The organism is Bradyrhizobium cenepequi, assembly GCF_020329485.1.
Classification (GTDB): domain Bacteria; phylum Pseudomonadota; class Alphaproteobacteria; order Rhizobiales; family Xanthobacteraceae; genus Bradyrhizobium; species Bradyrhizobium cenepequi.
Genome location: NZ_JAGKJI010000039.1, coordinates 1 through 57671 on the forward strand (window position 1 = coordinate 1; position 57671 = coordinate 57671).

Sequence of the window (57671 nt, forward strand, 5' to 3'; positions counted from 1 at the left end):
CGATCGACTGGCGGGTCGACAGCGCCTGGCTGTTGGCCGCTTCCTCGTTGGTGTCGGCCAGCGTCAGGTTGGACGAGCCGGTCTGCAGCACGTTGATCAGGTTCTTGGAGAAGTCCTGACGGATCTGCACGATCGACAGGTTCGAACCGAAGGCCGAAGCCTGCGAGCGCAGCGTGCTCGACGCGTCGTTCAGCGCGGTGAGAACCTTCTGGGTGCTGTCGTTGTCGATGAAGTCGGTCCCGGCAGTCAATGACGCCAGACCCAGGCCAGCCGGATCGTCGGTCACGCCGTTGATCGTGAGCGTCGACTTGCCGGTCTCGTTGAACACCAGCTTGAGCTGATCGCCGTTCAGCAGGTTGATGCCGTTGAAGGAGGCATCCTGCGCTGTCGTCTTGATCTGGTCGATCACCGTGTTGTACTGGCGGACCAGATCCGCGCGGGTGTTCTGCGCATTGATATCCTTGACCGGAGTGGTCGTGGTGAGGGTTCCGAGCAGGCCGCTGGTACCCGTGGCGGTGCCGGTGATTTTCCCGGTCAGATCGACCGATGCATCGTCATTGGCGGTCGTGATGCTCAGCTTGCCGTCGCTGGAGAGCGAAGCCACCAGGTTGCTGTCGGCGAGCTTCTTGTTGAGATCGTCCAGGGTGTTCACCGCACCGGTACCGGTTCCGATGGTGATGGTCTGAGCCGCCTTGCTGCCGATCGCAGCGATGCTGAGGACCTGGTTATCCTTGGAATTGGTCGGCTTGGTCCCACCGGCCGTAAGGCCAAGGTTGGCGAGGGCGCCGCCGACGTCACCACCGAGGATGATGCTGTTGGTCGTGTCAGTGGTGGCGTTGCTGATGGTCAGGACGTTTCCGGCACTGATCGACGATGAGCCGCCGGTGATGCCATCGATCGCGTCAAGAACATCCTGTACGGTGGAATCGGTGGCGCCGGCAGTGTATGTGAGATTGATGGTGACGTTGCCCGCAGCGTCTGTGGTCGCGGCCGCGGTCTCAGTGGTGCCGGCGGTCGCGAACGTGATCGTCTTGCCATTGACCGTGAACGAGTCGCCGTCGGCAAATCCAGCCGCGGTGGTGGTGTCGGTGGCCGCAAGGCCCGCCGCAACCGCAGTGCCCGACACGGTCGCAGCCGTATCGGCATCGCCGATCAGGTTCGTGGCGGTCGCGCCCGTAATCGCCGCCGACGTGGCGGTGGACTTGGTGGAATAGCCCGAGGTCGCCTGCAGCGCCTGGTTGGCGATCGACTTCGCGCTGTCGACCAGCTTCTGCAGCGAGGTGATGCCGGTGTTGGCCGCCTGCAGCACCTGCACGCCATTGCCGATGCCATCGAGCAGGTTGTTGATGTCGCTGGCGCGGTTGTCGAGCGAAGCGGCGGTGAAATAGTTGGTGGGATTGTCGAGGGCCGACTTGACCTTCTTGCCGGTCGAAAGGTGGCTCTGCGTGGTGGCGAGCAGATCAGCGGTCGACTGCAGCGAGAGCAGGTTCTGGCGAACCGAAGCCGAAAGAATAATGCCGGACATTTTTCATACCTTTCTGGTGTGAAACTGGAACAAGTCGCTTCCAATCGTTTTTGATCGGACGAAGGCTCACCTTGGAACCAACCCTCTAAGAAAAAATGAATCTTCTCGGCGGCATTTCAGGCCCTGACAACAGCATGAAAGTGCTACGCAGCGATGGAGATGCTCCGGAATACTACTGAATTGGCTGCGCTTTCGGACAGAAGGGGCGAACCGAGCAGGAACGGCATTTACCAACCGTTAACCATGATCGGAAAGGATTGCAGCGCGATCGGCCGCCATCGGTCTTAACGGCGGGTGCGAGCCAGACATGATTCGATTTCGTCGCAACGACGCATCGCGCGGGAATGGCGGCAAAGGAGAACGGGAATGGCATTGAAGGTCGAGCTGAAGCCGAACGAGCGGATCATCATCGGCTCCTGTGTGGTCACCAACACCGATCAGCGCGCCCGCCTCCTGATCGACGGCGACAAGATTCCGATCCTTCGCGAGAAGGACATTCTGACGCCGGAGACGGCTGACACGCCGGCCAAGCTGGTCTATCTCGCGGTGCAGCTGATGTATCTCTCGCCCGATCCGATGGCGCACCATCCGACCTATTTCAGCCTGGTGCGCGACATCATCACGGCGATGCCCAGCGGCTGGCCCTTCATCGAGGGCATCAACAACCACATCCTCAACGGCGACCTCTATCACGCGCTGAAGGAATCGAAGAAGCTGATCGCCCACGAAGAGGCGCTGCTGCAAAGCGCAAGGAAGCTCGATGCCCCCACGCAGGACGACGAGCGCAAGTCAGCGTGAGGCGATCGCGCGATCAAGGAAAAAGGCCTCCGAACGGGAGGCCTGCTTTGTTCGTTCGATTTCGCACGATGACGAGAACCTAGGTAGCTGAAGCGGCTCCCGGGCGAAAGACCAGCGCAAGACCATCCATGCAGTAGCGCAGACCGGTCGGCTTCGGACCGTCGTCGAAGACGTGGCCGAGATGGCCGCCGCAGCGCCGACAATGGACCTCCGTGCGCGCCATGCCAAACGTGCGGTCCTCAGTGGTGCCGACGGCGTTTTCGAGCGGCTGATAGAAACTTGGCCAGCCGGTACCGCTTTCGAACTTGGTGTCGGAGGCGAACAGCGGCAGGTCGCAGCCGGCGCAGGCGAAGATGCCTTTGCGGTGCTCCTTCAACAACGGGCTGGACCAGGGCCGCTCCGTACCCTGCTTGCGCAGGATCTCATATTGCTGTGGCGTGAGCTGCGCGCGCCACTCGGCGTCGGTCTTCTCGATCTCGAATTTCTCGGCAGCCTTCGCCGGCGAGCCGCGCAGCCAGCGGAAGGCGGCGAAGCTGAACAGGCCGGCAGCGGAAGCGAGCAGGAAACGGCGGTCAATCATGATGGTCTCCGTGAACGCGGATGACGATTGTTCGCTGTCAGGTACGGCGCGCCTGGCTGTGAGGTTACACCGATCAGTCCCCGATCTGCTCACTTTTCTGCGAGCTTGAGCCATACGGTTCCTGCGGGGTGGGCGGTTGCGAGTGCGCAGCCCGCTGGCCGCCTGGCGCCGGTTGGCGGCGCGACGGCCGCGGCAGGGTGCCAGCCTGGCGATTGGCCTCAGTGAGGCGCGCGTCACGGATGCGCTGTTTGGCGCGCAGACGTTCCCGGTAGCGCGCCAATGCGTTGGCCGTGGCGGAGGCGCCCCGGCCCCAAAGGCTGATCAGATGCGCGGCGGCGCGGCCGGTCGGCCCACCCGCCCAGACCAGTTCGAATGGCGAGAACAGCCGCCAGCGTTCATCGCCCCGCAGGATGCTGCGCGCGATCAATACTCCCGCCATCGCAGACGTGTTCATGCCCTGCCGGCCAAAGCCGCTCGCGACCCAAAGGCCTTTGCGCAACTCACCGATCTGCGGCATGCCATGCACGGTCACACCAACGGCGCCGCCGAAGACGTCGTCGATCCCGACCTTGCCGAGTTGCGGAAAGATGGTCCTGATGCGGCGCTGGATGACGGGCGCAAAACGCTGCGGCTTCGCATTCCACGTCGTCTCATGACTTGCCCACATCAGCCGGTCGCCACCAATGACGCGGAAATGATCGATGCCGTCGCTGTCGGCAACCGAGCCGTGAAAGCCGAGCGCCTCCGCGAGCCGCTCGCCGAGCGGCTCGGTCACCGCCGCATAGCGCCAGACCGGCAGCAGCGTATCCGACAGCCGCTTGAGCGGAGCGCCGAGATGCACATTGCCGGCGAGCACGATATGCGACGCACGCAAGCGCGCTGACGGCGTGACGATGCGCTTGCGGATGCCGGAAAAGTCGATGCTGACCGCCGGCGTATCCTCGAAGATGCGCGCCCCTGCCCGCCGCGCCAGCGCCGCCAAGCCATGCACATATTTGCGGCCGTCGACCTGGAACGCCTCGCGATAGTAGATGCCATGGAAATAGCGATTGGTCCTGATGGTGCTGCGCACACGGTCGATCTGCCAGCCCTCGACCTCGGTTTCGAAATCCTCACCGAGCGTCTGCAACCGGCTGATCAGGGTCTCACCGACATCGACGGTGGAAACCTGCAGTGCGCCCTCGCTCAACGCGATGCCCGGGATCAACTCCTCGCTCGCGGTCGCGCGAACGTAATCGGCGCCTTCCTTCGATAACGCCCAGAGTTCACGAGCCTCTTGCAGCCCGACGCGTTCGATCAGGTCGGACACCGGAAGATTGAAGCCTGGCATCACCGTGCCGAGCTGGTTGCCGGAAGCGTTCCAGCCGACCTGGCGGCCCTCGAGCACTGCGACGCTGGCGCCAAGCCGCGCCGCTTCGCGCGCCACCGTCAGGCCGGCAAGCCCGGCCCCGATCACGCAGATATCGACGTCCAGATCGACCGAAAGGCGCGAGGGGAACGGCACTGCATCATCGGGATCGTCAGTCGCACTTGTCGAAGTCTCGCTCATGTCGTTTTCTTACGGACCGCAGCACGACTTGTCACCTTGTCGCGGGCATGAGCATGTAGATTATTGAAAGCACGTGGAATCGAGATTGCGCCATGCGCCGTTTGATGCTGTTGCGTCACGCCAAGACCGAAACCGAGTCGCCCTCGGGCCAGGACTATGACCGTCGGCTCGACGACCGCGGCCACCGCGATGCGGCCGAGATTGGCGGCTGGATCGGCCGGCATCCGCCGTTCCCCGACCGCGTGCTGGTCTCGCCTGCGGTCCGGGCGCATCAGACCTGGGAAATCGCGTGGGAAGCGATCAAGGGGCTCGTGCCGCCGCCGGAGGTGGAATTCCTGCCGGAACTTTACGGCGCCGATCCGACCGAGCTGTTGCACACGATCCGGATGGCTTCGGTCAGCGACCCCAAGCGGCTGATGCTGGTCGGCCACAATCCCGGCATGCACGAGCTTGCCCTCACCCTTATCGGCAGCGGTGATGCGGCTGCGAAGAAAGCGCTTGATCACAACCTGCCGACCTCGGGCCTTGCGATCTTCGACTTTCCGACCAACGATTGGACCGACGTGGCGTTCCGCCGCGGCAAGCTCGTACAGTTTGTCAGCCCGAAACTATTGAAGCAGACTTCGGACGACTAGAATCCCCGCATGATCTCAGCGCAAACGCTTGCGTTTGTCGCGGGAAAACCGGTTTTCACTTTTCCGGATCATGCTCTGAGGCAGCCGGCGCGGAAAATCGCCGCTTGCCGCGTCAATGTTGAGCGGACAGGAGGCAGGGATGTTCAAGTCCATTCTGGTGCCGATCGATTTGGCCGACACCGAGCTGGCGAAGCCTGCGATCGCGACAGCCGCGACGCTCGCGGAAAACTGGAAGGGTACGGTACGCCTGCTGAACGTGTTGCCGATGACACCGGTGATGCTGGCCGAATATGTGCCAGCCGATTTCGATACCCAACAGAGGCAGACTTCCGAGGAAGCGCTCGCGATCGTGGCACGCGAAAGCGGCATCGAGTCGTCGCGCATTTCCACCGTAGTGCGCCAGGGCGGCATCTATCACGAGATCCTCGAGGAAGCTGCGGCAGTGCACGCCGACCTGATCGTGATGACCTCGCACCGGCCGGCGATGCGCACCTATTTCCTCGGCTCCAATGCCGGCCATGTGGTGCGCTATGCCAAATGCTCGGTCCTGGTGGTGCGGCACTAACGCTCGACCTATCGGAGTTTTCCCATCGCGGGATTGAGCGCGCCGCCGACGGCGGCCTCGATCTGGCAGCGCGGTATGCCGATATCGCGCAATGCGCGATCATCCAGTGCACGAAGTGTTTTAATGGCGGCGCGGTGCTCCAGATAAGTGAGCAGCGCGTGCGCACCCGCTCCGATCCAGCAAACCAGTCCGCCCGATGAGCTCGGCTGCGCGGGCCGGCCTGCGGCTGGGGATAGCGTCGACATCGTCTTCCCTCCGGCTGTCTCCCACGCGGCAAAGCGATGCCGTCGGCGCAAATGCTGATCGCAGCGCCGTCATTGACCGCGGATTGCTCGTGTATCCTCGGTACAATCGCAGGGTTGATGCGCCCTAGATGATCCGGTATTTGTCTCGGTTCAAGCGAAACATTGCTCTCGGTGCAATTATGTCGAAGTTCGAATATTTGCGGCTTGCCGACACCATTGTCGCCGAGATCGCCAGCGGCGCGCTGAAGCCCGGCGACCGCCTGCCGCCGCAACGCGGCTTCGCCTATGAGCGCAAGATCGCCGTGTCGACCGCGAGCCGGGTCTATACCGAGCTCTTGCGGCGCGGCCTCGTCGTCGGCGAAGTCGGACGCGGCACCTTCATTTCCGGCGACGTACGACGCGGCATCACGCCGTCACCGGAGGCACATGGCGCGCGCATCGACATGGAATTCAACTATCCGCTGCTGCCGCAACAGGCGGCGATGATCGCGAAAAGCCTGGAAGGGCTGGACCGGGTAGATGCGCTCGAGGCCGCATTGCGGCCATCGACCAGCGCGGGCACGCAAGCCGTGCGACAGGTTTCGGCGACGTTCCTGGCCCGCAAGGACTGGTCTCCAAGCGCCGAACGGATCGTGTTCACCGCCAACGGCAGGCAATGCATCGCGGCGGCGCTCGCCGCGATGGTGCCGCCGGGCGGACGCTGCGGCGTCGAGGCGCTGACCTATCCCTTCATCAAGGGTATCGCGGCGCGTCTTGGCGTGACGCTGGTGCCGCTCGCGATGGACGAGCACGGCGTGCGGCCCGATGCAGTGCAGAAAGCGCACCGGGAAGCGCGTCTTTCGGCGCTGTATCTGCAGCCGACGATTCAAAATCCGTTGGGCATCACGATGCCGGCCGCCCGGCGCGCCGATCTGCTGCGCGTCGTCGAGAAGCTCGACCTCACCATCATCGAGGACGCAGTCTATGGTTTTCTCGACGATGAGGCACCGCTCGCTGCGCTCTCTCCCGACCGCTGCATCGTGCTCGACAGCCTCTCGAAGAAGGTCGCGCCCGGCCTTGCTCTCGGCTTCATCGTTCCTCCGCCACAGCTGCGCGAGATCATCATGGCCTCCGTCCGCTCCGGCGGATGGACGGCGTCAGGCTATGCTCTGGCAGCCGGACAGCGGCTGATGGGCGACGGCACCGTATCCGAGCTCACGCGGCTGAAGCGGATCGATGCAGCGCGCCGCCAGCAGATGGCTGCGAAGTTGCTCACCGGCTTCGAGATCCAGGCCAATGCCAAGGCCTATCACCTCTGGCTGACATTGCCGTCGCATTGGCGCTCGCAGACTTTCGTGGCGGCTGCCGCCCGCCGCGACATCGCGTTGACGCCGTCGACGACGTTTGCGGTCACCCCGGGACACGCACCCAACGCCGTCCGCCTGGCGCTGGGCGCGCCGACGCTGGAGCAGCTCGAAACCGGACTGCGAGCGCTGTCGGGCATCTTGATCGCGAAAGAAGAGGATTTTGATTCGACTGAGTGAACTTGGGGCCGCCACGCGGAGCTATGGCAGCAACTTATCCGGCAGGTGATCGAAACCGTAGCGGCGCGGCCGGTTACGGCCGACAAATCCGCCGATCTGCCAGGCGAACAGCACGGCGAAGCCGATCAGGAACAGCACGCCGACGAATTCGCCGGTGAACAACGCACGAAGCAATAGCCCGATCATCGCGACTGCCAGCACCACCAACAGCGCGAGCGCGGCCGCATAGGTCGCAGGCCCGAGCCCACCTGACAGCATCGCCCTGCTGCCGGCCGCCTTCATACGCTGGTGCAATTCCTCGATGAAGCCACGGTAGCCGTGATCCTGCGGCGCCATCAGGGTTGCGGTCTGCCAGGTGGTCGAGAGGATGGCGATCCGTCCGCCATTGGCATTGTCGATATCGGCACGAAAACGGCGCGACTGCATCGACACCGGACGATACGACAGGCGGACCGCCGAGATATCGCGATAAGGCCAGACGCCGGAGCGGCCGGCAATACGCCATGACAGTCCGGCATCGGTCAATTCGAACTGGTGCGCCGATCCGATCAATGATGCCTTGTAGGCATAGCGCGTCGATGCGCCCTCACCTCGCTCTACGCTATCGTTGGCAGATGACGTCGGCAAATCCACAACCCGGAGCAATCGGCTGACAGCGCCGCTTGCGCGGCGCGCCGGCTTCATCCTACAAGCAGACCATGGCCGAGACGACCTCTTTTCCGCGCCACCTGATCCTCGGCGCCGCAATGATTTCCGGCGTGCTGCTGGCGCTCGCCGTGCACATGCTGGGCGCGCGCTACGGCCTTGATCTTGGCGGGCTGTGGCGCTCCGACGCGCACGAATCCATGCCAGCGGGCGCAGCGATCGCCTGGTGGCTGATCGCGACGGTGGCGTTCTGCGGCGGCTATTTCACCGCGAACCTGATGCACAGCGCCGTCTCGGGCGAGATCCCGCCGCGGATGCGGCAATTCCTGATCGCTGTCGGGGTCCTGATCCTCGCCGGTGCGGGCCAGGTGGCTTCCGCACCGAGCTCGATCTCGACCATCTCGATCGTGGAGGCAGGCCTCGCCGCGCTCTGCCTCGGCGCGGCGATGGCGTTTTGCGGCGCGCATTTCGCGCTTCGGAACGATTGATGTTCCGAGTTACGCCGCGGCCCGGTCCGGCCGGAGGGCGCCAAGCATGATCGCGGCGGCCGCCACAAGCAGCAGGCCGGCCGAGATAAGCAGCGACGCGTGCAGACCGGCGATGAACGCTGTGGACCGGCCGACCAGTGAGCCGAACAGCGCGACGCCCAGCACGCTGCCAGTCTGACGGGTCGCATTGAGCACGCCGGCTGCAATCCCCGAGCGCGATTTCTCGACGCTGCCAAGCAGCGTCGACGTCAGCGGCGGGACCAAGAGGCCGAGCCCGCTGCTCATCGCGATCAGTTGCGCGCAGATTGCCCAATAGGCGGTGTCAGGCCTCAGGCCGAGCAATGCCAAACATCCCGCGGCCGACAGCAGAGCACCGCTGCCGATGGTCGCGGGCGCACCGATGCGCTCGCTGACGCGCGGCGCGATCAGATTGACCGGCAGCACCACGGCCATCATCGGCACGAAGGCCAGCCCGGTCTGAAATGCCGACAGGCCGTTGATCTCCTGGAAATACAGGCTCAGCACGAAGATCAGGCCGTAATAGGCGACGTTGACGAGGAGACCCACGAGCGAGGTCGCCGCGAACATCCGTTGCCTGAACAGCGACAGCGGCAGCATCGGTTGCGGCGCATAGGCTTCGCGCCAGACGAACAGTGCACTCAGCACCGCCGACACGGCAAAGCCCGAGAGCACAAACGGATCTTGCCAGCCGCGCGCGCCGCCCTCGATGAGGGCGCTGGCGAGCGTGCCCAGGGCCCCGATTGCCGCGACTTGACCAGGCAGGTCGATCTCGCGCGAAAGTGAGCGCGTTGTCTCGTCGGCGTAGCGGAAGGTGAGCCAGAGCCCGGCAAGGCCGATCGGCAGGTTGACCAGGAAGATCGCGCGCCAGCCGATGAGCGCAATCAGTGCGCCGCCGAGAAACGGTCCGGCCGTCAGCGCGACGCTGGCACCGGCCGCCCAGACTGCGACAGCACGGCCGCGCGCCCTCTCATCCGGATAGGCATGGCTGAGCAGCGCCAGCGAATTCGGCACCAGGATCGCGGCCGCCAGTCCCTGGATGCAGCGCGCCGCGATCAGGACCGGTGCGTTCGGCGCCAGCGCGCAGGCAAGCGACGCCGCGGTGAACAGCGCGAAGCCCGACATGAAGACCCGCTTGGCGCCGATGCGGTCGCCTAGCGCACCGGCGGTCAGAATGAAGGCGGCAAAGGCGATGGTGTAGGCGCTTACCACCCATTGCAGGTCGGACACGCCACCGCCAAGCGTGGCGCCGATCGCATGCAGCGCGGTATTGACGATGGTGACGTCAAGCTGCACCACGCCGTAGCCGAGGCTCATCGCGGCAAGCGTCAGCGAAGCGGCGAGCCTGGAGGGCACCGGTTTTTCGGCCGGACGAGACGAGACGTCCGCGTATTGTCGGGTCCTGAGCGGCAGGTCTTGCATGGATCACCTCGACGGAGAGCCAACACCAGACATAGCCTGTCGTTTCGCGAATAAATTTCGGTATCGATCGAATGATGATTGCGGATAGCAGCGACCGGTACAAAAAGCCGCACCGGATTATTCCGGCGCGGCTTTTTGTCTCAACATCCTGGGTGCCTGGAGCATGATCCATGCTTTCCCGAACCAGCTTCGCTGGACGAGCGAGGTGTCTTGTCCGGAGATCACGCTCCGATGAGCTGCAGCCCAGCTGACCTGGCCCGATCGTGATCTAACTCGCGGCCCTCAGATTGATCTTGCCTTCGGCGAGCGAGGTCAGCTTCTTGTCGGTGGTCTTTTCCTCGTCCAGCGTCTTCTGCAGGATCGAAGCGCAATCGTTGCGGCCGAGCTGCCGTGCCCAGGCAATCAGACTGCCATAGCGGACGATCTCATAATGCTCGGCGGCCTGCGCGGCGTTGATCAGCGCCGCGTCGAGCACGTCCTTGTCGGCCACCTCTCCGGCGACGTCGTCGGCTTCCTCGATGATGCCGTCGATCGCCGGACAATCGACCGCCTTCACCTTGGCGCCATGCATCTGGAATACCTGCTCCAGTCGCTGCACATGCGTCCTGGTTTCATCGAGGTGGGTCAGAAAGCCCTGTTTGAGCTGCGGATCGCTGGCCTTTCCGGCCATCTTTGACAACGCTTTCACAAGTTGTTGCTCGGCGTAATAGATGTCCTGCAGCTGGTGCACGAACAGATCGTTCATGCTTTTGATGTCTTTGCTGAAGAGTCCCATTGCGCGTATCCCTTTGTTCTGGGAACATGACGCGCGGCCATCTCGTCGCCCCCGCCCACAACGCCATGCTCTGTTTGCTGATATCTGCGCTAACCGGCTTGATGCACGGACGTTCCGGCGAAACCGCGAGAACCGGCGGCGGAACAGCGGGAACGCAGCGGCGGATTGAACCGACAAAGCCGCCGGCAGCGACTCACATTTCCCGATGCCCAGCCATATGTACAGCGTATGACAGAAATGACGAACGAAGGCGGAAGCGTGGCTTGTCAAGGGCTGCACAAACCTACCGTTTTGCCTTATGGGTGCTTGGGCACGGTGCGTTTGCCCGTCACCCGTTACCCCATGTGACAACGTAACGGGCCCTTCTACAAATGCCGCCCCGCCGGGAGGATGAATGCATCGGCTGCTGACCGCGCTTGGGCGTGGCTTCAAGGAAAAGATCGGCTGGAAACGGCTCGGGATCGCCGCGAGCGTCATTATCATCGTGTTGGCGGTGACCCATCTGATCCGGACCTTGAAGGGCGTCGATACCGCCCTCGTCCTGACGGCGTTGACCGACATCGCGCCGCATCGCATCACGCTCGCCGCGCTGTGCGTGGTCGGCGCCTTCTGCACGTTAACCTTTTACGACTTCTTTGCGCTTCGGACCATCGGCAAGAACCACATCCCTTACCGCATCGCGGCGCTGTCCAGCTTCACCAGCTACACCATCGGCCACAATATCGGCGCCACCGTCTTCACCGGCGGCGCGATCCGCTTTCGCATCTATTCGGACTACGGCCTGACCGCGATCGACGTCGCCAAGATCTGCTTCCTCTCCGGCCTGACGTTCTGGCTCGGCAATCTCTTCGTGCTCGGGATCGGCATGGTCTGGCACCCCGGGGCGGCGTCCTCGATGGACCTGTTGCCGGAGGCCATGAACCGCCTGATCGGACTGGGCTGCCTTGCCGGTATCGCCGCCTACCTGCTCTGGCTCGTGACCGGCACCGGCCGCCGCGAGCTCGGCCAGAACGGCTGGAAGGTGATATTGCCGTCCGCCAAGCTGACGCTCGTGCAAATCCTGATCGGCGTGGTCGATCTCGGCTTCTGCGCGCTCGCGATGTATCTGTTGATGCCGACCGAGCCTCATATCGATTTCGTCTCGCTGGCCGTGGTGTTCATCCTGGCCACCCTTCTCGGCTTCGCGAGCCACGCGCCGGGGTCGATCGGCGTGTTCGACGCCGCCATGCTGGTGGCGCTGCCGGAATTCTCGAAGGAGCAGTTGCTGGCGACACTGGTCGTGTTCCGCATCCTGTATTTCCTGATCCCCTTCGGCATCTCGATCTCGATCATGGGGATGCGCGAGCTCTGGCTCAACGTGGTGCAGCCGTGGCTCGGCCGGCGCAAGCTCAATGACCCCCCTTTCAGGGCGGAGACCGCGGAGGCCACCGTGCGGCAATCGCTCGAAAGCCGGCCACGGATCAAGCACCTGAAGCGGTAACAGCGACGTTATCCGGACGCGTTATTCTTTATTCTTTCTGGCTAATTCGGCGCGGCATTCTTATTTCTGCCCCACCGATGCCGTCAAACGCGCCATGGTCAAAATTCAGTTCCGTTCGATCGTTTCCGCCGCGCTGCTGGCGGTTGCGCTGCTGAGCCAATCGGCCGAAGCGCAGACCGCCGCCGAACAGCCTCTGCAGATTTCGTGGGAGGTCCGCAACCGTTTTCGCCTGTTCCGCGAGGAACGCGACTTCCTGTTGCAGACTGATGCCGGGCGCGGCCGCAGCGTCCTCGCTGCCGAGCAGGCGTTGGAATTGCAGAGCGATGGCCGCGGCTGGGCGCGCAATACCGTCAACCGTCTCTGCATCGACCTCGCTGGCCGCGTCAACGAGCCCTGCACCCGCGACAACGTCAAGGAAAGCTACCTGACGCCTACAGATCATCCGATCACGGTGCGCTTGGTCGGGCCGATTCCGGTCGGCGCCACCTGCGCCTGGTCGTTCGACGACGGCGACGGGCCGCAGACCTCCGCCTTCGACTGTGCCGAACCGGTGAACCTGCGCGTCCGCTACGGACGCACGACCGTCGCGACCGTCGACGTCTCCGCAGGCTCGGACCCGACCCAGCGTGTCTCCACCGAGATCGCCGTGCGCGACATCTTCATTGCAGGGCTTGGCGACAGCATCGCTTCCGGCGAGGGCAATCCGGACCGGCCGATTGGGCTGGCGGAAGAAGGCTTCTGCTTCCGCTCCTATCTCGGCACTGCTGGCGAGCAATATTACCGGCCGAGCCGCGCCGGCTATAAAGGCGGACGGGCCTGCGAAGCGCCAGACTTCCTCTCGGTATGGCAGAAGCACAGCGCGCTATGGTTCAACGCGGCTTGCCATCGCTCGCTCTACAGCTACCAGACGCGCACGGCGCTCGCGCTCGCCGTGCGCTACCCGCACATCGCGGTAACTTACCTGCCGCTCGCCTGCACGGGCGCAACCATCAATGACGGGCTGTTCGGCTCGCAGCAGGCCCGCGAGTGCCTGCCGAGCAAGTCAGGCAACACCTGCTCGGGCAGCGTCAATGGTCAGCTCGCAGAATTGCGCGATGCGCTTGCGGCGGTCAAGCGCCGCCAGCCGGATCGGCAGCTCGACCTGATCCTGCTCTCGATCGGCGCCAACGACATCTACTTCTCCGGCCTCGTCGCCGACGTGATCGTCGATACCGGGACAGAGCGCGCGCTGTTCCGGCGCGGTGGCGTCATGGCGTCCGTCGACGAGTCCCGCGACGCGCTGCGACGCACATTGCCGCAATCCTTTGCCAAACTGCGCGAGGCGCTGAAGCCGCTCGTCGGCGGCGACCTCTCGCGCGTGATCTATACGGCCTATGCCAATCCGGCGCTATCGGACGGCGGCGTCCCCTGCCCCGGCGGCCGCGCCGGTTTCGACATCCACCCCTCGTTCAACGCCGCGCCGCAGCGGCTTGGTCCGGTGGTCGGCTATGTACAGGACGAATTTCTTCCGGCGCTGAAAGCGCTGGCGCTCTGCCAGTCCGGCATTCTCTGTCGCAATCCGCGCGCCGACCGCATGACCTTCGTCGACGCTCATCAGGACGCGTTCGCAACGCACGGCTTCTGCGCGCGAGCCGCCACCGATCCGGAATTCGACCGGCAATGCTTTGCTGCCAATGGCGAGAGTTTCAATCCTGATATCGTCACCGCCGCCAGCCAGCCGATGCTGTGCGGCCGCAGCGCCTCGGAATATCGCGCCTACCTGCCGCGCGCGCGCTGGATCCGCGACGCCAATGACAGCTACTTCACCGCGATGACCTATCCGCAGGCGCTGCCATCCTCGATGCAACCCTCCGACATCCATGATGCGACCTGGGGGGTCCTGTCGGCCGTCTATGGCGGCGCAGTGCATCCGACCGCCGAAGGCCACGCCGCGATGGCGGACGCTGCGGTTCCCGCGGCGGCCGGGGTGCTGCGCCTTGATGTCGGCGTGCCGGAGGTGATCTCCGAACCGGTGCAGCCGATCAGCGGCCGCTAAAGCGCTTTCGGTAGAGCAGCTCTAGCGCGTAGGCGCAGTGGACGGCACGTTCTTCTTCGCGGCCGCGGGCGGCGGCTTCATTGCGGCGGCCTGTGCCGGGAAATATTTCGCGACGATCCCCGGATCGAGCTGCGCGATCGCCGTATCAGGCAGGCGGTACCAAGTTTCGTCCTTGCCGAACAGCGAGATGCCGATATAGCCGCGCATCGTCAATTCCTTGCCGTCGGGACTGACGCTCATCTTGGCCTTGTAGATACTGCCGTCGCGCGGATCGAGCACGTTGCCTTCCTCATACTTCAATCCGCTGCGTTTCATATTGCGGATGAAGGGAATGCCCAATAGCGGCGCGTTCTTGCGGTCGTCGGTGCATTTCGAACAGACTTGGGTGACGGGCTCGCCGGGCCTCGGGAACGTCTTTGCCATGATGCCTTCGAAGACACCGTTATGGTCGACGAACAGCACCCATATCACAGGCCTGCCGTCCTCGACCTTCTGCCACAGACCTGCCGCCGACGGCTCCTGAGCCTGCGCCGGCAGTGCTGCCGCCAGCAGGAGCGCCATGATGATCGGCACTATCAGCCGAAATCGAAATCGCCAATTCCGCATTGTCGTCACCCGACTAATCCAGCGAAGGAATGATCGAAGACTACGGCCATTTCGCGGAAGGTTCCAGTGGCAGCGCGGAACGATGCAAATCGCCGCAGCGGCCGCCCCGCGGCCTGATGACATTTTGACTGAAATCAACCAATCCTACGTTGATTGGAATCAATTGACCCCGAGTTTCTTCTGCAGGCTCGACGACGACGTCGTGTACTGGAACACAAGCCGCTTGTCCGGATAGACATAGCGGTGTGCCTTCTGCGCCATCAGCGCGCCCTCGTGGAAGCCGGACAGGATCAGCTTCAGCTTGCCGGGATAGGTGTTGATATCGCCGATCGCGAAAATGCCAGGCACGTTGGTCTCGAAGGCGGCGGTGTCGACCGGAACCAGATTGTTCTCCAGCGTCACGCCCCAGTTGGCGACCGGACCGAGCTTCATCGTGAGCCCGAAGAACGGCAGCAAGGTGTCGCATTCGACCCTTGTCATGGCGTTGTCGTTGCCCTTCACCGTCGCCGCCGCAAGCTTGCCGCCCTCACCTTCGAGACTGGTGACCTGGCCGAGCTTCAGATCCATCTTGCCGTCGGCGACCAGCGCGCGCATCCGTTCGACGCTGTGGGGCGCGGCACGAAACTCGTCACGTCGATGCAGCAGCGTGATGCGCTTCGCGATCGGGTACAGGTTGAGGGTCCAGTCGAGCGCAGAATCCCCGCCGCCGACGATCAAGATGTTCCGGTCGCGGAACTGCTCCATTTTCCGCACGGCGTAAAACACCGAACTGCCTTCATAAGCTTCGATGCCCGGCACCGGCGGCCGCTTCGGCTGGAACGATCCGCCGCCGGCAGCGATCACCACCACCTTGCATTCGAACACGTTACCCGCATCGGTCTTCACGCGGAACGCGGGTTCGCCGATCTTCTCGATCGTCTCCACCATCTCGTTCAGATGGAAGGTCGGGTGGAACGGCTTGATCTGCTGGAGCAATGACTCCGTTAGCCCCTGCCCGGTGACGAGCGGAATGCCGGGAACGTCGTAGATCGGCTTCTCCGGATAGAGCTCGGCGCACTGGCCGCCGATCTTGTCGAGAATGTCGACCACATGCGCCTTCATGTCGAGGAGGCCCAGTTCGAACACGGCAAACAGTCCGCAGGGACCCGCGCCGATAATCAACACATCGGTTTTGATCGCTTCGCTCATATCCGCTTCTTTGTCAGTTGAGTACGAAATGGGAAGGCTGCGCCGGCCGAGCCAGGACGGCCAGATCGGGAACGCCATAATAGGGGCGGCAAGCGCCGCGGCAACCCCTTGCCGCAACGCGACAACTGGGCTGTAACTGGCCGAACCACGTGGAGATTGTGCAAGTGAATGCCCCGATCCGCTCCGACACCACGCTGCGCCTGGAAGACTATCCCTATCGTCTGTCAGACAATGTGCGCTTTGCCGACCTCGATCCCAATGGGCACGTCAACAATGCGGTCTATGCCAGCTATTTCGAGACCGGCCGCGTCACGCTGATGAAGGATCCCAGCATGGGATTGGTGCCGGAGGGGCTCGCCTGGATCATGGTGCGTCTCGATATTCATTTCCGCGCCGAACTGCATTGGCCCGGCACCATCGAACTCGGACTCGGCGTCGTGAAGTTCGGGCGAACCTCGGTGACGTTCGATCAGGTCGTGTTTTCGCAAGGTCGATGCGTGGCCTCGGCGCAGGCGGTGACGGTGCTGATCGATGAAACCACGCGCAAGCCGATCCCGCTGACGGATCAAGTAAAAGCTAATCTGCAGCCGTGGATCCGCCGCGGCTTTGATTTAGATCAATTGGATTAAGCCTGACGTTCCGGCGTCGTCACCACCAGCCCGTCGAGCTCGTCGGTAACCTTGATCTGACAGGACAGGCGCGAATTCGGCCGCACGTCGAAACCGAAATCCAGCATGTCCTCTTCCATCGGCGTGGGTGCGCCGACCTTCTCGCGCCAGGCCTCGTCGATATAGACATGGCAGGTCGCACAGGCGCAGGCGCCACCGCATTCGGCCTCGATGCCCGGAATGCCGTTGCGGATCGCGCCTTCCATCACGGTCGCGCCGTTCTCCACGTCGATGGTGCGTCTTTCCCCGGAATGGTCGACATAAGTTATCTTGGCCATGATCGCTCGTGCTGCCGGAATACGGATCTGGATGAGGTTGAGGTCCCTGGCAGTCCCTATAACGGGTCGATCCCGGGAGCGCCAGCGGCCGGGCCCCTCACGCAAAACCTTTTGACGTCAATTTGCTGCCGGTCAAATCCGCTTTGAAGGCTTGCCGAGTATCGCCTCGATCGCGTTCCGTGCCCGCGCGACCGCTTCGCTGAGCGCCGCCAGCGGCTCCGCCGGTTCGGCGCCGCTCATCAGGACGTGTTCCAGTCGGGCGGCGGCATCCGCGACAGCGAAAGCGCCGATCGCATGTGCCGATCCCTTCAGCTTGTGCGCCAATTCGCGCCCATCCCGCGGGAGGGCGGACAAGGCCCCGATCAGCCTGTCCGATTGCGCCACGAACAACGAAAGCACCTCGCGCTCGAGAGCGGCATCGCCGAGCGACATGCGCGCAAGATGTGCAAGATCGATCGGACCGTCGCCGGGGGCGAGCGGCGGCGAAGCGATCCATTGGGTCCGTTCGAGGTGACGCGGCATGCCTGATCCAGGAACTGGCGGCCGCTCGTTTTCGGTGGGGCCGTTTGGGCGTCAACCAATCACGGAAGTAGTTAACGGATCGTTGGCCGAATTTGCCTCAAATTTGCCCTTTTTCAGACAAAGTACCACCTCAATGGCCGTCGGCACGCGAGAATTTCGTGTAAGCATAAGGCCTTATGGCATAAAGCTGTTAACGATGATTAAGAATGTCTTAATCGCGGCCATTTCATTCGCATCGCTCAACCAATAGGATGTTTCCGGATGTAGCGGACAAGCGGCCGACGGGCGTGCTTGCGTACCGCTCTACGGGGACGGGACGGCTTGAGCTTGCGGGGGACGATGTTCGCAAGATCGCCGACGCGTATTAGTTGAGAGGGCTCAGACTTAACATGGCGAACAATCCCAAGAAGGTGAAAGATCCGACCGAAGTCGCGCTGTCTGCCATTCAGGAGGCTCTGAACATCGGCGAGAACAGTGCCGAGCCCAACCGCGATGTGACCAGTACCAGTAGCGGCGAAGTCGCGGCGCCCGCGCTTCCTGCTGCGACGCCCTTCCCCGAAACTCCGTTCGAGACGCGTCCGAGCGGCGAGCGATCGGCGTTCGAGCCGATCGAGGAGCAGCGCGGCCCCCGGCGCGCCGCCAATGACGATCGCGAGGCAATCGGACAGCTCCTGCAGGCGCTGCAGAAGGGCAGCCCCGCCCGCAACGTCTACACCTTTGCATCGATCTTCACCGGCGTCTGGCTGGTCGGCTGCGGCCTGCTCACGGTGAGCTTCCTGTCCTCGCTGCAGGCCGCCATCGGCCAGAGCGGCGGCGTGCTGGTGCTCGCGGGCCTCGTCTGCCTGTTCCTGGCGCCGGTGCTGCTGTTCTACTTCCTCGCGAGCCTCGCCTGGCGCGGCCAGGAGATGCGGATGATCGCGCAATCGATGGCGCAGGTCGCGATCCGCTTCTCCGAGCCCGAGGGGGCGGCGAGCGATTCCATGGTCACGGTCGGACAGGCGATCCGTCGCGAGGTCGCGGCCATGGGTGACGGCATCGAGCGCGCGATCGCGCGCGCCGGCGAGCTCGAGACGCTGGTTGCCAACGAGGTGGCGGCGCTGGAGCGCGCCTATTCCGACAACGAGGTGCGCATCCGCGCGCTACTGCAGGACATCGCGCACCAGCGCGACAATCTGGTCGGACAGGCCGAGCAGGTGCGCAGCGCCATTTCCGGCGTGCAGATCGATCTGCGCCACGACATCGCACTGATCTCGGACGCGATCGCCTCGCGCGTCGACGAAGTCGCCAAGAGCATCACCGGCGCGCTGGAAGAGCGTGGCGCCCACATCACCCAGGCGCTCAGCCATGCCGGCGACAACATGATCCTCGCGCTCGGCGAGCGCGGCGGCGACCTGCTCGACCGGCTCGAGGAAGCCAGCTCCGAGACCACGCGCGCCGTGCTCGATGCCTCCGAGCGGCTGACGAGCAGCCTCAATTTCAAGACCGGCCACGTTCACGACGAATTCGTCGATCTCGCCGACCGCGTCCATGAGATGCTGAACGAGCGCATCGACCGCATCACCGGCGAATTCGAGCAGCGCGCCGTGAGCGTTGTCGAGGGCATCTCCGAGCGCACCGAACAGGCGCACGATTCGCTGAAGAATTCCTCCGACTCGCTCCTGCTCGAGCTCGAGCTGCGCAGCGGCGACCTTGTCGGCAAGATCGACGAGGCCGGCAATCGGCTAGCCAATCACATTCTCAGCTCCGGCGACAAGGCGGGCGAAGTGCTCGACGTCACCGTCAATTCCCTGGTCGCCAAGATGGTGAGCCAGGCCGAAACCGCGCACGACTCGCTTTCGCTGCAGATGAGCGCCTACGACGAGCTGGTGAAAAACCAGGGCGCGGAGCTGGCCGAGAAGTTCGCCCGCGACTCCGGCACGCTCGGCGCGCTGATCACCCGCCACATCGCGGAATTCGACCGCACCGTGAAAATGTTTGGCGGCGAGATCGTCGAGCGCATGGGCCAGCGCACCGAGGACATCGCGAGCACGCTGAAGAACTATGTCGACAATTTCGACGCCCGCCTCACCTCCAACAGCGGCGAGATCACGGTGACCCTCGACCGGCGCCTGCTGCAGTTCGAGACCACCCTTGGCGATCGCGTCACCAGCCTCGACTCGTCGCTGGACAGCAAGCTGACCACGTTCGACAGCTCGCTGGAGAACCGGCTCGGCACGCTCAACGCCTCGCTCGAGACCCACCTTGGCTTCCTCGACAACTCGCTTGATGGCCGCCTCAAGTGGCTCGACGAATCGATCGAAGGCCGCCTGAAGTCGCTCGAACAGACCTTCGACACCCAGGCCAGCTCGGTCACGCAGACGATCGATGGCCGGCTCGGCATGCTCACGACCTCGCTGACCGACGGCGCTGCACAGGCGATCCAGTCGATCGACTCTCGCCTCGGCCTGCTCACCTCCTCGCTCACCGACGGCACGGCGCAGGCGATCGAGGCGCTCGATCGCCGCATCGCCAGCGTCACCGAAACCGTGGACGGCCGCAGCGCGCATCTGACCGACACCATTTCGGCCCGGTTCCTGGAAATCCACCAGGGCATCGAGACCCGCGTTGGCGCCATCGCCGGCGACATCGACACCCGCGTGGCGCAGTTCGAGGACCTGCTCGGCTCGCGCGTCGAGGCGGTCGCGGGCCGCATCGAAAGCAGCGGACGCCAGGCCAGCGACGAGCTGATGGCGCGCGCTGAGCTGCTCTCCTCCGGCATCAAGTCGCATGTCGAGGACGCCGAGCGCTCGCTTACCAATCTCGTGGTCAACACCAGCGAGACTATCCAGACCGGCGCGCGCACCGCCCAGCAGGCGCTGCTCACCGTCTCCTCCGACGTCGGCGCACAGCTCAAGCTCACCGCCGGCGAGGTGGAGACCGCGCTGACCGCGGTCGGCGCCGGTGCCGCGGGTTCGATCCTGTCGAGCGCCCGCGACGCCCAGGCTTCGCTGATGGCGGCCACAGGCGAGGTCGCCTCGCAGGTCAAGGCGCTGTCGGCCGATGTCGAACGCACCCTGCAAGCGGCAGGCAGTGCGACGGCGGCCTCGATGCTGTCGGGCGCGCGCGAAGCCCAGACCGCCCTCGTCAGCGCCTCCACCGACGCAACGAGCCAGGTCAGGTCGCTTGTCACGGACGTCGAGCGTTCCCTGTCATTGGTGGGCAGCGCGACGGCGGAAGCCATCACGGCCGGTGCGCGGGAGGCACAGAACGCATTGGTCACCGTGTCGACCGACGTCACCGGTCAGGTCAGGGCTCTTGTCGGCGACCTCGAACATTCTCTCTCGATCACGGGCGCCGCGACCGCGGAAGCCATCACGGCCGGTGCGCGGGACGCCCAGAACGCATTGGTCACCGTGTCGACCGACGTCACCGGTCAGGTCAAGGCCCTTGTCGGCGACCTCGAACATTCTCTCTCGATCGCAGGCGCCACGACCGCGGAAGCCATTACCGCCGGAGCTCGCGAGGCGCAGAGCACCTTGATCACGGTCTCCACCGACGTCACCGGACAGGTGAAGGCGCTCGTGGTCGATGTGGAGCGCTCGTTGACGGCTGCAGGCACATCGACCGCCGAGTCCGTCGTTACCAGCGCCCGTGAGGCGCAGACCACCCTCGTGTCGGCCTCGACCGAGGCGGCAAACCTGGTGCGAACGCTCACCGCCGACGTGCAGGGCTCGCTGACGCTGGCCGGCACCAGCACGGCCGAGACCATCACTGCCGGCGCGCGCGAGGCCCAGAACACGCTGGTTGCCGCGTCCACTGAAGCTGCAAACAGCGTCACGACGCTGGCCGCCGACATGCAGCGCTCGCTCTCCATGGCGGGCGCGGCCACAGCGGAATCGATCACCTCAGGCGCCCGCGAGGTTCAGAGCACGCTGCTTACCGCCTCGTCGGAGGCAGCCAGCCACGTCAAGTCGCTGGCGATCGACATCGAGCGGACGCTGACCGCGGTTGGCGCGGACACCGCTGCAGCCATCCTGAGCAGCGCGCGCGAGGCGCAGACCTCGTTCGCGTCAACCTCCGCCGATGCGGCAAATCAGATCCAGGCCATCTCGTCCCAGATCGAGCGCTCGCTTGCGGCCGTCACGGCGAACACCACCGACACGATCCAGACCTCGGCGCAGAACGCGCAGAGCTCGCTGGTTGCCGCCGCCAACGAGGCCTCCTCGAAGGTCAAGACGACGTCCGCCGACATCGAGCGCTCGGTGCTCGCCGCCTCCAGCCAGTTCGGCTCGACCATGACCGGCAAGACCGACGAGATCGTCACCTATGTGCAGCAGCAGGCCGAGCGGCTGGCACAGATGGTTGACACAAGGCGCGGCACGCTGGTGGAAGCGCTCACCAACAAGAGCGCACAGCTCGCCACCGACATCGACCGCGCCACCGCGGACGCGCTGAAGTCGATCGAGATGCGCGGCCATACCTTCGCGCAAACGATGTCGACCCACGGCGCCGAAGTCGCGCGCAACATCACCTCTGCCGGCGATCTTGCGACCGGCGCGGTGGCGAAGTCGCTCAAGGATCTCGAGCACTCCTCGCGCGCGGCAATCGACCAGTCGCGCCAGGTCTCGATTGCCGCCGTCACCGAGATGCAGGAGACCAGCAAGATCCTGCGCACGGATACGGTCGCGCTGTTCGAGCGGCTGCGCGAGGGCAACATCCTGCTGCAGGAAGTTCTCACCGGCGCCCACGACAACCTCAACTCGCTCGAGCGCGCGCTGGTGACCCGCGTCGCCGACTTCGTGTCGGCGATGAACGACGTCACCTCGCGTAACGGCGTTGCGACCCAGACACTGGAAGACCAGCTCACCGTGTTCAACAGCAAGACCCAGAAGGCGCTGGAGGACCTCGGCGAGCTGTCGACCCAGTTTGACACCCACGGCCGCGCGCTGGTCGAAGCCGCCGCGCTGGTGGAGCAGAGCAACCACAACACGACAGCCTCGATCGCCGAACGCAAGGCGACGCTGGAATCGCTGGTCACCACCATCGACCTGCGCACCACGGATCTCGACCAGCGGCTGTCGCGCTTCACCAGCCTGCTCGATGAATCGCTCGCCGCGGCCGAGGAGCGCGCCCGCGACATCGCCCGCGTGGTGGCGGAGACGGCCGGCGCCGGCTCGGCGGCGATCAGCCGCCAGTTCGAGGCCGTACGCGCCGCCGCCGAGAACGAGCGGCAGCAGACGCTCGAGGCCATGAACGACCTGTACCAGCAGAGCAACCATGAAACGGATGCGATGTTCAAGGAATCGACGGAGAAATTCTCCGCAATGGTACAGGCCATGAAGCAGATGGCGGCCGAGATGCACAACGAGCTCGAGGCCACCCGCAACGAGCTGCGCCGCGGCGTGCTCGAGATGCCGCAGGAGGCCTCGGAGAACACCGCGCAGATGCGCAAGGTGATCGTCGACCAGATCGAGGCGCTGGCCGAGCTCAACCGCATCGTGGCGCAGCATGGCCGCGGGCTCGACGTCGCGACCAGCAACCGGGCCAGCGTGCAGCGCCAGGAGGAGACCGTAATGGTCGCTGCCGCCGGCGGTCGCGGAAACGATGTCCGCACGCGCGACTATGGCAGCGCATCGACCCTGCCGCCGCCGGACCTCGGCGTGCCGGCGTCGACCTCGCGCCGCGCCGAGGCGCCGCCGGTCAGCCCGGCGACCCCGGACAATGGCCGTGACGGATGGTTGTCAGACCTGCTCAACCGCAGCGAGAGCCCTGCCCCCGCGCCCCGCGAAGCGCCGCGGCCCCGTCCGCAGGCCGCCGCCGCCAATCCGCTGGAATCGCTGTCGCTCGACATCGGCCGGCTGATGGACCGCAATCTCGCAGCAGAGATGTGGGATCGCTACCAGCGCGGCGAGAACAAGGCGTTCAGCAAACGGCTCTACACGCCGGCCGGCCAAAAGGCCTTCGACGAGGTCGCCCGCAAGTACCGCTCCGACCGCGGCTTCAAGCAGACGGTCGACCGCTACATCGCGGAGTTCGAGCGGCTGCTCGACGAAGTCGCCCGCGACGACCGCGGCCCACAGACGCTGCGCAACCATCTGACCTCGGAGACGGGGCTGGTGTACACGCTGCTCGCGCATGCCGCGGGACGGCTGGGGTAAGACGCGAATAGCGAGTGGTGAATAGCGAATGGAGAAACGGAGGCCGAAAGCCTCCGTTTCTTTTTGGTACTGTTCGATTGGCTTCCAATCGAGCCCATGACGATACCTTGCAGTTGGAGAATATCTGGATATATATCCAGATATTCTCCAACCGGAGGAACACAAACATGGGAAACACCGCGCAAAAAAAAGCGCTGCGGAACTACCGGTCTCGCCTGGTCAAGCGCGGCATGGCGCGATTTGAGGTTCTTGGCCTCGGTGCCGATCGCGACCTGATCCGTTCTCTGGCAAGACGCCTTGCCACAGGCGATGCCGATTCCGCGCAAATCCGGGCCACGCTCAGCCAGGCGATTGCTGGTGAGCCGCGGAAGAAAGGCGGAATCCTCGCCGCTCTGCGGCGCTCGCCGCTGGTCGGTGTCGACCTTAATCTTGCCCGCTCGCGTGAAACAGGGCGCAAGGTCGACATGTGACGCGCTATCTCCTCGACACCAACATCATCAGCAACATCACGAAGCCCGCTCCATCGGCAGCCCTCATGGCATGGATGGCCGAACAAGCCGACGAGGACCTGTTCATTTCGGCGCTGACCGTTGGAGAAATCCGGCGCGGGCTGCTGGAGAAGCCGAAAGGAAAGAAGCGTGCGTTGCTGGAGACGTGGTTCAACAGCCCCGAGGGACCGCAAGCACTTTTCGCGGGCCGCGTGCTGTCCTTCGACGAAAGGGCAAGTCTTGTCTGGGCGCGTCTCATGGCGGATGGCACTGCCGCCGGTCGGCCAAAGAGCGCGCTCGACATGATCATCGCAGCGATCGCAGAGGCCAACGATTGCATCGTCGTCACCGACAACGAGAAAGATTTCGCCGGGCTGAAAATCTTCAATCCGCTTCGCGCTGCACGCGCCAGCTAGATCACTGCCGCCGCCGCTCCGGCCCCACCGCCCTTGGCGGAGCCGGCGGTTCGGATGCGTTGCTGTTGCTGCTGCTACCGGCGCCAAACAGGAGCCGGGTCGGGTTGCGGTCGAGGTTGTTCACGGCCCGGCTGATGTCGCCAAGCGTCCTGCGGCCGTCGGCCATCAGTGCGCCGGAGCGCTTGTCGAAATCTTCGGCGAGTTCGCGGATCGATTTCACCATGGCGGCCAGCTCGCCGCCGCGATCGCCGCCGGCGATGCTGTTGAGGCCGAGCATGAGGTTGTCGGCCTTGCCCATCACGCCGTCGACCCTCAGCATCACGTTGTCGATCTTCTCCGAATTGCGCGCGAGCGCCGCGGTGAAGGTTTCGAGATTGCGCAACGAGTTCTTCACCGACTCCTGATTGTCGGCGACAAGCCGGTTGACGTTCTGCAGCGTGGCGCGGATCGCCTCGGTGACGTCCTGCAGCGCGCGGGGATCGGCCGTCAGCACGGGGATGCCGTCCTCGTCGAGCGGCACCGGAGGTGCCGTCTCCTCGCCGCCCTTCAGCGAGATGGCGGCAACGCCGGTGAGCCCCTGGAATTCGAGGCCGACCAGGGTGTCTTTCCGGATCGGCGCATTGTTCTCGACCATCGCAAATGCGACCACGCGACGCGGATTGTCGAGCCTTACGGAGATGACCTCCCCTATCCTGATACCATTGAAATTGACGTTACCACCATTGCGCAAGCCGGAGGCCGGACCTTCGAAGATCACCCGCAAAGGGCTGCGCTGCTTGGTGGTATGCAGGCTCTGGAACCAGAGCACAAAGCCGAACGCAGCCGCGATCACCGCCAGCGTGAAGGCGCCGATCAGGACATAGTTCGCCCGGGTTTCCATCGATTGCTCCAGCTACTCGTCCAAGCTCAGGCTCCGCCGCAGCGATGCCGTCACTGATCCCTCTTCCTCGCGCATGATCTTGTCCGAAAACCGGTTTCCACCTGTCACGATCATGCGCTAGCCGATGACGGCGCGGGCGCGTTTGCCATGGAAATACTGCCGCAGCCAAGGGTGCTGCGAGGCCTGCATGTCGGCGATCGATCCTGTGGCAATGATCTTACCGTTCCCTAAAACGGCGATACGGTCGCACGCCGTATATAGGCTGTCGAGGTCGTGGGTTACCATGAAAACGGTCAACCCCAAAGTGCGCTGCAGGGTGCGCACCAGTTCGTCGAACTCGCCGGCGCCGATCGGGTCCAGCCCCGAGGTCGGCTCGTCCAGGAACACGAGTTCGGGATCGAGCGCGAGCGCGCGCGCCAGCGCCACGCGCTTGATCATGCCGCCGGAAAGTTCGGAAGGGTAGCGGTCGGCGACCTCGGGCTTCAGCCCGACCATCACGAGTTTCGCCACCATGATTTCGTCCAGCAGCCGCTGCGAGACACTCAGATATTCGCGCACCGGAAACTGGATGTTCTGCCGCACGGTGAGCGAGGAGAACAGCGCGCCCTGCTGGAACAGGACGCCCCAGCGCCGTTCGACCCGGCGCCGTTCGCTGGAGCTGGCGGCATCGAGATCGATGCCGAACACCTCGATACGTCCCGACACTTTCGGCACCAGCCCGATGATAGTGCGCGTCAGCACCGACTTGCCGGCGCCGGAGGGGCCGACGAAGCCCAGGATCTCGCCGCGCTTCACATCGAGGTCGAGGCGGTCGAGCACGCGGGTCTTGCCGAACTGCACCGTGATGTCGCGCACGCGGATGATGGCGTCGGAAACGGGCTGCACCACCATGATCACATCCCGATCGACGCGAAGAAGATCGCGAACACGCCGTCCATCACGATGACGAAGAAGATGCCCTTCACCACTGATGATGTCGTGTGCTGGCCGAGCGATTCCGCGCTGCCCTGCACTGCGAGCCCCTCGACGCAGGCGACGATGCCGATCACCGCCGCCATCACCGGCGCCTTGACCATTCCGACGATGAAATGATCGATCGAGATGGCATCGCGCAGCCGCAACAGGAATGCTTCCGGATCGACGCCGCCATAGAGCCAGGCGACGAGGCCGCCGCCATAGAGCGCGGCCATGGCGCCCAGAAAGGCAAGGATCGGCAGCGCCAGTACCAGCGCCAGCATGCGCGGCAACACCAGCACCTCGATCGGATCGAACCCCATGGTGCGCAGCGCGTCGATCTCCTCGCGCATCTTCATCGAACCGAGCTCGGCGGTGTAGGCGCTGCCCGAGCGGCCCGCCACCATGATGGCGACAAGCAGCACGCCGATCTCGCGCAGCACCAGCACGCCGAGCATGTCGACCACGAAGATGTCGGCGCCGAACCTGCGGAAGTGGAAAATGCCCTGCTGCGAGATGATACAACCGATCAGGAAGGTGATCAGCACCACGATCGGCACCGCGCGCCAGCACACCTGCTCCAGATGGTGGATGGTCGAGGTCAGGCGGAACGAGCGTGGGCGGACCAGGACATGCCCGCTCGCGGCAAGCACGGCGCCGAGCATGTCGACCAATCCGATGACCGTGCCGCCGATGCCGACCACGGTGCGGCCGATCTGGTCGAGCATCGCGGTGAGCGAGACCGGGCTGGCTTCGACCTCCGGCGTCTCCTTCACCTGCCGCACCTCGTCGACCAGGCTCGAATAGTTTTCCGAGAGGCCCGCGATGATCGCCTCGCCGCCACCATGGCTCAGGCTGCGCCTGAGACGCTCGATCAGCCAGGCGCCGAAGGTGTCGAGCTTGGAGACCTGGGAGACGTCGATGAAGATGTCGGGACGGGTGCCGCGGAGTTTTTCGGCATCGGCCACCATCCGCTCCAGCACCGGCGCAAAACGGGCCGTCCACGGCCCCACGGCGCACAAGGCAAGGCCGTTGCCTTGTGCTATCCGTTTTAGTGTCGGGTCGCCGTTCAAAATGCCCACCCCAGGCTGGTTGGCTCGTTCGAGTATTCGAACGCCGCATTGCCTTGTAGAATCTGGCGCTAACCAGCCATACTTGGTAGCGCCTCGCAAGCGCACGGTTCAGAAATTGCGAGATTTTGAAATGACTTCCAGCCGATCCGCGCCGCCTGTGCAACAGCTTGCCGCCTTTGTCGAGCGCTGGCCGATCGCGGGCGCCTTCACCATCAGCCGGGGCGCCAAGACCGAAGCCGTCACCGTCGTGGCCGAGGTCAGCCTGGATGGGCTGACCGGACGCGGCGAATGTGTGCCCTATCCGCGCTATGGCGAGACGCCGGAAGCCACACTTGCGGCGATCCAGGCGATGCAGGAGCCGCTTGCGGCCGGGATAGACCGGCGGCGGGCCCTGCAGGCGCAAATGCCGCCAGGCGCGGCCCGCAACGCGCTGGACTGCGCCCTGTGGGACCTCGAGGCCAAGCGCACCGGCAATCGGATCTGGAACCTGCTCGGACGGGGCGCACCAGCCCCCTGCACTACCGCCTATACGATCTCGCTGGGGACGCCGGAGGCGATGGCGGAAGCGACCGCCAAGGCCGCGCACCGGCCGCTGCTCAAGATCAAGCTCGGCGGCGACCGCGATGGCGAGCGCATCAAGGCGGTACGAAGGGCGGCGCCGAACACCGAACTGATCGTCGACGCCAATGAGGCCTGGACGGCGGGCAACCTCGCCGACAACCTCGCCGCCTGCGCGGACGCCGGCGTCACGCTGGTGGAGCAGCCCCTGCCGGCCGGCAAGGACGCGGCGCTGGCTGAGATCAAGCGGCCACTTGCCGTCTGCGCCGATGAAAGCGTGCATGCGCGCGCCTCGCTGGAGGGGCTCCGCGACCGCTACGACGCGGTCAACATCAAGCTCGACAAGACCGGCGGCCTGACCGAGGCGCTGGCGATGGCGGATGCGGCGCAGGCGCTTGGCTTCGGCATCATGGTCGGCTGCATGGTCGCGACCTCGCTCGCCATGGCGCCTGCGATGCTGCTCGCGCCGCAGGCCCGTTTCGTCGATCTCGACGGCCCCTTGTTGCTCGCGCGCGACCGCGACCACGGGCTGCGTTACGATGGCAGCATCGTCTATCCGCCGGAGGCGGCGCTCTGGGGATGATGGAGGTCACGCCGCCCCAGCCACATGATGAGCGCGCCTGACGCTGCCATCGCGGCCATCAGGTAATAGATGCCCTGGCCGTAGCGCGCATAGAGCAGACCGCAGAGGATCGAGGTACCGCTCGAGACGATGCCGGCGCAAGCGGCAAGATAGCCCTGCCCGCGTGCTATCATGTGTCCAGGCACCTGATGCACCAAAAGCCCCATGGTGCCGACCTGTGTCAGGCCGAAGGTCAGGCCGTGCGTGAGCTGCACGGCCGCGAGGATCGAAAGCGGTGGCTCCAGTGCGGTGATCACCCACCGCGCGACCCCGGCCAGCGCGCCGATCACGACCAGCATCGCCGAGGGCAACGTGAAGCGTGGCGACACCGCAAACAGCACGATCTCGGCGAACACGCCAAGCGACCACAGCGCCGCGATGGTGAGCCCGCCGAGGCCGGCCTGCTTCCAGACGATGGAGGCAAAGATGTAATAGGCGACATGGCTGCCCTGGATCAGGGCGGAGGCCGCGATGATGGCAAGGAAGCCGCGATCACGCAGCAGCGCGCCGCCACCGCGCTGACTGGTCTCGGCCCTCCTTGCGACCTCGAGCGGCCGCAGGCCCAGGCTAACGAGCGCGCTGACGCCCGCGACGGCAGTGATGATCCAGATCAGGTGCTCCGCCGCGACGGCATCGAGCAGCAACCCGCACAAGAGCGCGCCGACCACGAAGGCGGCCGAACCCCACAGCCGCAGCGGGCCATAGCTCAGTCCATAATGCGTCACGCCGCGGAGCGCATAGGCGTCGGTGAGCGGTGTCGTCGGCGTCCACAGGCAGCAGGTGACGACAAAGACCAGGAGCACCGGCAGCGCCTGGTGCTGGGTGCCGACCAGGGCAAATCCGAGCGCGGTCGCGGCTGCCGTGATCGTGATGGCGGCACGCACCGTCTGCCGCCGCTCGGCAAGGGACGTGATCAGCGGCAGCACGGTGAAGCGGGTCACCGCGGGCACCGCCGTGATGATGCCGATCCAGGACGCCTCGATCCCGACCGCCTTCAGCCAGACCGGGAAGAACGGCAGGTAGGTGCCGAGCATCCCGAACATGGTGCCGTAAAAGGCTCCGAGGCGAGCCGCGAATCGCTTAGCCTCCGCTTGCGCTAGGGCGGTTTGTGATTCGTAATTCATCAATCCAATTGCGATTCGCGTGATATCGTGGTGTTCGTTATCGCAGCGCGCCGCAATTTGCGCGACGAGATTTGCATGGCCAACGAAGCATTCGCCCTTTCGCCGATCACAGCCCGCCCGGTGCAGCCGGGCGAGGAGGATTACCACGCGATCAGCGAAGCCTTCATGGAGACGTCGCGCGGCCGCTGGTTCCTCGCCGAATTTGCCAAGCGCAACCGCAATGCCGACACCCGCCTGGTGCTGGATGCTGTGGCGAGGCTCGAGGAAAGCCTTGCCGCCCAGAAGCAGGCGGTCGAACCCGATCCGGGACCGGCGGTCGCTGAGGCCATCGCTGCGATTCGCGACGCGGTGGAGGCTGCGCAGGCGTCTGCGGCCGAAGCGCTCGACGGCCTGGCGCTGGAGCAGAAGCTCGCCCCGGTGCGCAAGGGCGCGCGGGTGATCCGCGAGATCGCGTGGCGGCTGCGCGAGATCGGCAATGACGGACGCATCTGCGACCTCATCGATTCCCAGGTCGCCGCGATCGAGAATGGCGCCGCTCAGATCTCACCCGAGGAGGCGAAGGCCGCGCTGGATGCCGCCTTCGCCCCGATCGTGCAACGCCTCGCCCAGTTCTCCGAATCCGGCGAGGCGCCCGCGCCGAGCGCCGAAGCACCGGTGCCCCCTTCGCCTGCACCGGAGAGCCCCGCGGACGAGCGCTCCCTTCACACGGTAGAGGTCGAAGCGCCACCGGAGGCGCCGACCACCATGGAGACAGTCGCCGCACCTCCCGAGCCCGAAGCCACGGAAGAGACCATCACCGTCGCGGACGCCGCGCTCGCCGTCGCCGAGGCGGCGCTGGCGGAGGCCGAAGCCATCGAGCTTGCTCGCGCCACCGAGGAAGCTGCCGCTGCTGCCGACGCCCATGACGAGGCCGTGCTCGATATAATCGCGATGGAGATGGGCGCGTCCGATCCGTTCGAGGTCGAGGTCGCCACGGCAACGATCGCCCAGGAGCCGCCGCCGATCAAACAGGAAGCACCGCCCGCGCCGGAAATCGTGCCACAGGCGCCTGGGCTTGCCGCCGCGCTGCCCGAACCGCAGGCCGAGGTTCCACCTGAGCCGAGTTTCGTCGCGCCGCCGGAACCGCCGGTCGAAATCTCGCTCGGCTCCACTATTATTGCGAGCGGCATCATCAAGAAGCCCACCGCCGCCGCCAATGATCCGCTCGCGCCGATCCGCCGCATGAGCCAGGCCGAGAAGATCGCGTTCTTCTCGTAAGCGCGAGTACCGCTGCGCGAGGAGACTCGCGCAGCGGCCGATGTCTCGTTACAAGACCTGTGGTAAAATAAGGCAGCACAGACGTTCGCGCCTGCTAGCGTTCATGCACGTTGGGCCACTGCTGCGAATGAAGCGGCGCTGTGCGAAGTCCATCCTGGCGACAGGTGCAAGCGGCGGACCCATGTCATGACGCGGTCGACATCGGCGGACGAACCGGAGAGCATTCAGCGCCGCCTGCTGCTTGATCCACGCCACGGCGACGTCGAAGACGATGCGGCCAGCCCCGGACAGCGTTCGCTGCTCGCGATCGCCGGCAGCCTGCTGGTCGAGATCAGCCTGCCGAAGCTCCTGTTCGCGTGGACGGCGTTGCTGCTGCTGCCGGCGGTGCTGCTCGGCCTCGCGCCGCTCGTGGCTTCAGCCTGGCTGTCGATCTTATCCGAACAGATCCTGATGCTGACGGAAATTGGCGCGGCATTGCTGCTGCTCGCAATCGTCGCGTTGGGATGGTTCGGCTGGCGGCCGCTGCTCCGGATCGTCGAGACCAGTTTCTGGTCGCTCAACGCGCTTGCGGTGCAGCCGAGCTATGCGTTCTGCCGCGAGGCACTGCGGCACGTGACGGAACGGATCTGGCGTAACGGCCTGACCCCCGCTTTGCGCATGCGGCTGCGGCGCGCGTGTTCGCTCGGCGCCGGCATCCTGCTCAGCGCAGGCGCGGGATTGACCGCCATCCTGGTTTGGCCGGCCTCACAATGGACTGCCGGCCTGATCGATCTGGCCCTGAGCCATCATCTCGTGATGACGACGCTGGCCAACGCCGTCGTGCTCGTGTGCTGCTATCTCGCGGCTGCATCGTTGGCCTGGGGTTTTGCGGATGCCAGCATGGATCAACCGGCCGATCTTGCCGCGTTCGATATTCCTCGATCGGATGCCCGCATCTGGCGCGTTGCACATCTGTCAGATCTCCATGTCGTCGGCGAGCGATACGGCTTCCGCATCGAATGCGGGCGCGCGGGCCCGCGCGGCAATGAGCGCCTCGCCTCCCTGCTCGCGCGTCTCGCCGCCATTCATGCAGCCGATCCGCTCGATCACGTGCTTGTCAGCGGCGATATGACGGACGCAGGGCGTGCAAGCGAGTGGGCCGAGTTCCTCGAGCAATTATCAAAGCACCCTGATCTTGCCGAGCGCATGATCATGCTGCCGGGCAATCATGACGTGAACATCGTCGATCGGGCCAACCCGGCCCGGCTCGACTTGCCGTTCAGCCCCGGCAAGCGGCTGAGGCAAATGCGGACCATGTCGGCGATATCGGCCATTCAGGGCGATCGGGTGCGCATCGTCGACCATTCTGGGAAACTCGCAGCCACGCTGGACGAGTACCTCACGCCGCATCGCCAGCGGATCGTTGCGTTCGCGGATGGCGGCGGCCTGCGTCGCGCCGCCAAGCTTCGCCGGCTGTATGAGGACCAGTTCCCGATCATCCTGCCTCCAGACCAGCAAGAAGGCCTCGGCATAGCCATCCTCGACTCCAATGCGGAAACCCACTTCTCCTTTACCAACGCGCTCGGGCTGGTCTCGATCGAGCAGGTGCGGCGGCTGGAGGCCGCCATGGGCTATTTTCCGAAGGCACGCTGGATCGTCGCGCTGCACCACCACCTCGCGGAATATCCCATCCCGACGACGAAGTTCTCTGAGCGCATTGGAACGGCATTGATCAATGGAAGCTGGTTTGTCCGCAGACTGCAAGCCTTTGCCGACCGCGTCGTGGTGATGCACGGTCACCGCCACCTCGATTGGATCGGTGCGTGCGGCGCATTAAAGATCATCTCCGCCCCATCGCCGGTGATGAACGCCGCCGATGATGCGCCAACCCATTTCTACATCCACAGGCTGGCCAGCGGCCCTGACGGGACGCTCTGCCTTGCCGAGCCCGAAAAGGTGGAGATTGCGGGCAATCAGAGCGCTTTCGAGCGAAGCGGACCGCGCTTCGAAGAAAATACGTCAAGAACAACAATCTAGCGCTTCGCGGGCTTGCTATCGGCAGGTCCCCCGAGCAGCTCGGCGAGCCAGCGCGTCGACGGGTGCTCGGCACAGAAGGTGAGAAGCGCCAGCGTGATCGGCACACCGATGAAGGTGCCGAACAGACCCCACAGGAAGGTCCAGAAGAAGATCGCGAACAGCACGATGAACGGCGATATCGATAGCGTGGTGCCGGCGACGCGCGGCTCGACATAGCTGCCGACCACGAACTGGATGATGTTGAGGCAGGCGAAGACACCGAATACCGCTGGCCAGCTCTCGAATGTAGTCATGGCAAGCAGCGTGGGAAACAGCGTGGCGATGAACGGACCGATGAAAGGGATGTAGTTGAGCACGAAGGCGATCACGCCCCACTCGAATGCGAATGGCAATCCGGTGACGCCGGCGAAAAGGCCGACCAGAAGGCCCGTGACGGCGCTCATCTGCGTGCGCACCAGCAGATATTTCCGGAATTTGGCCGCGGTCGCCGCACTGCCATTGAGCAACACGCGCGCCGCATTGACGCTCTCCAACCTGTCGATTCTTCGCCTGGCGTCCTCGACTTCGAGCAATCCCAGCACGACGTAGACGAGCGCGATCAGCCAAAAGCTCAGCGTGGTGTTGACGCGGCCGGTGACGTATTGCGTGGCGCGCAGCAGCCAGCCGACGTTGAAGTGCTCGGCCCAGAGGCTCGCGACCTCTATGCCATGGCCATCGAGCCACACCACGGCCCGTTCATAGAATGTCTGATAGCGCGCCGCATCGGCGACGAGGAAGTGGCCGACGCGGCCAAAGCCCCATGCCGCCAGCGACGCGAAGCCAAGGCAGACCGTCACTGTGACGAGCATGGTGATCGCGAGCGCCGCGAGTTTTGGCATCCACGACTGCAGCCATTTCTGCGCCGGCCAGACGATCGCGATAATGAAGAGCGCCACAGCCAGCGGCGCCAGCACGCTGCTCGCCTGGCTTGCTGCCGCGCAGACGAGCACCGCGGCGATGATGACGGTTGCAACCTTCTGCCCGGAGCCGTCCGCCATCCTGGAATCCTCCGACCTTGCACAATCAAAGATTGTCAGCTGCTTCAATCCGCCGCAAGGGCGGTCAGCCGATCGATGGGTCAGGGCCAGGGATTTCGACGCCGTTCATGCGCTGGTTGCGCAGACGCCAAAAGGTTTGAGGGCGGAGCATCGATGCTCCGCCATCAAATGGTTTCGAAGCTGTATTCAGGCCACCAGCTTGGCGAACAGGTCTGCGTCGACATTGCCCCCGGAGAGAACGATGACGACGTTCTTTCCCTTGGCGTCGATGCGGCCGGCGAGCAGGGCGGCAAGACCAACAGCGCCGCCGGGCTCGACCACCAGCTTCAACTCGCGATAGGCGAACGCGACAGCGGCGGCGACTTCCTCATCGGAGGCCGACACGCCGCGCGCGAGCAGCTTGCTGTTGATCGCGAAGGTCAACTCGCCCGGCATCGCGGCCATCAGCGCGTCGCAGATGGTGCGGGCGGCGGCAGAATGCGGCTCGCGATGTCCGACCTGCAGCGATAGCGCGTGGTCGTCATAGCCCTTCGGCTCGGCGACGATCACCTGGGCTTGCGGGAATTGGGATTTCACGGCGGTCGCGACGCCCGCGATCAGTCCGCCGCCGGAGGCCGGCGCCACCACGATGTCGGGCGTAAGCCCAAGCGCGGTCATGTCTTCGGCGATTTCGCGGCCCGCGGTGCCCTGCCCCGCGATCACGAAGGGATCGTCATAGGGACGCACCAGGGTCGCGCCACGCTTGCTTGCGATGCCATTGGCGATTGCCTCGCGATCCTCGCGGTCGCGGTCATAAAGCACGACTTCGGCGCCATAGGACTTGGTACGCTCGCGCTTGGTGGCCGGCGAATCCGCAGGCATCACGATGGTTGCCTGCATGTTGAGGATCTTCGCCGCCGCGGCCACGCCCTGGGCATGATTGCCGGAGGAGAATGCGACGACCCCGCCGCCGCGCTGTGCCTGCGGGATCGACGACAGCTTGTTGAAGGCGCCGCGGAACTTGAACGAGCCGGTCCGCTGCAGCATTTCCGGCTTCAGGAAAACCTTGGTCCCGGCGCGCTCGTTGAGGACGGGAAAGGACAGAAGCGGCGTGCGCACCGCAAACGGCGCGACCACCTTCGCGGCAGCTTCGATATCGGCCGCGGCGACGGGTGGATTTGCGATGATTTCGGTCATCCGCGATTTGTAACGCGGCCGCGGACAGGCCGGCAAGACGCTTCTATGTGATGGGATTTCCTTCACCTCCCCCGCTTGCGGGGGAGGTCGGCGCGAAGCGCCGGGTGGGGGGCTTTCTCCCCTCAATGGACAGCGTGACTCGCGGAGAGACCCCCACCCCCGCCCTCCCCCGCAAGCGGGAGAGGGAGCTCACGCCGCGAAATGCGGGTCCTCGGCCACGAATTCGGCCGCCTCGCTCTCTGGCGCCGATTCAGGCTCGACTGGCCGGAGATTGAGGGCGTGGTCGATAAAGACGCGCGCCGAGGCTTGCCAGGTGTGGCGCGCCGCGAAGTCGACGCAGGCCCGCGCCGGGATGCTGAGCGCCTCCAGGCAGGCCCCGCGGAGATCGTCCTTCAACACGCCCACCGGCGCGTTGCCGATCACGTCACGCGGACCGACCACCGGGAAAGCGGCGACTGGCAGGCCGCTGGCCAGCGCCTCCAGCAGCACCAGGCCGAAGGTGTCAGTCTTGCTCGGGAAGACGAACACGTCGGCGGCGGCATAAATGCGCGCCAGTTCCTCGCCGTGCCGCGCGCCCAGGAAAACGGCATCACGATATTTCCGCTCCAGTCCCGGCCGCGCCGGCCCGTCTCCGACAACGACCTTGGTGCCGGGCAGATCGAGGTCGAGGAAGGCTTCCAGATTCTTCTCGACTGCCACCCGTCCGACGCTCAGGAAAACCGGCGCCGGAAGACACAGGTCGGCATGGCGCGGATGGAACAGCGCAGTATCGACGCCGCGCGACCACAGCACCACGTTGCGAAAACCGCGCGAGCGCAGTTCCGCGGCGAGCGCCGGCGTCGCCGCCATCACTGCCTGGCTCGGCCGGTGGAACCAGCGCAACAGCCGCCAGATCCAGCTCTCCGGGATTGGCGAGCGTGCCGCGACGTAGTCGGGAAAACGGGTGTGAAAGCTCGTGGTGAACGGCAGGCCGCGCTTGCGGCAATAGCGGCGCACCAACAGCCCGATCGGCCCCTCGGTGGCGATGTGGATGCTGTCAGGCTTGTCCTGCTCGATCAGCGCTGCAATCGCGGCCGGATGCGGCAACGCCAGCCTGAGGTCGCGATAGCTCGGCATCGCGAAGGTGCGGAACGATTGCGGTGTGAGAAAAGCGATCTCAACGCCGAGGCCCTTTGCCGCCTCTGCCATCATGGTCAGCGTCCGAACGACCCCATTGACCTGGGGATGCCATGCATCGGTCGCGACCAGGATTCTTGTCATGCAGCGCGCGCCGTGACCCGTGGCACCGGTGCGATGCGCCGGGCCGGATCCGTCCACGTGATGATCTCGAAGCGGCCGTCCTCATGCTCGGCGAGCGCGGTGCAGCTCTCCACCCAGTCGCCGCAATTCATGTAGCGGATGCCGTGCTCGTCGCGGATGGTCGCATAGTGAATGTGGCCGCAGATCACGCCGTCGCAGCCATGGCGACGCGCTTCGCTCGCGAGCGTGGTTTCGAACGCGCCGATATAGTTGACCGCCTTCTTGACCTTCAGCTTCGCCCACTGCGACAGCGACCAATAGGGCACGCCGAACATGCGGCGGAAGAAGTTGACGAAGCGATTCATCTGGATCGCGAAGTCGTAGGCCTTGTCGCCGAGATGAGCGAGCCAGCGCGCATTCTGCACCACGAGATCGAAGATATCGCCGTGGATCACGAGATAGCGCTTGCCGTCGACGCCGGTGTGGATGGTGTTCTCCATTACGTCGATGCCGCCGAAATGCGTGCCGTAGTATTTGCGCAGGAACTCGTCGTGATTGCCGGGGATGTAGATGACCTTGGCACCCTTGCGTGCCTTGCGCAGCATCTTCTGCACGAAGTCGTTGTGGGTCTGGGGCCAGTACCAGCTCGACTTCAGTGCCCAACCGTCGACGATATCGCCAACCAGGTAGATCGTGTCGGCGTCGTGAGAGCGCAGGAAATCCAGCAATCGGTCGGCTTGCGACCCACGGGCTCCGAGATGGACATCGGAGATAAACAACGTGCGAAAGCGCCGCTCGGGGCTCTCTTCACTGAAAGAGTCGCTTCCCATACCTGTGCACCTAACAAATCCCTGTGACAGGGCGATGACGATTCGTCGCAGCCAACGGTCCCACCAGAATCAGCGATGCGCCCTTCTGAGATGCGGATAACAGCGCGATGCGACAATCAGGCGACACCAGGGACCGTGGATCTACGGAACGCATCTCAACGTCGTCTCGGGCTTGACCCGGGACCCCACAACCACAGGATGCGGTGGTGAGAGTCAGACGTCGGCTCAGCTTCACTTCAAATAACCGTTCGTGGTTATGGGGCGCGGCTCAAGGCCGGGACGACGTCGAAATCAATCTTGGGACGTCGTCTAATAAAACCTGTGAAAATGATGCACCGGCCCGTGACCATGGCCGACGGTGAAACGATCGGCGGCTTCGATCGCGGCGCTGATCCAGCGCTTCGCGTTGCGCACCGCTGACGCCATGTCCTCGCCCTTGGCAAGCTCGGCTGCGATCGCCGAGGACAATGAGCAGCCGGTGCCATGGGTGTTTGCGGTATTGATGCGCGGCGCTGAGAGCACGATCGTAGAATCGGCAGCGACGAGATAGTCGGTGCTCTCGCTGCCCTGCCCGTGCCCGCCCTTGATCAGCACCGCCTGACAGCCGAGCGCAAGCAGCCGCCTGCCCTGGCGCTCGATGGCGGCTTCATCTGAGGCCATCGATTCGTCGAGCAGTGCTGCGGCTTCCGGCAGGTTCGGGGTGATCAACGAGGCAAGCGGGATCAGTTTCGTGCGTAGCGCATCGACCGCTTCCGCGGCAAGCAGGCGATCGCCCGACGTTGCAACCATCACCGGGTCGAACACGACGTACTTCGGCGACCAGCGCTTGAGCCCGGTCGCGATCGCATCGATGATCGAGAGCTCCGCCACCATGCCGATCTTGACCGCGCCGACAGCGAGATCCGAGAACACCGCATCGATCTGCGCGGTGACGAACTCGGCCGGCACCTGATGGATGCCACGCACACCCATCGTGTTCTGGGCGGTCAGCGCCGTGATGACGGACGCGCCGTAGACGCCGAGCGCGGCAAAGGTCTTCAAATCCGCCTGGATGCCAGCGCCACCAGAGGAATCCGAACCGGCAATGGTAAGCGCGATCGGCGTCGTCATCGAGGAGCTACCGCGCAGTAGACGATCATGGGTTGTCCTGAAGTTTGATGATCTCTTCTCGAATCGAGCGGCGACCTCGACTTCACCTCGCTCCGCTTGCGGGGAGAGGTCGAAATTCAAGCGGAGCTTGAATTTCGGGTGAGGGGGAGCCTCCGCGAGTCCGTCTGTCACCGCGTCCGCGGAGAGAGCCCCTCACCCCAACCCTCTCCCCGTAAGAACGGCGAGAGGGAGAAATCTTGCTTTAGCGCCGCCGGCCAAAGTCGGCAAGCTGGCTTGCCATCGCACCCCGAATTTGGCTCTATGGGCTGGCTACCCTGCCCCGGAGACAATAGCGATGGTTCCCTTCTTCATCCAGATCAAGTGCAAGCTCGGCCAGTCCTACGCCGTCGCCAATGCGCTGGCGGAAGCCGAGATCGCTTCCGAGATCTACTCCACCGCGGGCGATTACGATCTCCTGGTGAAGTTCTACGTCGACAAGGACACCGACATCGGCCATTTCGTCAACGAGAAGGTGCAGGTCATCCCGGGCATCCAGGACACCCATACCATCATCACCTTCAAGGCGTTCGGGGCCACCTAGTTCGGTCTTGAAAAATGAATTCGGTTACCGATCGATTGCGGGCCATGCGAGAGCCGGAAGGACCCGTCAATGAAGGGCCCGCCGAACGAACGGAATCCGCGCGGTGGCTCGGCTTTTCGAGCCATTCAAGCGATTGACTATACGGTCATTTTTGCCCGTGACATGGTAGCGATGCGTGACTTCTACGAACGCGTCCTTGGCTTTCCGCTGCTACGAGAGCTTTCTCCACGTTGGATCGAATATCGGATAGGCAACAATACCCTGGCCTTGGCTAAGCCGAGCCGAACCGCGGCAGATGCCCCCACGCCGAATGGCAGCGCCTCGCTTCAACTGGCCTTCAAGGTCTCCGCTGCCGAGGTTGATCAGTGCGCCGACGAACTCGTGCGGCAGGGCGTCACGCTGCTCTCCCCGCCTACTGACCAGGTCTTTGGACATCGCACACTGTTCTTCCGTGATCCAGATGGAAATCTGCTCGAAGTGTTTGCGGACGTCTAGTTGTTGTTGGGCCGACCGGATACTAAGAGTTTTGACGCTAACCTGATCCGGCGGCTTTCCGCTTTGGCCGCGTGGGACCCTCGACCGGCGCCAGCGATTTGAGATAATCCGCCATCGCGGCGCGGTCGTCATCCGACAATTGCGACGTGTTCTTGATCACGCGCGCCATCAACCCGCTGGCGCTGTCGCCCTCCGGCAGTTCGCCGGTCTTCAGGAAATAAGCAAAATCCTTCACGCTCCAGTCTCCGAGATTCTTTTGCGTGATGTTGGGCACCCAACCCTTGCCTTCCGGGTTCGGTCCGCCGGCAAAGCGCTGCGCGCTTATGATGCCGCCCAGGAAATTGCGCGGACTGTGGCATTCCGCGCAATGGCCGAAACTGTTCACGAGATAGGCTCCGCGATTCCATTGCGCGGAGCGCGTCGGATCGGGCGTGAACGGCTTGCCGTCCATGAACAGGAATTTCCAAACGCCGATATTGCGGCGGATGTTGAAGGGAAACGGCACGTCGTGATCGCGCACCTTGCCGGCGACCGGCGGCAGTGTCTTGATGAAGGCGAAGAGATCGCGGACATCCTCGATCTTCCCATGCCGGTAGGACGTGTAGGGAAACGCCGGGAAGAAGTGAGTGTCGTCCGGCGAAGTCCCTTTCATGACCGCAGTGACGAAATCGGCCTCGCTCCATCGGCCGATGCCGTCATTGGGATCGGGCGAGATGTTCGGCACATAGAACGTGCCGAACGGTGACGGGATCGCGAGCCCGCCGCCGAGCCGGGTGCGATCGGGCTGGTCGGGCACGGCATGGCAGGACGAGCATCCGCCCGCGTTGAAGACTCTTGCGCCGTTGCCGATGTCAGGCTGATAGGCGGGCAGCAAACTGGCGGCGATGGTCTCAGGTGTGGTCAACCGCCAATAGACGCCGCCGGCGACAATGCCGGCGAGGATGACTGCAGGGACTATTCGTCGCAACATGGTCCGACCCGTGATTGACTGCGGCCAATATGGTGAGAATTTTGCTCATGCGCTTGCTCGAAATTTTTCGTGCTCGCAGCGATCTTGGGAATAAAACGAACAGGCCGTTGTTTTGAGGTCGACACTCAGCCGACGCCAACAGGGAGAAACACCATGCCGAACAAGACCATGCTTGCCACGCTCGCGCTCGGAGCCGCCGTCGTGTTTGCGGGTCCTGCTTTCGCAGATAAGTACAAGGCGACGTTGGACGGCAAATCGGAAGTGCCGTCGAACAACAGCAGCGGAACCGGCACCGCCGACATCGATTATGATCCCGCGACCAAGAAGCTGAGCTGGAAGGTGACCTATTCCGGGCTTTCCGGTCCCGCCACTGCGGCACATTTCCACGGTCCCGCCGAAGCGGGCAAGAATGCCGGCGTCGCGGTGCCGATCCCGAATATCGCCACGAGCCCCGCCGAAGGCAGCGCCACGCTGACCGATGCGCAGGCCGCCGATCTCCTCGCTGGCAAATACTACGTGAACGTCCACACCGCGGCCAATCCAGGCGGCGAAATCCGCGGGCAGGTTGTGAAGTAAGCCGGCCACAGACCACGCACTGGTGGAGGCGGATGCGACGGCGTCCGCCTTTCTTGCTTCGCGATCACGTGGCGATTTCGACAAAGCTGAACTCCCTCTCTCGCTTGCGGGAGAGGGTCGGGGTGAGGGTGCCTCCGCGATGGCACTTTCCGCGGGGAGAGAGCCCTCACCCGCTGCGCTTCGCGCCGCGACCTCTCCCGCAAGCGGGAGAGGTGAAGTGAACGCGCGCGCCGCATCACTTCAATTTGACACGATAGGTGTCATGGCACGCGCCGCAGCGATCGTTGATCGTGGTGTAGGCCACCTTCAACTGATCGAGATTCTTGACCTTGCCCTTGAAGTCGCCGATCGCCTTGGCGACCGGCGGGATCTTGGAATCGAAATCGGCCTTGTTCTGCCAGATCTTCGGCGACGCGGCGTAGGTCGCGTCCTTCACGTGTTCCTTGGGGTCGGTGGTAAAGACGTTCGCGATCTTTGAGACATCTGTTTCGAGATCGGCGAGCGCTGTATCGACCGCCTTCTGGTCGTAAGGGATATCGCCCTTCACCATTTTCCCGATCACGTTGTACATGCTCTTCGCCTGCGCCCGCATCAGTTTTTGCTGTTGAACAGCAACCTCCTGCTGCGCCATGACGGCGCTCGCACCGAGCAGCACGCCGCACGCCACCATAATCATCCGCTTCATCGGCGAATTCTCCTTTTCGTGAAGTCTTGCCGGACGCCGCCGCGCGCGCTTTGCGCCCGCAACCTCTCCAGTAGAACCCGTGCGCGGGGATTTATTCCCGCGCTACGAGATCGTCATCAGAGATTATGGCGGCGCTGCGCCTCGCGGATCGCGATCCAGACCCGCTCGGGGGTAGCGGGCATGTCGATGTGGTCGATCTTGTATTCGCGCCACAGGCCTTCGACAATCGCATTGACGACCGCCGGGCACGAGCCGATTGCACCTGCCTCGCCCGCGCCCTTGACGCCGAGCGGATTGGTCGCGCAAGGCACGTTGTGGGTCTCGAACACGAAGGACGGGCCGTCGGAGGCGCGTGGCACCGCGTAGTCCATGAAGGTGCCGGTGACGAGCTGGCCGTCGGTTGCGCTATAGACCGCCTGCTCCATCAGCGCCTGCCCGATGCCCTGCATCGCGCCGCCGTGAACCTGGCCCGCCAACAGCAGCGGATTCAGTGTCACGCCGAAGTCGTCGACGATGATGTAGTTCACGATCTTGACGATGCCGGTCGCCGGATCGATCTCGACTTCAGCGAGATGTGTGCCGTTCGGATAGGTGCCGTCGGCGCTGGCGAAGGCCGCGCTGGCGTTCAGCTTCGACGGATCGACGCCGGGACGCTTCACAAGGTCGGCAAAGCTGATCGAGCGGTCGGTGCCGGCGATGCGGATCACGCCGTCTGATATCTCGAGGTCGCCGGCGCTTGCTTCCAGCGCCTGCGCCGCGATCTCCTTCAGCCTGTCGCCAAGCGCGACGGTGGCGCGCTGCACGCTGACGCCGCCCGAGGGGATCGACGACGAGCCGCCGGTGCCAAGACCGGTTGGGATCTTGTCGGTGTCGCCCTGCAGGATGTGGACGCGCTCCGGCGGCACGCCGAACTGTTCGGCAACGATCTGCGCATAGGCAGTCTGGTGGCCTTGCCCGCTCGACTGCGTCCCGATCAGAATCGAGACGTCGCCATTGGGGTCGAGCGCGACGTTCGCGGTCTCCTCGCCCATGGTGCCGCAGATCTCGACATAGGTTGAGAGCCCGATGCCGCGCACCAGGCCGAGCTTCTTCGCCGCCCTGGCGCGCTTGGGAAAATCCTTCCACTCGGCGATCTCCATCGCGCGCTTCATGTGCGCGGCGAAATCGCCGGAATCGTAGACCTTCCCGGTCGCGGTCTTGTAGGGCAGCGACTTCGGCGGGATGAAGTTCTTGCGGCGGATGGCATCCGGCGTCATCCCGAGTTTGCGTGCGGCGGCATCGACAAGACGCTCGACGACGTAAGCCGCCTCCGGCCGCCCGGCGCCGCGATAGGCGTCGACCGGCACGGTGTTGGTGAACACAGTGCGGACGCGGCAATGGAAGGCCTGGATGTCGTAGAGGCCCGGCAGCATGCCGGCGCCGCCATGCGGAATATACGGGCCGAAGGTCGAGAGATAGGCGCCCATGTCACCCATCAGGTCGACGTCCATCCCTAGGAACTTGCCGTCCTCGGCGAGCGCCATCCGCGCGGTCGTGACGTTGTCGCGCCCCTGCGCGTCGCCCATAAAGTGGTCGGCGCGATCCGCGGTCCACTTGACCGTCTTCTTCAACTGGCGCGCCGCGACCGCGATCAGCGCATATTCGCGGTACGGAAACAGTTTTGTGCCGAAGCCGCCGCCGACATCGGGGCAGATCACCCGCATGTTCTCGACCGGGATCTTCAGGACGTTCTGGCAGAGGATGTCGCGCAGGCGGTGGCTGCCCTGGCTGCCGATCGTCAGCGTCAAATGGTCCTTCTTGGTGTCATATTCGGCGACCGCCGCGCGCGTCTCCATGAAGTTGGTGATGACGCGCGGATTGACGATCGAGATTTCCGCGACCGCATGCGCCTTGGCGAAGGCTTCTTCGGTTGCCTTCTTGTCGCCGATCGAGACGTCGAACAACACGTTGCCCGGCTTGTCGGGCCACACCTGCGGCGCGCCCGGCTTCACGGCATTGGCGACGCCGATCACGGCCGGTAGCGGCGTCCACTGCACGTCGATCGCCTCGATCGCGTCGCGTGCCTGGTCGATCGTCTCGGCGACGACGAAGGCGACGGCGTCGCCGACATGGCGCACCTCATCCTTGGCCAGGATCGGATAGGGCGGACCGGTGAACGGGTCGGTCTCCAGGTTGAACAGGCACGGCAGGTCGCCGAGCTCGGCGACCTCGGCCGCCGTCAGGATCAGGCTGACGCCCGGCAGGCCGCGCGCCTTGGTGACGTCGATGGTGAACTTCGAATGCGCATGCGGCGAGCGCAGCACCAGCGAATGCAACGCGGGCTGCGGCGCGACGTCATCGGTGTAGCGGCCCTTGCCGCGAATGAGCGCGTCGTCTTCCTTGCGGCGTACGCTCTGGCCTACGCCGAATTTGATGGGGGCTGCCATCGTCACTCCACTTGTCGTTGTTGTCCACGCCATGCTGGCGTGCTTCCCGCCATATTGGCGCGGTTGGGAAAGAAGCGCAAACCGCGAATTGCGGAGCTTGGACGCACCGCAACAAAAAGCTGATTTGACTCGCAAACTATCCGCGCCGCAGGGCGAACAGCCATCCGCGCCCGAACAGCACCAGGATGGAGAACCCATAGACGAAGGCGCCGACCGCAATCAGCAGCAGCAGGATGGTTTCGTCGCGCAGCACATGCATCTGCGCGAAGTAGACGGCCGCGAACCGCTCGGTCAGCCAAAGCGCGGCGGCGACCACGAGGCCGGAGACGGCGAATTTCGCAAAGGTCAGCACCAGGCGGCGATCGAGTTCGAGATAGCCGGCGCGCACCGCAAAGCCGAGCACCAAGAGCAGGTTGATCCAGGCGCCGACCGCAGTGGCGAGCGCAAGCCCGATCTGGGCGAGCGGGGCCATTAGGCCGATCTTCAAGAGTAGATTGGCCCCTAGCCCGGTCAGCGACGCCTTCACCGGCGTTGCCGTATCCTTGCGCGCATAGAATGTCGCGACCGCGCTGCGGATCATCACGAACGGGATCAGGCCGATCGAATAGGCCGCCAGCGTCGCGGCGGCCGCCGCCGCGTCGGCCTTGGTGAAGGCGCCGCGCGCAAATGCCGCGCGCACGATGATGTCGGGCACGGTCAGGAAAGCCGCGACAAAGGGCACGGTCGCAAGCAGAGTGAAATCAAACGCGCGCCGCTGCGCAGCCGCGGCTCCCGCAACATCCTGCGCGGTGATCCGCCGCGACATTTCCGGCAGCAGCACGGTGCCGACGGCGATGCCGATCACGCCGATCGGCAGTTGATAGAGCCGCTCGGCGTAGTAGAGCGCCGACAGCGCACCAGCCGCCAGGAAGGTCGCGATGATGGTGTCGGCGAACACCGCGACCTGCGTGCCCATCGAGCCCAGCGTCGCCGGCCCGATCGCGCGGAAAAAGGCGCGAACGTCCTCATCCAGCCGCGGCATGGCAAAGCGCGGCAGCGTGCCGTGGCGCGACAAATCGCCCGCGAGCAGGAAATACTGCAGGAAGCCGGAGATCAGAACGCCCCAGGCCGCGGCATGCCCCACGGTCGGGAAGACGGCCGCCAGCGCGAGCGTCGCCATCATCGACAGATTGAGCAGGATCGACGCCCCCGCGGCGCTGGCAAAGCGCTGCATCACGTTGAGCATACCGCCATAGAGCGTCACCATCGTGATCAACAGCAGATACGGAAAGGTGATCCGGGTGAGCTCGATCGCAAGCTGGCGCTGCTCGGCCTCATCGGTGAAGCCAGGCGCAAGCACACGCAGCGCCTGCGGCATGAAGGCCCAGGCCAAAGCCAGCAGGATCAATTGTGACAGGAACAGCAGCGTAAAAATCCGGTCGGCGAACAGACGCGCTGACGTATCGCCGCCCTTGCCGTGGACATGGGCGTAAGCCGGGACGAACGCGGTGTTGAACGCGCCCTCGGCAAAGATCGCACGAAAATTGTTGGGCAGGCGCCAGGCCACCAGGAAGGCGTCCGCAATCGGCCCCGCGCCGAGGATCGCGGCGAGCATGATGTCGCGCGCGAGCCCCGTCAGCCGCGAAAGCAGGGTGTAGCCGCCGACCGTGAAGATGCGCCCGAGCATGCGTCGGTTCTAGCCCAAGGACCGGCGCCGCAAAACGGCGAAATCAGGACGAAAGCGCGCCGCGCACAGCCTCAATGATCCGCCCCTGCGTCGCCGCGTCGAGATAGGCATGAATCGGCAGGCTGATGACGTCGTTCGAAAGTCGTTCGCTGACCGGCAGACCGCCGTCGGCCACCGGGAAGTCGCGGTAGGCGGTCTGCTGATGCATCGACTTGGTATAATAGATCGCGGTCGGAACGCCCTGCGCCTTCAGCGCCGCGGCAAAGCCGTCGCGGTCGGTGCCCTCGGGCAGGCGGATGGTGTAGCACGCCCAGATCGAGCCGCAGCCGGCGGCGAGGCGCGGCACGGTCACGATATTGCCGAGCCCGCGCGCATAGCGCTCCGCGATGACGTTGCGCGCGGCGATCTCGTCCTCGAATATCCTGAGCTTCTCGAGCAGCACCGCCGCCTGCATCGTGTCGAGCCGCCCGGTCAGACCGAGGCGCACATTGTCGTATTTGTCGGAGCCCTGGCCGTGCACGCGGATGCTGCGCAGCGTCTGCGCAAGCTCGTCGTCGTCCGTGAAAATCGCGCCGCCGTCGCCGAAGCAGCCGAGCGGCTTTGCCGGGAAGAAGCTCGTCGCCGTCGCGAGGCCAAAGGTGCCGATCCGCCGCCCCTTGTAGCTGGCGCCAAAGCCCTGAGCCGCATCGTCGAGCACGAACAGGCCCTCGGCCTGGGCGACCGCGGCGATCGCGTCATGATCGGCGCTCTGCCCGAACAGGTCGACCGGAATGACGCCGACGGGCCTCAGGCCGCGCGCCTTCGCCGTCGCGATGCCGCGTTTCAGCGAGGCGGCATCCATGTTGAACGTCGCCTCGTTGACGTCGACGAACACCGGCGTCGCGCCGGTCAGCGCCACCGATTCGCCGGTCGCGCAGAACGTGAAGGACGGGCACAGCACCGCATCGCCCGGGCCGACCTTCTTCGCCATCAGCACCATCAAGAGTGCGTCGGTGCCGCTGGCGCAGGTCACCACATGCTTTGCACCCGAGAACTTGGCAAGCTCAGCCTCCAGCGCCGACACTTCCGGCCCATTGATGAACTGGCAATGCGACAGCACACGGGAAACCGCCTCATCGACGGATTTGCCAAGCCGGCGGCGCTGCGCGGCAAGGTCGATGAAGGGAATGGGTTCTGGACGCATATGCTGGTTCATGGGACTTTGCGGGACGCGTGAGTTAGATGAAGCGGTCAGCCGGCGACGCGGCGCGGGGCCTTGCGAGCGACGGTCGCGGCGGGCGTGGCCGGCGCTTCCAAACATTTGATCGCGATCTCGAGGCTCGCGACGCCCTCGTTGCCTGATACCGCCGGCTCCTTGCCGCTCCTCACCGCATCGAGGAACGCAATCAATTCGGCGCGCAGCGGTTCGTCGTGGCCAACGGGCAAATGGCGCATCGAATAGCTGCCGTCGGGCTTGAAGCCGAAGCACTCGGTGACCTGCCGGGTCAAGAGATCGCCCATCACATATTTGCCGCGCGTGGCGACCGTGACGCTGCGCGCCTTGAACGGCGTCAGCCAGTTGGTGTTGATATGCGCGAGCACGCCGGAGGCAGTACGGAATTGCAGCAGCGCGATGTCCTCGCGCTCGGCCACCGCGCTCGAAAGCTGCGGCTGCACGTCGACGATTTCAGACTCGGTGAACCAGCGGATCAGGTCGATGTCGTGCACGGCGAGATCGATGACGACGCCGACATTGGACATACGCGGCGGAAACGGACCGACGCGGGTGATGCCGATCGAGAGAATGTCTTCGCCCGAAATCGCCTGCTTGATCGCGGCAACCGCAGGGTTGAAGCGTTCGACATGGCCGACCATCAGCGTGATACCGGCCTGGCGCGCGGCGGCGACGATGTCGTTGCCCTCCTCGACCGTGGAGGCGACGGGCTTCTCGACCAGGATATGGATGTTGCGCGCGATGCAGGCGAGCGCGATCTCGTGATGCAGATGGGTCGGCGCCGCGATCGTCACGGCATCGACGCCCTCGTTGAGCAGTTCATCGAGCGTCGCGAAGGCGCGGCAGCCGACAAGCGCAATGGCGCGCGCGCGGTGTTCGGCCAGCGGATCGACGATCCCGACCAGCGTGACCTCGGGCAATCCCGCCAGCACGCGGGCATGGTTGCTGCCCATCACCCCCGCGCCGATCACCCCGACGCGCAAGGCACGCCTGATCCCGGCTTTTGCGGACAACCCCGACCCTTTGGAACTCATGTGGTTACCCCAACAGACTTTTGGTAGCGCCCATCGGTTGCGCGTTCTTTTCCGGACCAACCCGATTCCATCGAATCAGGCGCAGCCCTATCCCCTTGTACCGACGCGCTTTCTTTCCCCGAAGCATCGTCACGCAAACGCTATAGCATGCCGTCACAAATGTGGCGAATGACAACAAGCAAATCCGGACACGTTTTGATTCAAAAGATTACACAGTCCTGGCGGGACAACTGCGACGAAACCGATGCGCGGCGCAAGGTCAGGTGCGCTGATAATCGTCCTCGATGCGGATGATATCGTCCTCGCCGAGATAGCTGCCGGTCTGCACCTCGATCAGTTCCAACAGGATCTTGCCGGGATTCTCCAGCCGGTGCACGGCGCCGATCGGGATGTAGATCGACTCGTTCTCGTGCACGGTCGTCACCGTTTCGTTGACGGTGACGCGTGCGGCGCCACGCACCACGATCCAGTGTTCGGAACGATGGTGATGCTTTTGCAGCGACAGCCGCTCGCCCGGCTTGACGATGATGCGCTTGACCTGATGGCGTTCGCCATTGTCGACCGACTGGTACGAGCCCCAGGGCCGATGCACCTTGATGTGATTCTCGGTGACCTCAGGCGCCACCGTCTTCAGTTTCGCCACCAGCCGCTTCAGGCCGTTGGCGTCCTTCTGCCGCGACACCAGGATGGCATCCTGCGTCGCCACCACCACGAGATCGTCGACGCCTTCGAGCGCAACCAGCGCGCGGTCGGTCGAGACATTGCAGTTGCGGGAATCCTCGAACACCGCAGCGCCTCGTGCGGCATTGCCCTGCCCGTCCTTCTCGGACAATTCCCACACCGCATGCCAGGAGCCGACATCCGACCAGCCGCACGACACCGGCACCACGGCCGCGCGCGCGGTCTTTTCCATCACCGCATAATCGATCGAGATCGCTTTCGCCGATCGGAACGCATCTGCATCGAGCTTGACGAAGCCGAGATCGCGCTGAGCATTCGTCACCGCCTCGGTCACCGCCTGCACGCTGGCGGTATCGAAGTTGCGGTATTCGTCAAGCAGCACGGCAGCGCGGAACATGAAGTTGCCGCTGTTCCAGAGATAGCCCGACTTGATGTAATCGGCCGCGGTAGCGGCATCCGGCTTCTCAACGAACTTTGCGACCGCGCGCACCAGCCCCGAAATGCTATCGCCCGGGCTGATATAGCCGTATTCGGTAGCCGGGCGTTCGGGATTGATGCCAAAGGTGACGATGCGGCCTGCTTTGGCGGCAGCCAGCCCCTCGCGACACGCACCGACGAAGGCTTCGGTGTCGCCCACCACGTGATCGGCGGCGAGCGCCAGCACGATCGCTTCCCTGTCGCGCGATTGCGCAAAGGCGGCGCCGGCTGCGATCGCCGGCCCGGAGTCGCGCCGCGCCGGCTCGAGCAACACGTCCGCCTCGCGCCCGATGCCGGCAAGTTGTTCCAGCACCATGAAGCGATAGGCGTTGTTGGTGATGACGATCGGCCGCTCGAACAGCGCCGGATCCGACACCCTGAGCAGCGTCTCCTGGAAGGTCGAGCGCGTCCCGAACAACGGCAGGAACTGCTTCGGATGGACTTCGCGCGACGCCGGCCACAGCCTGGTGCCCGCTCCGCCGCACATGATCAGTGGAATAATTCGGTCCATCCTAACCTCGAATTCTGTAATGATCGCGCCGCCCGACGATGCGTCCTGATCGTCCCCGGTCGAAGCCCGGAACCGATGTCCCTATCGCCTTCACATTATCGACATCGACGAAATGTCTGGGATCACGGACGTGACCCGCAGCACATGACAGCCCTTGCCGGGCGGATTTTCCGCCCCCAAGCGCCTACCACACCGGTTAGCCTCTTCAGATGAATTTTTGTGGGCAGCGTAAACCTTTATGAGCATGCAAGCCAAACGCCTGGGCACCCGGCAGTCCCCGTGCAGGCCCTCTTTAGCCGCCGGTTCGTGGATGCCGCAAGAGCGATCGAACGGCTATTGCAAGATCGGTCCTAAACCCATACCAAGGCGACGAAATTCGGCGCGCGGCGCCGATTTGCGCCGTTTTTGATGTCTTTCTCGAACCTGGCAAGCGCGGACGAGATGCGCCGGATACTGCTTTCGACCATCAAGATACTGATCTCGGCTGCGCTGCTTTACCTCTCGCTCCGCAAGGTCAACCTGTATGACCTCGCCGCGCGCATCCGCGTCGAAAGCCTGGGCTGGATCGGTCTCGCGATCGCGGTCACCTTCCTGCAGATCTTCCTCGGCGTATTGCGATGGCGCGAGATCAGCGCCGAATGCGGCGCGCCGCTCGAGACCCGGCAGGCGATGCGCTTCAACGTCATCGGAACCTTTTTCAATCAGACGCTGCCTTCATCGATCGGCGGCGATGCCGTGCGGCTGTGGCTGGTCGCGCGGGCCGGCGCGGGCTGGCGCGCGGCGACCTATTCGATCTTCGTCGACAGGGCCGTCGGCCTGATCGCGCTCGCCGTGCTCATCGTTGCGAGCCTGCCGTGGAGCTATCGATTGATCAGCGATCCAAACGGACGATCGGCGCTGCTCCTGGTCGACTTCGCCGCGCTCGCGGCCGGCGGCGGTTTTCTCCTGCTCGGCGCATTGAGGTGGGCATGGCTGAAGCGCTGGTGGGCGACGCACCACATCCACGCCTGCGCCGTCATCGCAAACAAGGTGCTGTTCAGCCGGGATCGCGGGCCGAAGATCGCGGTGCTCTCACTGCTCGTTCACGTCCTGACCGTCGTCATCGCCTGGTGCGTGGTGCAGTCCATTTCCGCGCCGCTCTTGTTCAGCCAGATCTTTCAACTGGTGCCGCCGGTGATGTTGATCACCATGCTGCCCATTTCGATTGCCGGCTGGGGCGTGCGCGAGGCGAGCATGGGTCTCGCCTTCGGCTACGCCGGACTGGCGGCCAACGAAGGCGTCAACGTTTCGCTGCTGTTCGGCGCCGTGTCGTTCATCGTCGGCGCGTTCGGCGGCTTGGTGTGGATTCTCAGCGCTGAAAAGAAAGCGCAAGGGGACAAGCCGATCGAGGTCCCCGAACAATCGCTGTCGCCAATCGAATGACCAGCACTGATATTGCGCTTTCGCTCGTCGCCGCAGCGCTTGCCGCGTTATTGTCGGCATTCCTCACTTGGCTGCTGCGGCCGATGCTGTTGCGCGTGGCGCTCGCCAAGCCGAATGCGCGCTCATCGCATCGGATCCCGACGCCGCAGGGCGCGGGGATCGCCGTGATCGTGGCAGCGCTGGTCGCGGCGGGTACGCTCGTTGGGTTGAGCGGCGGCGGCACCCTGCAAATCCCCCTTGCGGCCTTCGGTGCGACCCTGTTCATCGCCGCCGTCGGCTTTGCCGATGACGTCAAGCCCGTGCCGGTGCTGCCGCGCCTGTTGCTGCAGGGATTGGCGGTGGCCGTGGTCGTGTTTGCCGTGCCCGGCGATCTCAGGATCGTGTCGGGGGTCCCTTTCTGGATCGAGCGCAGCTTGCTGCTGATTGCAGGCCTCTGGTTCGTGAACCTCGTCAACTTCATGGACGGGCTCGATCTGATGACGGCGGCCGAAGCCGTGCCGATCACGGCTGCAGTCGCACTGCTCGGCTTCTGGGCGCAGGTCCCGCCCTCAGCCGCACTGGTGGCGGCGGCGCTGTGCGGCGCGCTGCTCGGCTTCTCTCCCTTCAATCGTCCCGTGGCAAAGATCTTCCTCGGTGACGTCGGCAGCCTGCCGATCGGGCTCCTGCTCGGCTGGTGCCTGCTGCAGCTTGCCTATCACCAGCATGTCGCCGCGGCGTTGCTGCTGCCGCTCTATTACCTCGCTGACGCCACGATCACGCTGCTGCGCCGGCTGATTAAACGCGAGGCATTCTGGGCGGCGCACCGCTCGCACTTTTACCAGCGGGCCACCGACAACGGATTTGCGGTGTCGCGCATCGTCAGCGAAATCTTTGCGCTCAATGTCCTGCTTGCGCTGCTCGCGATATTGTCGATCCGCTTGGATTCGACGGCGGCGAGCTTCGTTTTGCTGCTCGTGGGCGCAAGCGCGGTCGCGTGGCTGCTCTACAGGTTCTCGCGCCCGCGGAAATGACAGCGTGAGGCTAATCGATCAGCGATCGAAGCCGTGCACGGCCCGCCTCAGGCCCTCGTTGAGGCCAATCAGCGGCCGCCACCCGGTGGATGCGACCTTGGAGAGGTCGAGTTCGAGGGAGCCGAACAGGCTCTCATTGGCCTCGTTGCGGCCGGTAATGCTGAACAACGACGACAACACCAGCCGCGGCATGGAAAAGAGACATACCGGCTTGCCTGCTGCGGCGGCGAGGCGCTCGATGAATTCGGGCGTCGATACCTGCTCGTCATCCGCAACAAGGAAAATGTTGAACTGACCATCCGGATGCGAAAGTCGATGCAGCACGAATGATGTCAGATTCTCTACCGAGACGAACGCACGACGATTGCGCACGTTCGCAAACGGCAGCGGAATGCCCAGACCGATCGCCTTTTCGAGCAATGCCATATTGCCCTTGGCGCCGGAGCCGTAAATCAATGGCGGCCGGATGACCGTGACCTTCATCTCGCGGTCTTGCGCCAACTGCCTCAATCCTGCTTCCGCCGCCGCTTTCGACATTCCGTAGAGGCCGCGCGGGGTCAGGACATCGTTCTCGTTGAACGGCTTGCGGCCGTCGGTGCTTCGGCCGTGCACCAGCACGGTGCTGACGAAGATGAAGTGGCGAACGCCGGCATCGGCCGCGCAGCGGGCCAGATGCAACGTGCCTTCATGATTGACCTTGCGATAGAGCTCGATGGCGTGTTCCTCGTGCCTGTGATGCACGCGTGCCGCCAGATGCACCACCGCGTCCACGCCTGCGAGCGCGGCCCGCCAGTCGGTGACGGGACCGATCGAATCGATTGTCACCTCGTCGGCGCTGCCTGTCGGCTTGCGGACGGCGTGCCGCACGGTCCAACCGTTGCGCGCCAGCACCGGCGACATATGTCGGCCGACGAATCCGCTTGCCCCCGTCACCAGCACCACGAGCTGGTCATTCCTCACGACCGCGACTCCGACACCGCTCTTCCGATCCGATCAATCTCTGAATGAGGGCCGCATATCCTGTCAAGGCACGCTCGGGACTATAGCTCCTCGCCACCGCAACGGCGCGCTCGGAGAGCGTCGGATCGGGAGCACGCGACACCGCGCGGATCGCCTCGGCCAGTTGCTCCGGCATGCCCGGCGTCACAACCCGCCCGAGATCGTGCTCCGCTACCGTCAGCGCGGCTTCGGCATCAGGCTCGGATACGAGGATCACCGGCCGGCCCACCGCAAGCAGATTGTAGAACCGGCTCGGCACCGAGACGCCGGCGACGTCCTTGCGATAAGGAATGAGCCAGATGTCCGCCGCCGACAGGAAGTCCTGCAGTTCTCCGTCCGAAACGCGGTCCACCAGCGTGATGTTGGCGAGCTTGGCTTCGGACTGCATCGCTCTCAGTTCGTCGAAGCCTATCCCCCAGCCCGAGAGCAGGAAATGGATGCTGGGATCATCCTTCAGCCGGCGGGCAGCTTCGAATACGATCACGGGATCGTGGGTGAAGCCGAGATTGCCGGAAAGGCCGACGATGAAACGGCCGTCAAGCTCGCGGCGGAAGGGATTGTCGGCCGCAACCGGGCGAGCCGCGGGGTTGACGGTAGTCCAATTCGGAATGAATTCGATCTTGTCCCGCGTCATGCCACGATAGTTCAGCAGCAATTTCTCGCTGTCGCGGCCGATGATGACGACGGTGGTCAACGCGCGGAACATCAGCCCGTTCATAGCGCGCATCGCTCTGGTGACGATCGAGCCCGGCCTCAACAGGCCACTCAGGACGAGCACCTCCGGAAACAGGTCGTGCATGATCAGGACCGACCGGGCGCGTTTCAACCTGGCCGCGATGGCGACGCCGTACGGCAGCACGAAGGGGGCCGTCACGGTGAGGGCGACGTCGCCAGGCTCAAGCCGCCGGAGAAGGGCGAAGAAGGTGCGCACGGTGAACAGCAGTTCGGCGGTGGCGCGCTTGAGCAGCGCGGCCTTGCCCGGCATCCAGTTCTTGATCTCCTCGACCGCCGGCCGGGCGGCTGCAGATTTCGATGCGGAGCCCGGCCATCCCGACAATACCAGCACGTCCGCCTCCTTCGCGAGGCGGTTCGCTATCGCAGCCATGATCGCAGCGGTCGTGCTCTGGTCCGGCGGATAGTGCTGACTGACGACGACGACTTTTCCGGGCTTGGGCATCGATGGTTCTGACAAATGGCCTCGCGGATCAGGACCGGATCACGCGGCGTTCGATCCGAATTCAGGTACGGCGTCCTTCAGCACGGCGCGGATAGTGGTGCGATCATCTTTGGCGATCGCCTCTTCCAGCGCTGCCAGCCATTTGCGCAAGGTCGCCATTGGCGGTTCATTCGGCTTGGCTGCCATGATGCCGGCAATTCCGATCTCGACCGTCGGCTCCTCACTCGCGAACAGGATCTCGTTCAGTCGCTCGCCTGGCCGTATCCCACTGAAGACAATATCGACGTCGATACCAGGCTGCAGGCCGGACAGGCGGATCATCCGCTCGGCAAGCTCGACGATCTTGACCGGCTGGCCCATCTCGAGAACGTAGACCGAGACGTCGGGTCGCGCCGGCGTCAGCGCATGGGTGGCCGCGGTCAGTACGAGATCGCAGGCTTCGCGGATGGTCATAAAATAACGCACCATGTCGGGGTGGGTGACCGTGACCGGACCGCCCGCCTCGATCTGCGCCTTGAATTTCGGCACCACCGACCCGTTCGACGCCAGCACATTGCCGAACCGGACCGAAATCAGGCGCATATGCGGCTTGTCGCCGAACTGCACGGCGAGATCGTGATCGAGCGCCTGACAATACATCTCTGCAAAGCGCTTGGTCAGCCCCAGCATCGAGACCGGCTCGATTGCCTTGTCGGTGGAGATCATCACCATCGCCTTGGCGCCGGCTTCGCGCGCGGCGTCGGCGACGTTCACTGATCCGAAGATGTTGGTCTTGACGCCCTCGCTCCAGTCGCGCTCGAGGATCGGCACGTGCTTCAGCGCCGCGGCATGGAACACGATGTCGGGCTTGAACTCGCGCATTAACTGTATGATGCGCTCGCGATCGCGGATGTCGGCGATGCGGCCCTCCACTGCGGCCTGGACGCCGCGCGCGGCAAGCGCCTCGGTGACCGCATAGAGCGCCGGCTCCGAATGCTCGATCACCAGCAGGCGGGCGGCGCCGAACGTCACGACGCGATCGCAGATTTCGGCGCCGATCGAGCCGCCACCGCCGGTGACGATAACGCTCCTGCCCTTCACCAGCCCTTCCAGCCGTGCATAGTCGATCGTCGCGGTCGGGCGCAGCAGGAGGTCTTCGACCGCGACATTGGTCAGCCGCGGCGTGTCGCCGCCCTCGAGCGACGGCAGGCGGCTGACCATCAGGCCCAGCCGCTTTGCCCGCATCAGCACCGATTCCGGATGCGCGTCGGGCTCGAACGCCGACGGCATCATTACCACGCGCTTGATCGGCTTCTCGCGGCTCTCGAACTCGCGGATCACGGTTTCGACATCGTCGACGCCGCCGAGCACCGGGATGTTGCGGATGTGCTGGCCAAGATCGGAATTCGACGGCGACAGCACGCCGATCGGCCAGATCCGCTTGATCGCGCCGTTTTCGATCCCACGCAGCACGACCTCGGCATCTGCCGCACGCCCGACCAGGAGGGTTGGCGCGGCGTCCTCGATGCGGGCATGGTGGCGCGTGCGTGAGTAGCGGAAATAGCGGTAGCCGAAGCGGAGCGCGCCCAGCGCGAACACCTGCAGGAAGAAGTAGAGGATGATGGTGATGCGGCCGAAAAATACGGTTCCGTGGAAGTTCGGCGCGATGAAGATGAAGACGTAGTCAAGAACGACCAGCGCCAGCGTCAGGACCGCCGAGGCGCGCAGGATATTGAGGGCGTCCGGCAGCGAGATGAAACGCCATTTCGAGGTGGTGAGATTGGAGGCGTAACAGACGATGACGCTGAAGACGACGAACCAGGGCAGGATGCGCAAGAGCAGCGGCAGGCGATCGGTGAGCAGATCGCCCTCGAAGCGCAGATAGAATGCCGCCAGCAGCGCGAACGCGGTCGCGAGCGCGTCATGCATCACAATCAGAAAGTTGCGTGCCGTGAATTGGGAGAAGCGCGTCATGTGACGGATGGGCCAGGGACCAACAAGTTTGCAACAGCGTTCGGGGCTGCTGATAGCCCATATGCAGCGCGTATGCCAGAGATCATGGCGTGACCGAGCTCGCCGGTTTTGCGGCGATGTCGCCCGATTTCGCCTTCAGCACCATGCCGCCGGCGACGCCGACGCCGAGCACGTACATCCATCCCTCGTGGAAATCGAAGATGTGCGAGTTGAACAACGACGTAAAGATATTCTGCACGACCACCAGGAGCCCGATCCAGTTGACCAGCCCCTCCCCCCGAAACAGTCTTAAGTGCCAGAACCAGATGGCATAGAGGACAACGACGCCGACAGTGCCCCACTGCACGGCGACATTCAATGTCTGGTTGTGCGGATTACCGATCACGTCGCTGGTCGCCTTTTCGACCTCCTTGGTCGCGACCTGCGCGAACAGCCCGCGGGTGGAGCCGGTGCCATGGCCGATCAAAGGCGCATCGGCGAAGAAGCCGAGCGATTTGCGCCAGTATTCGAGCCGGAGCCCGATCGAGGTGGCCTTGTTCTCCTCCTTGTAGAGCCGGTAGTCCCTGCTGAAGGTCTCCGCAGTCCGGCGCAGTTGCGGCGAGGCCTGCCAGGCGACCGCCGCCATGACTGCCGCCGCTCCGACGATGATCAGGATGCTGCGCCATCTCAGATGCAGGAACGCGAACACTGCAAACATCACGGGCACGGTGACCAGCGCCGTCCGCGAGACGATCACGAAGGCCATGTTGACGAAAAAGCTCAAGGCGATCACGGCTAGCAGGCCGGCCAGCGCGAATTTTTTGGCCCGCAACAGGGTGACGATGGGATAGGCCAGTGCCACCGCGCAGAGCGTGAACTCCTGGCTCTGATCGATATAGTTCTTCACGAAGATGCCGCGCTCGGCGTCGATGGGTGGTTTCAGCGACAGGCTGGGCTGCAGAAGCACCAGCCAGGACATCACCATCAGAAGCGTGCAAGAGATCAGGAAGGCGTTGAACACCCACATGCCGCGCGTCGAACGCTCGAAATGATAGAGCAGGAACGGCAGCACCAGCAGCTTGGCCGTCGGGCTCACGGCATAAGTGCGCGCGCCCCAGGCTGCGTCCGACCACAGCATGCCGACGACTGCGAGCAGGAACAGCGCGATCGGCAGCGCCGCGATCGGCCGCTGCAGCGATTGCAGGAAAGACTTCAGATCGAGCGTCGGCAGGACCACGATCACAAACACCGCGCCAAAAATGCCGACCAGCGAGGTCGACCATGGCAGCGACAACGCGATCAGCACCGCCACGATGTCGGCCGCTTTGGCCCAGGCCGCCGGATTGCGCCAGGCC

50 protein-coding genes (1 of these 50 running past the window's edge) are annotated in these 57671 nt (G+C 64.3%); 19 read left to right on the top strand and 31 right to left on the bottom strand.

Going from position 1 to position 57671, the window contains the following annotated elements:
• The coding region (locus J6497_RS30180; protein WP_225707882.1) for a flagellin N-terminal helical domain-containing protein at positions 1–1525 on the bottom strand (1525 nt) is incomplete at its 3' end.
• A gap of 366 nt (positions 1526–1891) precedes the next feature.
• Here J6497_RS30180 and flbT point away from each other — a divergent pair.
• Positions 1892–2323 carry a flagellar biosynthesis repressor FlbT gene (gene flbT / locus J6497_RS30185; protein ID WP_225707883.1) on the top strand — a complete coding sequence of 144 codons (432 nt, stop codon included), beginning with the start codon at positions 1892–1894 and terminating at the stop codon, positions 2321–2323.
• Between the two features lie 79 nt (positions 2324–2402).
• On the opposite strand, the gene msrB is transcribed toward flbT, so the two are convergent.
• Both msrB and J6497_RS30195 read right to left on the bottom strand, forming a co-directional pair.
• A complete protein-coding gene (gene msrB / locus J6497_RS30190; RefSeq protein WP_225707884.1) occupies positions 2403–2903 on the bottom strand; it encodes a peptide-methionine (R)-S-oxide reductase MsrB in 501 nt (166 codons plus the stop codon).
• 73 nt (positions 2904–2976) lie between these two features.
• Positions 2977–4452 carry an NAD(P)/FAD-dependent oxidoreductase gene (locus J6497_RS30195; protein WP_225707885.1) on the bottom strand — a complete coding sequence of 492 codons (1476 nt, stop codon included), beginning with the start codon at positions 4450–4452 and terminating at the stop codon, positions 2977–2979.
• Between the two features lie 92 nt (positions 4453–4544).
• Here J6497_RS30195 and J6497_RS30200 point away from each other — a divergent pair, with 92 nt between their 5' ends.
• The gene (locus J6497_RS30200; RefSeq protein WP_225707886.1) at positions 4545–5087 is read left to right on the top strand and encodes a SixA phosphatase family protein; all 543 of its coding nucleotides are present in this window, start codon (positions 4545–4547) and stop codon (positions 5085–5087) included.
• Positions 5088–5226: 139 nt separating this feature from the next.
• Positions 5227–5652, top strand: a complete 426-nt coding sequence (locus tag J6497_RS30205) for a universal stress protein (RefSeq protein WP_225707887.1) — start codon at positions 5227–5229, stop codon at positions 5650–5652.
• A gap of 8 nt (positions 5653–5660) precedes the next feature.
• Here J6497_RS30205 and J6497_RS30210 read toward each other — a convergent pair whose 3' ends face one another.
• A complete protein-coding gene (locus J6497_RS30210) occupies positions 5661–5897 on the bottom strand; it encodes a DUF1127 domain-containing protein (RefSeq protein ID WP_225707888.1) in 237 nt (78 codons plus the stop codon).
• Positions 5898–6076: 179 nt separating this feature from the next.
• Between J6497_RS30210 and J6497_RS30215 the strand changes: the two genes are divergently transcribed.
• Complete coding sequence (locus J6497_RS30215) at positions 6077–7420, top strand: aminotransferase-like domain-containing protein (RefSeq protein ID WP_225707889.1); 1344 nt, start codon at positions 6077–6079, stop codon at positions 7418–7420.
• Between the two features lie 21 nt (positions 7421–7441).
• On the opposite strand, the gene J6497_RS30220 is transcribed toward J6497_RS30215, so the two are convergent.
• Positions 7442–8047, bottom strand: a complete 606-nt coding sequence (locus J6497_RS30220) for a hypothetical protein (RefSeq protein WP_225707890.1) — start codon at positions 8045–8047, stop codon at positions 7442–7444.
• A 71-nt stretch (positions 8048–8118) separates the two neighbouring features.
• Here J6497_RS30220 and J6497_RS30225 point away from each other — a divergent pair, with 71 nt between their 5' ends.
• On the top strand, positions 8119–8553 hold the full coding sequence (locus tag J6497_RS30225) for a hypothetical protein (protein ID WP_225707891.1): 435 nt from the start codon (positions 8119–8121) through the stop codon (positions 8551–8553).
• A gap of 9 nt (positions 8554–8562) precedes the next feature.
• Here the strand turns inward: J6497_RS30225 and J6497_RS30230 are convergent, their stop codons facing one another.
• Both J6497_RS30230 and J6497_RS30235 read right to left on the bottom strand, forming a co-directional pair.
• A complete protein-coding gene (locus J6497_RS30230; protein WP_225707892.1) occupies positions 8563–9993 on the bottom strand; it encodes an MFS transporter in 1431 nt (476 codons plus the stop codon).
• A gap of 268 nt (positions 9994–10261) precedes the next feature.
• Positions 10262–10768: a YciE/YciF ferroxidase family protein gene (locus tag J6497_RS30235; protein WP_225707893.1), complete on the bottom strand. Its 507-nt coding sequence runs from the start codon at positions 10766–10768 to the stop codon at positions 10262–10264.
• Positions 10769–11162: 394 nt separating this feature from the next.
• Between J6497_RS30235 and J6497_RS30240 the strand changes: the two genes are divergently transcribed.
• Together J6497_RS30240 and J6497_RS30245 are read left to right on the top strand one after the other, a co-directional pair.
• Positions 11163–12248, top strand: coding sequence for a lysylphosphatidylglycerol synthase transmembrane domain-containing protein (locus J6497_RS30240; RefSeq protein WP_225707894.1), 1086 nt, complete (start codon positions 11163–11165; stop codon positions 12246–12248).
• 94 nt (positions 12249–12342) lie between these two features.
• A complete protein-coding gene (locus J6497_RS30245) occupies positions 12343–14283 on the top strand; it encodes an SGNH/GDSL hydrolase family protein (RefSeq protein ID WP_225707895.1) in 1941 nt (646 codons plus the stop codon).
• 21 nt (positions 14284–14304) lie between these two features.
• Here the strand turns inward: J6497_RS30245 and J6497_RS30250 are convergent, their stop codons facing one another.
• Positions 14305–14889: a DUF2147 domain-containing protein gene (locus J6497_RS30250; protein ID WP_225707896.1), complete on the bottom strand. Its 585-nt coding sequence runs from the start codon at positions 14887–14889 to the stop codon at positions 14305–14307.
• 159 nt (positions 14890–15048) lie between these two features.
• Positions 15049–16077, bottom strand: a complete 1029-nt coding sequence (locus tag J6497_RS30255) for an NAD(P)/FAD-dependent oxidoreductase (RefSeq protein WP_225707897.1) — start codon at positions 16075–16077, stop codon at positions 15049–15051.
• A 164-nt stretch (positions 16078–16241) separates the two neighbouring features.
• Here J6497_RS30255 and J6497_RS30260 point away from each other — a divergent pair, with 164 nt between their 5' ends.
• Positions 16242–16706 carry an acyl-CoA thioesterase gene (locus J6497_RS30260; protein ID WP_225707898.1) on the top strand — a complete coding sequence of 155 codons (465 nt, stop codon included), beginning with the start codon at positions 16242–16244 and terminating at the stop codon, positions 16704–16706.
• Here the strand turns inward: J6497_RS30260 and J6497_RS30265 are convergent.
• Together J6497_RS30265 and J6497_RS30270 are read right to left on the bottom strand one after the other, a co-directional pair.
• Complete coding sequence (locus J6497_RS30265; protein ID WP_225707899.1) at positions 16703–17023, bottom strand: 2Fe-2S iron-sulfur cluster-binding protein; 321 nt, start codon at positions 17021–17023, stop codon at positions 16703–16705. The genes J6497_RS30260 and J6497_RS30265 overlap by 4 nt on opposite strands.
• Positions 17024–17155: 132 nt before the next feature.
• Positions 17156–17545: an Hpt domain-containing protein gene (locus J6497_RS30270; protein ID WP_225707900.1), complete on the bottom strand. Its 390-nt coding sequence runs from the start codon at positions 17543–17545 to the stop codon at positions 17156–17158.
• Between the two features lie 389 nt (positions 17546–17934).
• Between J6497_RS30270 and J6497_RS30275 the strand changes: the two genes are divergently transcribed.
• The 3 genes from J6497_RS30275 to J6497_RS30285 all read left to right on the top strand — a co-directional run bounded on the left by J6497_RS30275 (position 17935) and on the right by J6497_RS30285 (position 24586).
• Positions 17935–23682: an apolipoprotein A-IV repeat region-like domain-containing protein gene (locus tag J6497_RS30275; protein WP_225707901.1), complete on the top strand. Its 5748-nt coding sequence runs from the start codon at positions 17935–17937 to the stop codon at positions 23680–23682.
• Between the two features lie 167 nt (positions 23683–23849).
• Complete coding sequence (locus J6497_RS30280) at positions 23850–24152, top strand: hypothetical protein (protein WP_225707902.1); 303 nt, start codon at positions 23850–23852, stop codon at positions 24150–24152.
• The gene (locus J6497_RS30285; protein ID WP_225707903.1) at positions 24149–24586 is read left to right on the top strand and encodes a type II toxin-antitoxin system VapC family toxin; all 438 of its coding nucleotides are present in this window, start codon (positions 24149–24151) and stop codon (positions 24584–24586) included. The genes J6497_RS30280 and J6497_RS30285 overlap by 4 nt, the downstream gene beginning before the upstream one ends.
• Before the next feature lies 1 nt (position 24587).
• Here J6497_RS30285 and J6497_RS30290 read toward each other — a convergent pair whose 3' ends face one another.
• The 3 genes from J6497_RS30290 to J6497_RS30300 all read right to left on the bottom strand — a co-directional run bounded on the left by J6497_RS30290 (position 24588) and on the right by J6497_RS30300 (position 27493).
• Positions 24588–25466, bottom strand: a complete 879-nt coding sequence (locus tag J6497_RS30290; protein ID WP_225707904.1) for an MlaD family protein — start codon at positions 25464–25466, stop codon at positions 24588–24590.
• A 117-nt stretch (positions 25467–25583) separates the two neighbouring features.
• The gene (locus J6497_RS30295; RefSeq protein ID WP_249793810.1) at positions 25584–26357 is read right to left on the bottom strand and encodes an ABC transporter ATP-binding protein; all 774 of its coding nucleotides are present in this window, start codon (positions 26355–26357) and stop codon (positions 25584–25586) included.
• A gap of 2 nt (positions 26358–26359) precedes the next feature.
• The gene (locus J6497_RS30300; protein ID WP_225707936.1) at positions 26360–27493 is read right to left on the bottom strand and encodes an MlaE family ABC transporter permease; all 1134 of its coding nucleotides are present in this window, start codon (positions 27491–27493) and stop codon (positions 26360–26362) included.
• 130 nt (positions 27494–27623) lie between these two features.
• Here J6497_RS30300 and dgcA point away from each other — a divergent pair, with 130 nt between their 5' ends.
• Positions 27624–28634, top strand: a complete 1011-nt coding sequence (dgcA, locus tag J6497_RS30305; RefSeq protein ID WP_225707905.1) for an N-acetyl-D-Glu racemase DgcA — start codon at positions 27624–27626, stop codon at positions 28632–28634.
• Here dgcA and J6497_RS30310 read toward each other — a convergent pair.
• Complete coding sequence (locus tag J6497_RS30310) at positions 28604–29797, bottom strand: MFS transporter (protein WP_225707906.1); 1194 nt, start codon at positions 29795–29797, stop codon at positions 28604–28606. The genes dgcA and J6497_RS30310 overlap by 31 nt on opposite strands.
• A 75-nt stretch (positions 29798–29872) precedes the next feature.
• Here J6497_RS30310 and J6497_RS30315 point away from each other — a divergent pair, with 75 nt between their 5' ends.
• A complete protein-coding gene (locus J6497_RS30315) occupies positions 29873–31054 on the top strand; it encodes a hypothetical protein (RefSeq protein ID WP_225707907.1) in 1182 nt (393 codons plus the stop codon).
• Positions 31055–31240: 186 nt separating this feature from the next.
• Positions 31241–33070, top strand: a complete 1830-nt coding sequence (locus J6497_RS30320; RefSeq protein WP_225707908.1) for a metallophosphoesterase family protein — start codon at positions 31241–31243, stop codon at positions 33068–33070.
• Here the strand turns inward: J6497_RS30320 and J6497_RS30325 are convergent.
• The 5 genes from J6497_RS30325 to thiD all read right to left on the bottom strand — a co-directional run bounded on the left by J6497_RS30325 (position 33067) and on the right by thiD (position 38462).
• A complete protein-coding gene (locus J6497_RS30325; protein WP_225707909.1) occupies positions 33067–34107 on the bottom strand; it encodes an AI-2E family transporter in 1041 nt (346 codons plus the stop codon). The genes J6497_RS30320 and J6497_RS30325 overlap by 4 nt on opposite strands.
• A gap of 186 nt (positions 34108–34293) precedes the next feature.
• Positions 34294–35283, bottom strand: coding sequence for a threonine ammonia-lyase (locus tag J6497_RS30330; RefSeq protein WP_225707910.1), 990 nt, complete (start codon positions 35281–35283; stop codon positions 34294–34296).
• Between the two features lie 189 nt (positions 35284–35472).
• Entirely contained in the window at positions 35473–36543 is a 1071-nt protein-coding gene (locus J6497_RS30335) for a glycosyltransferase family 4 protein (RefSeq protein WP_225707911.1), read from the bottom strand.
• Positions 36540–37352 (bottom strand): UDP-2,3-diacylglucosamine diphosphatase, encoded by an 813-nt coding sequence (locus J6497_RS30340; protein WP_225707912.1) that lies wholly within the window; start codon positions 37350–37352, stop codon positions 36540–36542. The genes J6497_RS30335 and J6497_RS30340 overlap by 4 nt, the downstream gene beginning before the upstream one ends.
• 309 nt (positions 37353–37661) lie before the next feature.
• Positions 37662–38462 (bottom strand): bifunctional hydroxymethylpyrimidine kinase/phosphomethylpyrimidine kinase, encoded by an 801-nt coding sequence (thiD, locus tag J6497_RS30345; RefSeq protein ID WP_225707913.1) that lies wholly within the window; start codon positions 38460–38462, stop codon positions 37662–37664.
• A gap of 334 nt (positions 38463–38796) precedes the next feature.
• On the opposite strand from thiD, the gene J6497_RS30350 reads away from it, so the two are divergent.
• Both J6497_RS30350 and J6497_RS30355 read left to right on the top strand, forming a co-directional pair.
• Entirely contained in the window at positions 38797–39042 is a 246-nt protein-coding gene (locus J6497_RS30350; protein WP_225707914.1) for an Lrp/AsnC ligand binding domain-containing protein, read from the top strand.
• Positions 39043–39111: 69 nt separating this feature from the next.
• A complete protein-coding gene (locus J6497_RS30355; RefSeq protein ID WP_225707915.1) occupies positions 39112–39537 on the top strand; it encodes a VOC family protein in 426 nt (141 codons plus the stop codon).
• 37 nt (positions 39538–39574) lie between these two features.
• Here J6497_RS30355 and J6497_RS30360 read toward each other — a convergent pair whose 3' ends face one another.
• A complete protein-coding gene (locus tag J6497_RS30360) occupies positions 39575–40507 on the bottom strand; it encodes a c-type cytochrome (protein WP_225707916.1) in 933 nt (310 codons plus the stop codon).
• A 153-nt stretch (positions 40508–40660) separates the two neighbouring features.
• On the opposite strand from J6497_RS30360, the gene J6497_RS30365 reads away from it, so the two are divergent.
• Positions 40661–41083, top strand: coding sequence for a CHRD domain-containing protein (locus tag J6497_RS30365; protein WP_225707917.1), 423 nt, complete (start codon positions 40661–40663; stop codon positions 41081–41083).
• A 235-nt stretch (positions 41084–41318) separates the two neighbouring features.
• On the opposite strand, the gene J6497_RS30370 is transcribed toward J6497_RS30365, so the two are convergent.
• From J6497_RS30370 to J6497_RS30395, 6 genes are all read right to left on the bottom strand, one after another.
• Positions 41319–41768, bottom strand: coding sequence for a c-type cytochrome (locus tag J6497_RS30370; protein WP_225707918.1), 450 nt, complete (start codon positions 41766–41768; stop codon positions 41319–41321).
• A 116-nt stretch (positions 41769–41884) separates the two neighbouring features.
• Positions 41885–44194, bottom strand: a complete 2310-nt coding sequence (locus J6497_RS30375; RefSeq protein ID WP_225707919.1) for a xanthine dehydrogenase family protein molybdopterin-binding subunit — start codon at positions 44192–44194, stop codon at positions 41885–41887.
• Between the two features lie 136 nt (positions 44195–44330).
• A complete protein-coding gene (gene murJ, locus J6497_RS30380; protein ID WP_225707920.1) occupies positions 44331–45860 on the bottom strand; it encodes a murein biosynthesis integral membrane protein MurJ in 1530 nt (509 codons plus the stop codon).
• Between the two features lie 43 nt (positions 45861–45903).
• The gene (locus J6497_RS30385) at positions 45904–47055 is read right to left on the bottom strand and encodes a DegT/DnrJ/EryC1/StrS family aminotransferase (protein ID WP_225707921.1); all 1152 of its coding nucleotides are present in this window, start codon (positions 47053–47055) and stop codon (positions 45904–45906) included.
• A 35-nt stretch (positions 47056–47090) separates the two neighbouring features.
• Positions 47091–48107, bottom strand: coding sequence for a Gfo/Idh/MocA family protein (locus J6497_RS30390; RefSeq protein ID WP_225707922.1), 1017 nt, complete (start codon positions 48105–48107; stop codon positions 47091–47093).
• Between the two features lie 259 nt (positions 48108–48366).
• Positions 48367–49776 carry a mannose-1-phosphate guanylyltransferase/mannose-6-phosphate isomerase gene (locus J6497_RS30395; RefSeq protein WP_225707923.1) on the bottom strand — a complete coding sequence of 470 codons (1410 nt, stop codon included), beginning with the start codon at positions 49774–49776 and terminating at the stop codon, positions 48367–48369.
• Positions 49777–50217: 441 nt separating this feature from the next.
• On the opposite strand from J6497_RS30395, the gene J6497_RS30400 reads away from it, so the two are divergent.
• Both J6497_RS30400 and J6497_RS30405 read left to right on the top strand, forming a co-directional pair.
• Positions 50218–51198 (top strand): lysylphosphatidylglycerol synthase transmembrane domain-containing protein, encoded by a 981-nt coding sequence (locus J6497_RS30400; protein WP_225707937.1) that lies wholly within the window; start codon positions 50218–50220, stop codon positions 51196–51198.
• Positions 51195–52208 carry an MraY family glycosyltransferase gene (locus tag J6497_RS30405; protein ID WP_225707924.1) on the top strand — a complete coding sequence of 338 codons (1014 nt, stop codon included), beginning with the start codon at positions 51195–51197 and terminating at the stop codon, positions 52206–52208. The genes J6497_RS30400 and J6497_RS30405 overlap by 4 nt, the downstream gene beginning before the upstream one ends.
• 18 nt (positions 52209–52226) lie before the next feature.
• On the opposite strand, the gene J6497_RS30410 is transcribed toward J6497_RS30405, so the two are convergent.
• The 4 genes from J6497_RS30410 to J6497_RS30425 form a co-directional block, all read right to left on the bottom strand.
• A complete protein-coding gene (locus tag J6497_RS30410) occupies positions 52227–53168 on the bottom strand; it encodes an NAD-dependent epimerase/dehydratase family protein (protein ID WP_225707925.1) in 942 nt (313 codons plus the stop codon).
• Entirely contained in the window at positions 53158–54384 is a 1227-nt protein-coding gene (locus J6497_RS30415) for a glycosyltransferase family 4 protein (RefSeq protein WP_225707926.1), read from the bottom strand. The genes J6497_RS30410 and J6497_RS30415 overlap by 11 nt, the downstream gene beginning before the upstream one ends.
• A 39-nt stretch (positions 54385–54423) precedes the next feature.
• Positions 54424–56337, bottom strand: a complete 1914-nt coding sequence (locus J6497_RS30420; RefSeq protein WP_225707927.1) for a polysaccharide biosynthesis protein — start codon at positions 56335–56337, stop codon at positions 54424–54426.
• A gap of 82 nt (positions 56338–56419) precedes the next feature.
• On the bottom strand, positions 56420–57671 hold the 3' portion of the coding sequence (locus J6497_RS30425) for an O-antigen ligase family protein (protein ID WP_225707928.1). Its footprint extends 44 nt past the window's final position; only the last 1252 of its 1296 coding nucleotides appear in the window; its start codon lies beyond the right edge, outside the window — the gene reads right to left on this strand; its stop codon occupies positions 56420–56422.

What these genes read in the sequence shown, in the direction of transcription:
- flbT (WP_225707883.1), top strand. Translation starts at nt 1,892, where the DNA reads ATGGCATTGAAGGTCGAGCTGAAGCCGAACGAGCGGATCATCATCGGC.
- msrB (WP_225707884.1), bottom strand. Translation starts at nt 2,903, where the DNA reads ATGATTGACCGCCGTTTCCTGCTCGCTTCCGCTGCCGGCCTGTTCAGC.
- J6497_RS30195 (WP_225707885.1), bottom strand. Translation starts at nt 4,452, where the DNA reads ATGAGCGAGACTTCGACAAGTGCGACTGACGATCCCGATGATGCAGTG.
- J6497_RS30200 (WP_225707886.1), top strand. Translation starts at nt 4,545, where the DNA reads ATGCGCCGTTTGATGCTGTTGCGTCACGCCAAGACCGAAACCGAGTCG.
- J6497_RS30205 (WP_225707887.1), top strand. Translation starts at nt 5,227, where the DNA reads ATGTTCAAGTCCATTCTGGTGCCGATCGATTTGGCCGACACCGAGCTG.
- J6497_RS30210 (WP_225707888.1), bottom strand. Translation starts at nt 5,897, where the DNA reads ATGTCGACGCTATCCCCAGCCGCAGGCCGGCCCGCGCAGCCGAGCTCA.
- J6497_RS30215 (WP_225707889.1), top strand. Translation starts at nt 6,077, where the DNA reads ATGTCGAAGTTCGAATATTTGCGGCTTGCCGACACCATTGTCGCCGAG.
- J6497_RS30225 (WP_225707891.1), top strand. Translation starts at nt 8,119, where the DNA reads ATGGCCGAGACGACCTCTTTTCCGCGCCACCTGATCCTCGGCGCCGCA.
- J6497_RS30230 (WP_225707892.1), bottom strand. Translation starts at nt 9,993, where the DNA reads ATGCAAGACCTGCCGCTCAGGACCCGACAATACGCGGACGTCTCGTCT.
- J6497_RS30235 (WP_225707893.1), bottom strand. Translation starts at nt 10,768, where the DNA reads ATGGGACTCTTCAGCAAAGACATCAAAAGCATGAACGATCTGTTCGTG.
- J6497_RS30240 (WP_225707894.1), top strand. Translation starts at nt 11,163, where the DNA reads ATGCATCGGCTGCTGACCGCGCTTGGGCGTGGCTTCAAGGAAAAGATC.
- J6497_RS30245 (WP_225707895.1), top strand. Translation starts at nt 12,343, where the DNA reads ATGGTCAAAATTCAGTTCCGTTCGATCGTTTCCGCCGCGCTGCTGGCG.
- J6497_RS30250 (WP_225707896.1), bottom strand. Translation starts at nt 14,889, where the DNA reads ATGCGGAATTGGCGATTTCGATTTCGGCTGATAGTGCCGATCATCATG.
- J6497_RS30255 (WP_225707897.1), bottom strand. Translation starts at nt 16,077, where the DNA reads ATGAGCGAAGCGATCAAAACCGATGTGTTGATTATCGGCGCGGGTCCC.
- J6497_RS30265 (WP_225707899.1), bottom strand. Translation starts at nt 17,023, where the DNA reads ATGGCCAAGATAACTTATGTCGACCATTCCGGGGAAAGACGCACCATC.
- J6497_RS30270 (WP_225707900.1), bottom strand. Translation starts at nt 17,545, where the DNA reads ATGCCGCGTCACCTCGAACGGACCCAATGGATCGCTTCGCCGCCGCTC.
- J6497_RS30275 (WP_225707901.1), top strand. Translation starts at nt 17,935, where the DNA reads ATGGCGAACAATCCCAAGAAGGTGAAAGATCCGACCGAAGTCGCGCTG.
- J6497_RS30280 (WP_225707902.1), top strand. Translation starts at nt 23,850, where the DNA reads ATGGGAAACACCGCGCAAAAAAAAGCGCTGCGGAACTACCGGTCTCGC.
- J6497_RS30290 (WP_225707904.1), bottom strand. Translation starts at nt 25,466, where the DNA reads ATGGAAACCCGGGCGAACTATGTCCTGATCGGCGCCTTCACGCTGGCG.
- J6497_RS30295 (WP_249793810.1), bottom strand. Translation starts at nt 26,357, where the DNA reads ATGGTGGTGCAGCCCGTTTCCGACGCCATCATCCGCGTGCGCGACATC.
- dgcA (WP_225707905.1), top strand. Translation starts at nt 27,624, where the DNA reads ATGACTTCCAGCCGATCCGCGCCGCCTGTGCAACAGCTTGCCGCCTTT.
- J6497_RS30310 (WP_225707906.1), bottom strand. Translation starts at nt 29,797, where the DNA reads ATGAATTACGAATCACAAACCGCCCTAGCGCAAGCGGAGGCTAAGCGA.
- J6497_RS30315 (WP_225707907.1), top strand. Translation starts at nt 29,873, where the DNA reads ATGGCCAACGAAGCATTCGCCCTTTCGCCGATCACAGCCCGCCCGGTG.
- J6497_RS30320 (WP_225707908.1), top strand. Translation starts at nt 31,241, where the DNA reads ATGACGCGGTCGACATCGGCGGACGAACCGGAGAGCATTCAGCGCCGC.
- J6497_RS30325 (WP_225707909.1), bottom strand. Translation starts at nt 34,107, where the DNA reads ATGGCGGACGGCTCCGGGCAGAAGGTTGCAACCGTCATCATCGCCGCG.
- J6497_RS30330 (WP_225707910.1), bottom strand. Translation starts at nt 35,283, where the DNA reads ATGACCGAAATCATCGCAAATCCACCCGTCGCCGCGGCCGATATCGAA.
- J6497_RS30335 (WP_225707911.1), bottom strand. Translation starts at nt 36,543, where the DNA reads ATGACAAGAATCCTGGTCGCGACCGATGCATGGCATCCCCAGGTCAAT.
- J6497_RS30340 (WP_225707912.1), bottom strand. Translation starts at nt 37,352, where the DNA reads ATGGGAAGCGACTCTTTCAGTGAAGAGAGCCCCGAGCGGCGCTTTCGC.
- thiD (WP_225707913.1), bottom strand. Translation starts at nt 38,462, where the DNA reads ATGACGACGCCGATCGCGCTTACCATTGCCGGTTCGGATTCCTCTGGT.
- J6497_RS30350 (WP_225707914.1), top strand. Translation starts at nt 38,797, where the DNA reads ATGGTTCCCTTCTTCATCCAGATCAAGTGCAAGCTCGGCCAGTCCTAC.
- J6497_RS30355 (WP_225707915.1), top strand. Translation starts at nt 39,112, where the DNA reads ATGAAGGGCCCGCCGAACGAACGGAATCCGCGCGGTGGCTCGGCTTTT.
- J6497_RS30360 (WP_225707916.1), bottom strand. Translation starts at nt 40,507, where the DNA reads ATGTTGCGACGAATAGTCCCTGCAGTCATCCTCGCCGGCATTGTCGCC.
- J6497_RS30365 (WP_225707917.1), top strand. Translation starts at nt 40,661, where the DNA reads ATGCCGAACAAGACCATGCTTGCCACGCTCGCGCTCGGAGCCGCCGTC.
- J6497_RS30370 (WP_225707918.1), bottom strand. Translation starts at nt 41,768, where the DNA reads ATGAAGCGGATGATTATGGTGGCGTGCGGCGTGCTGCTCGGTGCGAGC.
- J6497_RS30375 (WP_225707919.1), bottom strand. Translation starts at nt 44,194, where the DNA reads ATGGCAGCCCCCATCAAATTCGGCGTAGGCCAGAGCGTACGCCGCAAG.
- murJ (WP_225707920.1), bottom strand. Translation starts at nt 45,860, where the DNA reads ATGCTCGGGCGCATCTTCACGGTCGGCGGCTACACCCTGCTTTCGCGG.
- J6497_RS30385 (WP_225707921.1), bottom strand. Translation starts at nt 47,055, where the DNA reads ATGAACCAGCATATGCGTCCAGAACCCATTCCCTTCATCGACCTTGCC.
- J6497_RS30390 (WP_225707922.1), bottom strand. Translation starts at nt 48,107, where the DNA reads ATGAGTTCCAAAGGGTCGGGGTTGTCCGCAAAAGCCGGGATCAGGCGT.
- J6497_RS30395 (WP_225707923.1), bottom strand. Translation starts at nt 49,776, where the DNA reads ATGGACCGAATTATTCCACTGATCATGTGCGGCGGAGCGGGCACCAGG.
- J6497_RS30400 (WP_225707937.1), top strand. Translation starts at nt 50,218, where the DNA reads ATGCGCCGGATACTGCTTTCGACCATCAAGATACTGATCTCGGCTGCG.
- J6497_RS30405 (WP_225707924.1), top strand. Translation starts at nt 51,195, where the DNA reads ATGACCAGCACTGATATTGCGCTTTCGCTCGTCGCCGCAGCGCTTGCC.
- J6497_RS30415 (WP_225707926.1), bottom strand. Translation starts at nt 54,384, where the DNA reads ATGCCCAAGCCCGGAAAAGTCGTCGTCGTCAGTCAGCACTATCCGCCG.
- J6497_RS30420 (WP_225707927.1), bottom strand. Translation starts at nt 56,337, where the DNA reads ATGACGCGCTTCTCCCAATTCACGGCACGCAACTTTCTGATTGTGATG.